51 protein-coding genes and 1 tRNA gene are annotated in these 55434 nt (G+C 51.3%); 40 read left to right on the top strand and 12 right to left on the bottom strand.

Annotated elements, in window-relative coordinates; all coding sequences use genetic code 11:
- A tRNA-Gly gene (locus R2X38_RS24140) sits at nt 1-76 on the top strand.
- An 845-nt stretch (nt 77-921) separates the two neighbouring features.
- Here R2X38_RS24140 and queG read toward each other — a convergent pair.
- Nucleotides 922-2055, bottom strand: a complete 1134-nt coding sequence (gene queG, locus R2X38_RS24135; RefSeq protein WP_317524891.1) for a tRNA epoxyqueuosine(34) reductase QueG — start codon at nt 2053-2055, stop codon at nt 922-924.
- Nucleotides 2056-2202: 147 nt separating this feature from the next.
- Here queG and R2X38_RS24130 point away from each other — a divergent pair, with 147 nt between their 5' ends.
- The 12 genes from R2X38_RS24130 (at nt 2203) to motX (ending at nt 15733) form a co-directional block, all read left to right on the top strand.
- Nucleotides 2203-3693 (top strand): NAD(P)H-hydrate dehydratase, encoded by a 1491-nt coding sequence (locus R2X38_RS24130; RefSeq protein WP_317524890.1) that lies wholly within the window; start codon nt 2203-2205, stop codon nt 3691-3693.
- Between the two features lie 7 nt (nt 3694-3700).
- Nucleotides 3701-4165 (top strand): tRNA (adenosine(37)-N6)-threonylcarbamoyltransferase complex ATPase subunit type 1 TsaE, encoded by a 465-nt coding sequence (tsaE, locus tag R2X38_RS24125; protein ID WP_317524889.1) that lies wholly within the window; start codon nt 3701-3703, stop codon nt 4163-4165.
- Between the two features lie 4 nt (nt 4166-4169).
- Nucleotides 4170-6059, top strand: a complete 1890-nt coding sequence (locus R2X38_RS24120; protein ID WP_411185898.1) for a LysM peptidoglycan-binding domain-containing protein — start codon at nt 4170-4172, stop codon at nt 6057-6059.
- A 2-nt stretch (nt 6060-6061) separates the two neighbouring features.
- Nucleotides 6062-8254, top strand: a complete 2193-nt coding sequence (gene mutL / locus R2X38_RS24115) for a DNA mismatch repair endonuclease MutL (protein ID WP_317524888.1) — start codon at nt 6062-6064, stop codon at nt 8252-8254.
- The gene (gene miaA, locus R2X38_RS24110) at nt 8247-9182 is read left to right on the top strand and encodes a tRNA (adenosine(37)-N6)-dimethylallyltransferase MiaA (RefSeq protein ID WP_317524887.1); all 936 of its coding nucleotides are present in this window, start codon (nt 8247-8249) and stop codon (nt 9180-9182) included. Before mutL ends, miaA begins: the two co-directional genes overlap by 8 nt.
- An 86-nt stretch (nt 9183-9268) precedes the next feature.
- The gene (hfq, locus tag R2X38_RS24105; protein ID WP_039458576.1) at nt 9269-9538 is read left to right on the top strand and encodes an RNA chaperone Hfq; all 270 of its coding nucleotides are present in this window, start codon (nt 9269-9271) and stop codon (nt 9536-9538) included.
- Nucleotides 9539-9563: 25 nt separating this feature from the next.
- Nucleotides 9564-10853, top strand: coding sequence for a ribosome rescue GTPase HflX (gene hflX, locus R2X38_RS24100; RefSeq protein ID WP_039458573.1), 1290 nt, complete (start codon nt 9564-9566; stop codon nt 10851-10853).
- A 57-nt stretch (nt 10854-10910) separates the two neighbouring features.
- Nucleotides 10911-12068 (top strand): FtsH protease activity modulator HflK, encoded by a 1158-nt coding sequence (gene hflK / locus R2X38_RS24095; RefSeq protein ID WP_317524886.1) that lies wholly within the window; start codon nt 10911-10913, stop codon nt 12066-12068.
- Nucleotides 12069-12070: 2 nt separating this feature from the next.
- A complete protein-coding gene (gene hflC / locus R2X38_RS24090; RefSeq protein ID WP_317524885.1) occupies nt 12071-13069 on the top strand; it encodes a protease modulator HflC in 999 nt (332 codons plus the stop codon).
- Nucleotides 13070-13157: 88 nt separating this feature from the next.
- Entirely contained in the window at nt 13158-13352 is a 195-nt protein-coding gene (locus R2X38_RS24085) for a DUF2065 domain-containing protein (protein ID WP_039459590.1), read from the top strand.
- 122 nt (nt 13353-13474) lie between these two features.
- On the top strand, nt 13475-14791 hold the full coding sequence (locus R2X38_RS24080) for an adenylosuccinate synthase (protein WP_317524884.1): 1317 nt from the start codon (nt 13475-13477) through the stop codon (nt 14789-14791).
- Between the two features lie 312 nt (nt 14792-15103).
- Nucleotides 15104-15733 carry a flagellar protein MotX gene (motX, locus tag R2X38_RS24075; RefSeq protein WP_317524883.1) on the top strand — a complete coding sequence of 210 codons (630 nt, stop codon included), beginning with the start codon at nt 15104-15106 and terminating at the stop codon, nt 15731-15733.
- A gap of 91 nt (nt 15734-15824) precedes the next feature.
- Here motX and hmpA read toward each other — a convergent pair whose 3' ends face one another.
- A complete protein-coding gene (hmpA, locus tag R2X38_RS24070) occupies nt 15825-17009 on the bottom strand; it encodes an NO-inducible flavohemoprotein (RefSeq protein ID WP_317524882.1) in 1185 nt (394 codons plus the stop codon).
- A gap of 102 nt (nt 17010-17111) precedes the next feature.
- On the opposite strand from hmpA, the gene nsrR reads away from it, so the two are divergent.
- From nsrR to rplI, 6 genes are all read left to right on the top strand, one after another.
- Nucleotides 17112-17543, top strand: coding sequence for a nitric oxide-sensing transcriptional repressor NsrR (gene nsrR, locus R2X38_RS24065; RefSeq protein ID WP_317524881.1), 432 nt, complete (start codon nt 17112-17114; stop codon nt 17541-17543).
- Nucleotides 17544-17660: 117 nt separating this feature from the next.
- Nucleotides 17661-20216, top strand: a complete 2556-nt coding sequence (gene rnr / locus R2X38_RS24060) for a ribonuclease R (protein WP_317524880.1) — start codon at nt 17661-17663, stop codon at nt 20214-20216.
- A 3-nt stretch (nt 20217-20219) separates the two neighbouring features.
- Nucleotides 20220-20954 carry a 23S rRNA (guanosine(2251)-2'-O)-methyltransferase RlmB gene (rlmB, locus tag R2X38_RS24055; protein ID WP_317524879.1) on the top strand — a complete coding sequence of 245 codons (735 nt, stop codon included), beginning with the start codon at nt 20220-20222 and terminating at the stop codon, nt 20952-20954.
- A gap of 354 nt (nt 20955-21308) precedes the next feature.
- Nucleotides 21309-21707, top strand: a complete 399-nt coding sequence (rpsF, locus tag R2X38_RS24050; protein ID WP_039466435.1) for a 30S ribosomal protein S6 — start codon at nt 21309-21311, stop codon at nt 21705-21707.
- A gap of 252 nt (nt 21708-21959) precedes the next feature.
- Nucleotides 21960-22187, top strand: a complete 228-nt coding sequence (gene rpsR, locus R2X38_RS24045; protein ID WP_002539422.1) for a 30S ribosomal protein S18 — start codon at nt 21960-21962, stop codon at nt 22185-22187.
- Nucleotides 22188-22224: 37 nt separating this feature from the next.
- Nucleotides 22225-22677 carry a 50S ribosomal protein L9 gene (gene rplI, locus R2X38_RS24040; RefSeq protein WP_039466447.1) on the top strand — a complete coding sequence of 151 codons (453 nt, stop codon included), beginning with the start codon at nt 22225-22227 and terminating at the stop codon, nt 22675-22677.
- 120 nt (nt 22678-22797) lie between these two features.
- On the opposite strand, the gene R2X38_RS24035 is transcribed toward rplI, so the two are convergent.
- On the bottom strand, nt 22798-23553 hold the full coding sequence (locus tag R2X38_RS24035; RefSeq protein ID WP_317524869.1) for a DUF481 domain-containing protein: 756 nt from the start codon (nt 23551-23553) through the stop codon (nt 22798-22800).
- A gap of 226 nt (nt 23554-23779) precedes the next feature.
- Here R2X38_RS24035 and R2X38_RS24030 point away from each other — a divergent pair, with 226 nt between their 5' ends.
- From R2X38_RS24030 to R2X38_RS24005, 6 genes are all read left to right on the top strand, one after another.
- Nucleotides 23780-25177: a replicative DNA helicase gene (locus R2X38_RS24030; protein WP_317524868.1), complete on the top strand. Its 1398-nt coding sequence runs from the start codon at nt 23780-23782 to the stop codon at nt 25175-25177.
- A gap of 60 nt (nt 25178-25237) precedes the next feature.
- On the top strand, nt 25238-26329 hold the full coding sequence (gene alr, locus R2X38_RS24025; RefSeq protein WP_317524867.1) for an alanine racemase: 1092 nt from the start codon (nt 25238-25240) through the stop codon (nt 26327-26329).
- Nucleotides 26330-26354: 25 nt separating this feature from the next.
- Nucleotides 26355-27605 carry a BamA/TamA family outer membrane protein gene (locus R2X38_RS24020; RefSeq protein ID WP_317524866.1) on the top strand — a complete coding sequence of 417 codons (1251 nt, stop codon included), beginning with the start codon at nt 26355-26357 and terminating at the stop codon, nt 27603-27605.
- Nucleotides 27606-27712: 107 nt separating this feature from the next.
- A complete protein-coding gene (locus R2X38_RS24015; protein ID WP_317524865.1) occupies nt 27713-28453 on the top strand; it encodes a hypothetical protein in 741 nt (246 codons plus the stop codon).
- A complete protein-coding gene (locus tag R2X38_RS24010; protein WP_317524864.1) occupies nt 28450-29340 on the top strand; it encodes a hypothetical protein in 891 nt (296 codons plus the stop codon). The genes R2X38_RS24015 and R2X38_RS24010 overlap by 4 nt, the downstream gene beginning before the upstream one ends.
- A 57-nt stretch (nt 29341-29397) precedes the next feature.
- Nucleotides 29398-30084, top strand: coding sequence for a hypothetical protein (locus R2X38_RS24005; protein ID WP_317524863.1), 687 nt, complete (start codon nt 29398-29400; stop codon nt 30082-30084).
- A 28-nt stretch (nt 30085-30112) separates the two neighbouring features.
- Here the strand turns inward: R2X38_RS24005 and R2X38_RS24000 are convergent, their stop codons facing one another.
- Entirely contained in the window at nt 30113-30532 is a 420-nt protein-coding gene (locus R2X38_RS24000) for a secondary thiamine-phosphate synthase enzyme YjbQ (RefSeq protein WP_317524862.1), read from the bottom strand.
- Between the two features lie 293 nt (nt 30533-30825).
- Here R2X38_RS24000 and pgi point away from each other — a divergent pair, with 293 nt between their 5' ends.
- Complete coding sequence (gene pgi, locus R2X38_RS23995) at nt 30826-32478, top strand: glucose-6-phosphate isomerase (RefSeq protein ID WP_317524861.1); 1653 nt, start codon at nt 30826-30828, stop codon at nt 32476-32478.
- A gap of 71 nt (nt 32479-32549) precedes the next feature.
- On the opposite strand, the gene R2X38_RS23990 is transcribed toward pgi, so the two are convergent.
- From R2X38_RS23990 to zur, 3 genes are all read right to left on the bottom strand, one after another.
- Nucleotides 32550-32759: a cold-shock protein gene (locus R2X38_RS23990; RefSeq protein ID WP_036822839.1), complete on the bottom strand. Its 210-nt coding sequence runs from the start codon at nt 32757-32759 to the stop codon at nt 32550-32552.
- A gap of 273 nt (nt 32760-33032) precedes the next feature.
- A complete protein-coding gene (locus R2X38_RS23985) occupies nt 33033-33497 on the bottom strand; it encodes a chemotaxis protein CheX (RefSeq protein ID WP_187461111.1) in 465 nt (154 codons plus the stop codon).
- Between the two features lie 38 nt (nt 33498-33535).
- The gene (gene zur / locus R2X38_RS23980) at nt 33536-33979 is read right to left on the bottom strand and encodes a zinc uptake transcriptional repressor Zur (RefSeq protein WP_317524859.1); all 444 of its coding nucleotides are present in this window, start codon (nt 33977-33979) and stop codon (nt 33536-33538) included.
- A gap of 970 nt (nt 33980-34949) precedes the next feature.
- Here zur and dusA point away from each other — a divergent pair.
- The 7 genes from dusA to R2X38_RS23945 all read left to right on the top strand — a co-directional run bounded on the left by dusA (nt 34950) and on the right by R2X38_RS23945 (nt 41978).
- On the top strand, nt 34950-35969 hold the full coding sequence (gene dusA, locus R2X38_RS23975; RefSeq protein ID WP_317524893.1) for a tRNA dihydrouridine(20/20a) synthase DusA: 1020 nt from the start codon (nt 34950-34952) through the stop codon (nt 35967-35969).
- A gap of 218 nt (nt 35970-36187) precedes the next feature.
- Nucleotides 36188-36418, top strand: a complete 231-nt coding sequence (gene pspG / locus R2X38_RS23970; protein ID WP_317524857.1) for an envelope stress response protein PspG — start codon at nt 36188-36190, stop codon at nt 36416-36418.
- 148 nt (nt 36419-36566) lie between these two features.
- Nucleotides 36567-37211 carry a TIGR04219 family outer membrane beta-barrel protein gene (locus tag R2X38_RS23965; RefSeq protein ID WP_317524856.1) on the top strand — a complete coding sequence of 215 codons (645 nt, stop codon included), beginning with the start codon at nt 36567-36569 and terminating at the stop codon, nt 37209-37211.
- 117 nt (nt 37212-37328) lie between these two features.
- The gene (locus R2X38_RS23960) at nt 37329-37562 is read left to right on the top strand and encodes a thymidylate kinase (RefSeq protein WP_317524854.1); all 234 of its coding nucleotides are present in this window, start codon (nt 37329-37331) and stop codon (nt 37560-37562) included.
- Nucleotides 37563-37709: 147 nt separating this feature from the next.
- Entirely contained in the window at nt 37710-39533 is a 1824-nt protein-coding gene (locus tag R2X38_RS23955) for an assimilatory sulfite reductase (NADPH) flavoprotein subunit (protein ID WP_317524852.1), read from the top strand.
- On the top strand, nt 39533-41224 hold the full coding sequence (gene cysI, locus R2X38_RS23950; protein WP_317524851.1) for an assimilatory sulfite reductase (NADPH) hemoprotein subunit: 1692 nt from the start codon (nt 39533-39535) through the stop codon (nt 41222-41224). Before R2X38_RS23955 ends, cysI begins: the two co-directional genes overlap by 1 nt.
- Nucleotides 41217-41978, top strand: a complete 762-nt coding sequence (locus R2X38_RS23945) for a phosphoadenylyl-sulfate reductase (RefSeq protein WP_317524850.1) — start codon at nt 41217-41219, stop codon at nt 41976-41978. The genes cysI and R2X38_RS23945 overlap by 8 nt, the downstream gene beginning before the upstream one ends.
- A 130-nt stretch (nt 41979-42108) precedes the next feature.
- On the opposite strand, the gene R2X38_RS23940 is transcribed toward R2X38_RS23945, so the two are convergent.
- On the bottom strand, nt 42109-42597 hold the full coding sequence (locus R2X38_RS23940; protein WP_317524849.1) for a DUF2780 domain-containing protein: 489 nt from the start codon (nt 42595-42597) through the stop codon (nt 42109-42111).
- A gap of 207 nt (nt 42598-42804) precedes the next feature.
- Nucleotides 42805-43425, bottom strand: coding sequence for an FKBP-type peptidyl-prolyl cis-trans isomerase (locus R2X38_RS23935; RefSeq protein WP_107300963.1), 621 nt, complete (start codon nt 43423-43425; stop codon nt 42805-42807).
- A 122-nt stretch (nt 43426-43547) separates the two neighbouring features.
- Between R2X38_RS23935 and R2X38_RS23930 the strand changes: the two genes are divergently transcribed.
- Nucleotides 43548-44258: a LysM-like peptidoglycan-binding domain-containing protein gene (locus tag R2X38_RS23930; RefSeq protein WP_317524847.1), complete on the top strand. Its 711-nt coding sequence runs from the start codon at nt 43548-43550 to the stop codon at nt 44256-44258.
- Nucleotides 44259-44326: 68 nt separating this feature from the next.
- On the opposite strand, the gene R2X38_RS23925 is transcribed toward R2X38_RS23930, so the two are convergent.
- The 3 genes from R2X38_RS23925 to R2X38_RS23915 all read right to left on the bottom strand — a co-directional run bounded on the left by R2X38_RS23925 (nt 44327) and on the right by R2X38_RS23915 (nt 47521).
- Complete coding sequence (locus R2X38_RS23925) at nt 44327-44776, bottom strand: GNAT family N-acetyltransferase (protein ID WP_317524846.1); 450 nt, start codon at nt 44774-44776, stop codon at nt 44327-44329.
- A gap of 115 nt (nt 44777-44891) precedes the next feature.
- Complete coding sequence (locus R2X38_RS23920) at nt 44892-45455, bottom strand: Crp/Fnr family transcriptional regulator (RefSeq protein ID WP_317524845.1); 564 nt, start codon at nt 45453-45455, stop codon at nt 44892-44894.
- A gap of 104 nt (nt 45456-45559) precedes the next feature.
- Complete coding sequence (locus R2X38_RS23915) at nt 45560-47521, bottom strand: bifunctional 2',3'-cyclic-nucleotide 2'-phosphodiesterase/3'-nucleotidase (protein WP_317524843.1); 1962 nt, start codon at nt 47519-47521, stop codon at nt 45560-45562.
- Between the two features lie 412 nt (nt 47522-47933).
- On the opposite strand from R2X38_RS23915, the gene cysG reads away from it, so the two are divergent.
- Genes cysG through cysQ form a run of 6 tightly spaced genes read left to right on the top strand, consistent with a single transcriptional unit; the run spans nt 47934 to nt 54858 of the window.
- On the top strand, nt 47934-49358 hold the full coding sequence (gene cysG / locus R2X38_RS23910; RefSeq protein ID WP_317524841.1) for a siroheme synthase CysG: 1425 nt from the start codon (nt 47934-47936) through the stop codon (nt 49356-49358).
- Nucleotides 49359-49371: 13 nt separating this feature from the next.
- Nucleotides 49372-50280, top strand: coding sequence for a sulfate adenylyltransferase subunit CysD (gene cysD / locus R2X38_RS23905; protein WP_317524840.1), 909 nt, complete (start codon nt 49372-49374; stop codon nt 50278-50280).
- Between the two features lie 10 nt (nt 50281-50290).
- Nucleotides 50291-51721, top strand: coding sequence for a sulfate adenylyltransferase subunit CysN (gene cysN, locus R2X38_RS23900; RefSeq protein ID WP_317524838.1), 1431 nt, complete (start codon nt 50291-50293; stop codon nt 51719-51721).
- Nucleotides 51722-51727: 6 nt separating this feature from the next.
- On the top strand, nt 51728-53455 hold the full coding sequence (locus R2X38_RS23895; RefSeq protein ID WP_317524892.1) for an SLC13 family permease: 1728 nt from the start codon (nt 51728-51730) through the stop codon (nt 53453-53455).
- A 24-nt stretch (nt 53456-53479) separates the two neighbouring features.
- Nucleotides 53480-54100 carry an adenylyl-sulfate kinase gene (cysC, locus tag R2X38_RS23890; RefSeq protein ID WP_317524837.1) on the top strand — a complete coding sequence of 207 codons (621 nt, stop codon included), beginning with the start codon at nt 53480-53482 and terminating at the stop codon, nt 54098-54100.
- Nucleotides 54101-54114: 14 nt separating this feature from the next.
- Nucleotides 54115-54858: a 3'(2'),5'-bisphosphate nucleotidase CysQ gene (gene cysQ, locus R2X38_RS23885; protein WP_317524836.1), complete on the top strand. Its 744-nt coding sequence runs from the start codon at nt 54115-54117 to the stop codon at nt 54856-54858.
- Nucleotides 54859-55434 lie beyond the last annotated feature (576 nt).

Raw genomic sequence — 55434 nt, 5'->3', positions numbered from 1 at the left:
GCGACACTAGCTCAGTTGGTAGAGCGCAACCTTGCCAAGGTTGAGGTCACGAGTTCGAACCTCGTGTGTCGCTCCAATTTCAGGATAGATGTGCTCCCACGAGGAACCTCGTGTACCTAGTCGGCCACGTCACTCCAATTTCTGCTGCCGCTGCAATGTGCAGGGGAACGGCAAAGCTACTACTGTGAAGTATTAGTTCAATTGCAACATTCCTGGGTTAATCGATTCTCGATAATCTTGTGTGTTGTCTCAATGTTCCATAACCGAAGTGTTATCGGGAACCATTATGAAGCGATCAGCTTCAAAAACATCATCGTAGATATTGCCCCTGCAGCCTTATGGCTGTTTATTTTTATCCTGCAATATCCAGATGCTCTGTTTAGTGTCAAATGGCGACACAAGCTCTTTGAATGGTTTGATGCGGGTAATGTAAGTTGCCAGCAGGGAGCTGTGAATCGTATCTGTCTAAATTTATCCCGACCAGCCTATGCCTGAATGCCTTGTCGTTCGTGGGCTTGAGCCTGTGGCGGATAGAAAATACTGAGATCTTGCACAGAGTTATCCACAAATGAGCCTTGTGGGTAAGTCGGTTGATTACGTGTGCCGATACCGTGTGAACAAGTCTGTATTTATCTTTTTATTCTTCAATAAAACAATAATCGATAAAAAAGTATCCACAATGTAAGATGTTGATTTGTATTGGTTTAATGGCCTTTATTCAAGACTTATATACAACTTGATCCACTCTGTGGATGTTTGGATAACTTTTTTTGAGTAGCAGATATTGGGCTGTGTTTAATATCGGGAATAGCAGATAAAGAGACAAAAATGAAAATGTTTTCCACATTAGTGCAGAAGCCTGATCAAGCTCTCACTATGTGTGGATAACGTTGCAATATGGTAGCCGGGCCATTTTTCCAGTTAGGCATCGCGTGGCAGGCCTTTTTCCACGATTCGCACCAAGCGTTTGGTGCTTGCCGGTAATACGCTAATCGCATCTTGTTGGCGTTTTTCGTACTGTTTCTCCTTCGCCCAACGGATATGTTCATCCAGCAAAGCATTCTCACCTTCTCTAGACGCCAATGCCTCGATAATGTCTGGGCTGTAAGGAGCATTACCCATTGCAATGGTCAAATTGCGCAGCCATTGGATATGGCCGATACGGCGAATAGCTGAGCCTTCGGTATTTTTCAGGAAGGTCGCTTCAGTCCAAGCATAGAGTGTAGTTAATGGCTGCAACTTTAGGCTGTCACGGCAGTGATAATCGGTTTCGTTTGTCACTTCAGAAAAGCGGTTGAACGGGCAAACCAATTGGCAGTCATCACAGCCATAAACACGGCTACCAATAGCTTCTCGGAATTCTTCAGGTATCACACCATCAAACTCAATGGTCAGATAAGAAATGCATCTTCTTGCATCGACCACACCCTCTTCGACGATTGCCTGGGTTGGGCAACTTGTCATGCAGGCAACACACTTACCGCACTTGTTCTCTTCTGGCTTGTCGACAGGTAAAGGTAGATCGATAAGCAGTTCGCCAAGAAAGAACCATGAGCCTGCCTGCTGGTTGAGCAGCAGTGAGTGTTTGCCTGTCCAACCCAGCCCGGCTTTTTCAGCCAGCGGTCGCTCCAGAATTGGGGCTGAATCGACAAAAGGGCGGTAGCCGAAGGGGCCGACCTCTTGCTCAATAAGTTGGCCGAGACGTTTAAGGCGGTTTCGGATAAGCTTGTGATAGTCACGGCCGAGGGCGTAACGGCTGATATAGGCCGTTTCTGGGTGGCTGAGGCTATAGGCAAAGCCAGCCTCTGGTGGTAAGTAATCCATTCTGGCACTGATCACACGGACTGTACCGGGGTGCAGTTCGGCTGGGCGGGCGCGCATCATACCGTGACGGGCCATCCAGTCCATATCACCATGGTAGCCGGCATCCAGCCAGCGCTGAAGCTGTGCTTCATGTTCGCTAAGATCGACATCGCTGATCCCAACCTGCTGGAAGCCGAGTTCCTGGCCCCATTGCTTGATTTTCTGGGTCAGATCGCGATAGTCGATGGTCATGCTTACAATACCGAGCTTAATTGGGGGCGGAAGTTTACCACAATCACAGCAAATGTTGAGAGGATCATCAGGAAGATCTTTGCCTGAGACTAGTGCAGAGTAAGCTTATCGTTACAATGAATGGTGACGGCAAGGAGAGGGAGTACCATGAAAGCGGAACAATGGTCAGGCAAATTATACCGGGCTGAGCAGGTTCGCCGTGGAGAGCGTCAGGCGGCGGCTCAGCAACAGTTAGCTATGTATCTGCTGATGGAGCGCGCTGGGGCAGCGGTTTTTCACCAGCTTGAACAAGACTTTACCCGTCATCAACATGTTCTGGTCTGTTGCGGAGGTGGGAACAATGGTGGCGATGGATATGTTGTTGCCCGCTTGGCCAAAGAAGCCGGTTATCAAGTGACACTCTGGCAGATGGGGGATGCGGCGAAATTGCAGGGTGATGCGGCATTGGCAAGGGACGCCTGGCTGGCTACTGGCGGGCAGATATTGCCGCCGGCAGCATCGATCCCATCGTCGATTGAAGTGGTCATTGATGCACTGCTTGGCACCGGCCTCAGTGGTGAGGTGCGGCCAGAGGGTAAGCAGCTGATCATGATGATCAACCGGATCGCAGTGCCTGTTATTGCGATCGATATTCCCTCTGGGCTTTGTGCCGATACCGGGAAAGTACTCGGTGAAGCGGTGAAAGCACAATCGACCGTGACCTTTATCGGTAGTAAGCAGGGCTTGTGGACGGGACAAGCAGCAGAATATGTTGGTCAGGTCCAATTTGCCGGTTTGCAGGTCGCCGATGACTTTGAGCAAATTGAGCCGCCTTCGGCCCGCTTGATCCAAGCTGCAGATGTCGGTTCTTGCTTGCTGCCGCGAGCCCGCAGCGCCCACAAAGGTGATCATGGCCGGATCATTTTGGCCGGTGGTGATCACGGTATGGGCGGCGCGATCCGGATGGCTTCGGAAGCGGCTGCACGCGCTGGGGCGGGTTTGACGGCAGTGTTGACGCAACCTGACAATGCGTTGTCAATTGTGACGGCCAGACCTGAAATAATGGCTGTTGGCTGGCAACAAACAGATAAGGTGTTGTTGGCGCAGCGCCTACAATGGGCCGATGTGCTGGTGGTGGGGCCGGGACTTGGCCAATCAAGTTGGAGCCAGTCCTTATATAGCGAACTCACCAAGACCGAAAAAAGCCTAGTCGTGGATGCGGATGGATTGAACTTATTGTCTCGTTCACCAGACTATAAAAATAATCGTATAATTACTCCTCACCCTGGAGAAGCTGCCAGGTTGCTAGCTTGCTCGGTACACGAGGTGGAAGCCGATCGTTTTCGTGCCGCCAGGGCCCTGCAACAAAAGTATGGCGGTGTCGTTGTGCTTAAAGGTGCAGGCACTCTGGTTGATGATGGTACCCAGTGTTGGGTGTGCGCGGCAGGCAACCCTGGCATGGCAACGGGTGGTATGGGCGATGTGCTGTCCGGTATCATCGGGGCCTTATTGGGCCAAGGTTTGTCCTTGGCGGCAGCGGCCTGGTGCGGGGTATGGATCCATAGTACGGCGGCCGACCGCTGCGCTGCTGAGGGAGAGCGTGGTATGCTAGCCAGCGATTTGTTTCCTCATATTCGACAATTAGTAAATCCAAGATAAGAAGATAATGCATAGTTTTGAAATCCTGCTTGCTGATGAGCAGGCGACGGTAGATTTAGGCCACAAGTTGGCACATGCCTGTCAGCGTCAGACCACCATCTATCTGCATGGTGATTTGGGGGCAGGAAAAACCACATTCAGTCGTGGCTTCATTCGCTCTTTGGGTCACCAGGGCAATGTAAAAAGCCCAACCTATACCTTGGTAGAACCGTATGAACTTCCGCCTTGGCAGGTCTATCATTTTGACTTGTACCGCCTTGCCGATCCCGAGGAGCTAGAATTCATGGGGATCCGTGATTATTTTGCCGCTGATGCTATCTGCTTGGTGGAATGGCCGGAGAAAGGGGCCGGTCTGTTGCCTGAAGCCGACCTTGAACTGGATATGCGCTATCACGGTGAACAGCGTAAAGTCACCCTGACGGCGAATAACGAATACGGTAGTGAACTCATTAAGTGCTTGGAGTTGTGTTGATAGGATGTCGTTACGGGCTTTTTTTCATGCTGTGATTTTAGGGGCCAGTCTGTTTAGCTCACTGGCGATGGCAAATGAGCTGAAGGGGATCCGGGTTTGGCCGGCACCGGACGAGACTCGCGTGGTGCTGGATCTTACTGAGGATGCGGTATTCAGTTACTTTACTCTGACCAAGCCTGATCGCTTGGTGGTGGATCTCAAGCAGACAACGTTGAAAACCAAGCTGCCTGTGGTGGTGAAGGACAGTGCAATCCTGACCAAAATCCGCAACAGTGGCGCGCCGGAAAAAGGGACATACCGTCTGGTGCTGGAAATGAAATCGGGCATGACCCCGAAGCTATTCAAGCTGGCACCGACACCGGATGGGACCTACAGTCACCGTCTGGTGATGGATTTGCCGCATGGCAAAGCCGCAACAGCAAAGAAGCCTGAACCGACATCGAAGCCGAGCGTAGCCAACCAGCAGGCCATCTTGCCTTATGGTACCGATGACATCATTGTCGCTATAGATCCCGGTCATGGTGGTGAAGATCCGGGCTCAATCGGACCGAGCCGTTTGTATGAAAAGAGAGTCACCTTAGATATCTCGAAAAAGGTGGCGGCACGGATCAACGCGACACCGGGCATGAAGGCGGTGATGACCCGTCAGGGCGATTATTTCGTGAACCTCAACCGGCGGACAGAAATTGCCCGTCAGAAACGTGCCCATCTATTGGTATCTATTCACGCCGATGGCTTCCACAAGCCTCAGCCGCGTGGGGCGTCGGTCTGGGTACTCAATACCCGCCGTGCCAATAGTGAGATCGGCCGTTGGATTGAGCAACACGAAAAACAATCAGAGCTGCTCGGAGGCGGTGATGTGCTGTCCGGTGGTAATGATGACCAGTACTTGAGTATGGCGGTACTTGACCTGCAGTTCAGCCATTCGCAAAAGGAAGGTTATGACGTCGCAAGCCGGGTTCTAAGGGAAATGAGCAAGGTTACCACCCTGCACAAGAGCAAACCGGAACATGCTAGCCTGGCGGTACTGAAGTCACCGGATATCCCGTCGCTACTGGTTGAAACCGGCTTTATTACCAACCCGACCGAGGAGCGACTGCTAAACTCGAAGTCGCACCAGAATAAACTGGCGGATGCGGTTTACCGCGGGGTGCTGTCGTACTTCAACGAGAAGCCACCGGAAGGGACCTTGTTTGCTTCCCGTAATCAGGGCATCAAGCATAAAGTAACCAGCGGCCAGTCGCTGAGTGTGATTGCCAACCGCTACAGTACGTCTGTTGCGGCGATCAAACAGGCCAATAATCTCAAGTCGAATACCTTGAAGGTCGGGCAGGTATTGGTGATCCCGGGTAAGGCGCCCGTTACGGTGCCGGCCACGACTACCACCAAGACGGTGACTCATACCGTCAAGCGAGGTGACTTCCTCGGCAAGATCGCCAACCAGTACGGGGTGACGGTAGCCAGTATTCGGCGTGACAACAACTTACGTTCGGATGAGCTGGCAATCGGCCAGAAGCTGAAAGTATCAGTGAAGGCGCCGGTAACAAGTACGGCCACAGCCGCTGCCTCGAGGACGGCGGCGACGACCACCAAAACGGTGACCCACACCGTCAAGCGCGGTGAGTTTCTCGGCAAGATTGCCGGCCAGTATGGCGTGACGGTGGCAAGTATTCGTAGTGCCAACAAGTTACGCTCAGATGAGCTGGCGGTGGGACAGAAACTAAAAATTACGGTGCAGGCACCAGCTTCGGTGGTGCATACCGTGCAGCGGGGGGAGTTTCTCGGTAAAATTGCTGCCGACTATGGCGTGACCATAAGTCGCCTACGAGAAGCGAACCAGTTACGCACTGATAAGCTGGCGGTTGGACAAAAACTTACTATTCCGAGTAGTTAATTATGCCTATTCAGATCTTGCCAGCTCGGTTGGCGAACCAAATTGCGGCTGGTGAGGTTGTCGAGCGACCCGCATCGGTGGTCAAGGAACTAGTTGAAAACAGCCTTGATGCCGGGGCGACCCGGATCGATATCGATATCGACAAGGGCGGCAGCCGGACGATCCGTATCCGTGATAACGGCAAGGGGATCCCGAAAGACGAGCTAGGCTTGGCCTTGAGCCGCCACGCGACCTCGAAAATTGCCACTCTTGATGATCTCGAAGCCATTGCTAGCCTCGGTTTTCGTGGTGAGGCGCTGGCCAGTATCAGCTCGGTTTCTCGTCTGACGCTGACGTCTCGTACTGCCGAGCAGGAGGAAGCCTGGGCGGCGTATGCCGAAGGGAGGGATATGGAGGTGCAGCTCAAGCCTGCTGCCCATCCCATAGGCACTACGCTGGAAGTGTTGGATCTGTTTTTCAACACCCCGGCCCGTCGAAAGTTCCTCCGTACCGAAAAAACCGAATTCGGCCATATCGATGAGCTGCTGAAGCGCATTGCACTGAGCCGGATGGATGTCACCATCAACCTGCGCCACAACGGCAAGGTGGTACGTCAGTACCGCGCCGCCAATACCCAAATCCAGAAAGAGCGCCGCTTGGCCGCGGTGTGCGGACAGGCGTTCTTGGATCATGCGCTGGCGGTTGAGCTGTCACATGGTGATCTCAAACTGAGCGGCTGGATTTGCAGCCCGCAGGGGGCGCGGTCACAGAACGATATCCAGTACTGCTACGTCAATGGCAGGATGATGAAGGATAAGCTCATCAACCATGCTATCCGCCAAGCCTACGAAAGCAGCCTGGCGCCGGATCAGTATGCGGCCTATGCCCTGTTTATCGATGTCGACCCGCACCAGGTTGATGTCAATGTTCACCCCGCCAAGCATGAAGTGCGTTTTCACCAGGCTCGCCTAGTGCATGATTTTATCTGCCAGGGGCTGCAAAGCGCATTGATAGAAGGGGCGGCGGATGATCCCGAGCAAGTCATGAACATACCGGCGCCAAGGGCCAGTGCCCATGCGCCGCAGACGGCATATTCATCGATTGCGTCAGAGGCTTCTTCCTCACCGGAGCATGGCATTGCCGAGCCGGATGCCGCCTTGGCGGCGATTGCTCGAACGCCAGACTATCCCAACAAGGCGCCTGCGCGGGATTGGCTTTCCAGCGACTCTGCGGGAAGTGGCTCTGCGGGAAGTAACGAAAGCCGCGAGCGAAGCCCTCAGCGAACCGAGTCATCAGACTCATCAAGCTACCGTGAGCGCTCTGCTCCTGCTCGCCCTCAATCAAGGGGACAGCATGAGCATGGCTATCGTGACAGCGATTATTCGCCAAGCAGCAATTTGCCAAATAGCGCAGGGCGCTCTGGGGGCAGTAGCCGCGCGCGCCAGCAAGAGGATGGGCCGAGTCCGGAAGAGATTGAAGTCTACCAGCAGTTGATGCGAACCGTGGAGTCGGCCCCGAAGCCGGCACCGCAGCAAAATACGTCGAGTCATGTCCGTCAGGTACCGGCGCAGCAACCTGCGGTGACAGTACCGTCTGCCGTTACCCAGCCGCCGACTCGCCAGGATGCGATCGATACCGCCAACGGTATCGGGCTGGGCAAGGCGCTGTCGTTGGTGGCGAAACAATACCTGCTGCTTAACCGTGATGATGGTTTGGCACTATTGTCTCTTGCAAGAGCGCAAAGTTTGCGGACCAAAGGGCAGCTGCGTCTGGCCCAGACGGAGGGATTAAAGCCACAACCGCTGCTTATTCCGCACTCCATCCCTGTTGAGCCGAATATGATAGACTGCGCCGAGCAGCATGCGATGCTACTCAAGCAGCTGGGCATTCAGCTCAAAGCCAAGAACAAACAGCAGCTTATTATCTTGTCGGTGTGTCAGCCGTTGCGTCAGCAGAACCTGCAGCAATTGATCCCGGCACTGCTGGCCTATTTGGCAGCGGTAGCCGAAGATCCTGAGTCGCAAGGCTGGGACAAACTGCTCGATTGGCTTTCTGGTCAGCTGACCGAGGCCAGCGGGGCCTATAGCTTGTCCCAGGCGATCCAGCTGGTCACCGAGCTCGAGCAGCTCTGGGGACCTGAACTCGAACACTATTTTCCTGACTTGCTGCGTCCGGTCGACGTGAGCGCAGCAATAGAAGCGTTTAATTATGACTAAGCCACTACCTCAGGCGATTTTCCTGATGGGCCCGACTGCGTCGGGCAAAACCGATCTGGCGATCCGATTGCGCCAACAACTACCTGTAGAGTTGATAAGCGTTGATTCAGCCCTTATCTATAAAGATATGGACATCGGCACCGCCAAGCCGGATGCCGATGAACTGGCGCAGGCACCGCATCGATTGATCGATATTCGTGATCCAGCGCAAAGTTATTCAGCTGCGGACTTTCGCGCTGATGCACTGAAAGAAATGGCTGATATAGTTGCACAAGGGCGCATTCCTTTATTGGTTGGTGGTACTATGTTGTACTACAAAGCATTATTGGAAGGTTTGTCACCGTTGCCAGCGGCAGATCCTGCTATTCGCGCTCAGATTGAGCAGGAAGCGGCGGAAAAAGGCTGGCAGGCGATGCATGAGGAGTTGGTGCGGATTGACCCGGTTTCCGGGGCAAGGATCCACCCCAATGATCCCCAGCGCCTTTCACGCGCATTGGAAGTTTTTCGTATTTCGGGTAAAACTTTAACTGAGCTTACGAAAACTCAAGGTGATACCTTGCCTTACAGGGTACACCAGTTTGCAATAACTCCCACGGATAGGGCTGTGCTGCATCGGCGGATCGAGCAGCGTTTTGAAAAGATGATCGAAGCGGGTTTTGAACAGGAAGTTCGTGCTTTGTATGAACGAGGTGATCTGAACCCAGATCTGCCTTCAATACGCTGTGTAGGCTACCGCCAGATGTGGGAATATTTGGACGGGCAGTGCTCTTTGGATGACGCGGTGTTCCGCGGTATCTGTGCCACCCGTCAATTGGCGAAGCGTCAGATCACCTGGCTGAGAAGCTGGAAAGATCTGACGTGGTTGGATAGCAGTGACCCAGAATCTGCGTTACAAACCGTCACAAACTCAGTTAGATGTGATGTTTGATTAGCGTGTATACTGATTACTGTTTTGCGTATTTTTAATTTTGTTCGTTGCTAACTACAACTACAAACAAATAAGGAAAAGAAATAATGGCTAAGGGGCAATCTCTGCAAGACCCATTTTTGAACGCTTTGCGTCGTGAAAGAATCCCAGTTTCAATCTACCTGGTTAACGGTATCAAGCTACAGGGCCAGATTGAGTCTTTTGATCAGTTTGTGATCCTACTGAAGAACACTGTTAACCAGATGGTATACAAGCACGCGATTTCTACTGTCGTGCCTGCACGTCCAGTTAATCACCACCACACAGGTGACCGCCCAGCTTCGGCAGAACGTTCACAAGAAAAAACCGAAGAATAATATTCTTCATTAAGGAGTTGATTGCTTGTTTGACCGTTATGAAACCGGTGAGCAGGCAATTCTTGTTCATATCAACTTCACGCAAGAAGGGGAGTGGGAAGACTTAAGCGAGTTTGAAATGCTGGTCTCCTCGGCGGGAGTCAATACGCTACGGGTGGTTACCGGTAGTCGTAAAACTCCCCACCCTAAGTTCTACGTGGGTGAAGGTAAAGCACAGGAAATTGCCGAAGCGGTTCGGGCTGAAGACGCCGAAATCGTCATATTCAACCATTCACTTTCTCCAGCGCAAGAGCGTAACCTGGAGCAAATTTGCAAATGCAGGGTACTGGACCGCACCGGTCTGATCCTTGATATCTTTGCACAGCGCGCGCGTACCCACGAGGGTAAGCTACAAGTCGAGCTGGCGCAGCTACGTCACATCTCAACCCGCTTGATCCGCGGTTGGACCCACCTTGAACGACAGAAAGGCGGGATCGGCTTACGTGGACCGGGTGAAACCCAGTTGGAAACGGACCGCCGTTTGCTTCGCGACCGGATCAAGACGATATTGCGCCGTCTCGAGAAAGTGGCCAAGCAGCGCGATCAGGGGCGCCGGGCACGTAACCGTGCTGAAATCCCGACGATTTCACTGGTCGGTTATACCAACGCCGGTAAGTCGACGTTGTTTAACCGGGTCACCGATGCCGGTGTCTATGCCGCTGACCAGCTGTTTGCCACCCTAGATCCAACTCTGCGTAAGATTGACGTGGCCGATGTCGGTACCTCAATCTTGGCTGATACGGTAGGTTTTATTCGTCACCTGCCCCATGACTTGGTCGCAGCCTTCAAGGCAACTCTGAAAGAAACTCAGGATGCCAGTTTGCTGTTACATGTCGTCGATGCCAGCGATGATCGTTTCCGTGAAAATATCGAAGCGGTTGATACGGTACTCGAAGAGATCGATGCCAACGAGGTACCAACCTTGGTGGTGATGAATAAGATCGATAATCTGGAAGGGGCGTCGCCACGTATAGAACGTGATGAAGCCGGTGTTCCCCAGAGAGTGTGGGTTTCGGCGATGGAAGGACAGGGCATCGACCTGTTGTTTGACGCCCTGACCGAGCGCTTGTCGGGTACCATGGTTAAACATACCCTGCGATTACCGCCGCAATTTATCGGCCGTTACCGCAGTAAGTTTTACCAACTGGGTTGTATTGTCAGTGAGGAATACGACGACGATGGCAGCCTGAAAATCGACATCCGCTTGCCACTGGCAGAGTGGTCTAGGTTACAAAAAAGAGAAAGTACTTCGTTAGATGACTTTATCGTTGCTTAATGGACTGCTAGAGTAATAAAAAAAACTGTCGTCATATCATATTGATGGAGTTCTATAATGGCGTGGAATGAGCCTGGTAACAACGGCGGCCGTGATAAAGACCCTTGGGGGAACAATAATCGCGGTGGTCGTGATCAAGGTCCGCCGGATCTCGATGAGGTTTTCTCAAAACTGAGTCGTAAATTCGGTGGCATTTTGGGGAATAAAAAGGGACCTTCGACTGGCGGCAGCGCTGCAGGTCTTGGGGTAATCGCAGTGTTGGCTGCAGCGGTATGGGGCTTTTCCGGTTTCTATACCATCGGCGAAGCGGAGCGCGGGGTTGTTCTGCGTTTCGGTAAATTCTACGAAATGGTAGATCCGGGTCTGAACTGGAAACCTACCTTTATCGATGAAGTCGAGCCAGTCAACGTACAGGCAATTCGTTCTTTGCGCAGCTCGGGTCTGATGCTGACCAAAGACGAAAACGTACTGAAAGTGGAAATGGACGTTCAGTACCGTGTGGCCGAGCCGCAGAAATACCTGTTCAGCGTCACCAATGCGGATGACAGCTTGCGTCAGGCGACTGATTCTGCACTTCGTGCAGTGATCGGTGACTCGACCATGGATGAAGCCCTGACCACTGGTCGTCAGGTGATCCGTGCCAATACGCAAGAAGCGATTGATAACATCATCCAGCGTTACGACATGGGTCTGTTGGTGGTTGATGTCAACTTCCAGTCTGCCCGTCCGCCGGAAGCGGTGAAAGACGCCTTCGATGATGCAATTGCAGCGCGAGAGGATGAGGAGCGTTTCGTTCGTGAAGCAGAAGCTTACAGCAATGACATCTTGCCTAAGGCAACCGGTCGTGCCGAGCGTCTGAAGAAAGAAGCGGAAGGTTACTCTGAGCGTGTGATCAACGGTGCACTCGGTGAAGTGGCGCAGTTTGAAAAGCTGTTGCCTGAATACCTGGCAGCTACTGAAGTTACGCGTAACCGTCTGTACCTTGAGACAATGGAACGCGTTTACTCGAACACCAGTAAAGTGATGGTCGACTCGCAATCAAGCGGCAACCTGCTGTACCTGCCATTGGACAAGCTGGTTAACCCAGCTCAGCAGAGTAGCCAGCCGAAAAGTGGCTCGTCTAGCGATTACGGTATCGAACTTGAAAAAGTCGAGACCGCCCCGGTATCAACTGCGCCACGTAGTACTGATACTGGCCGTCAGGGGAGATTTTAATTATGCGTAAGTTAATGATCCCTGTGATTGTTGTCTTCATCGCGACATTGCTGATGTCAATGTTCGTGGTTCAGGAAGGCGAGCGCGGTATTGTTGTTCGTTTCGGCCGTATCCTTAAGGCGCCTGATTCGGATGTAGCAAGGATCTACGAGCCGGGCCTGCACTTCAAAGTGCCGGTGTTTGACCGTGTCCGTACCCTGGATGCCCGTATCCAGACCATGGATGACCAGGCTGACCGTTTTGTAACGTCTGAGAAAAAAGACGTGATCATCGATACCTACGTGAAGTGGCGTATCGAAGACTTCGGCCAGTACTACCTGACAACCGGTGGTGGTGATGTCTCAACGGCAGAAGCGCTTCTGAAACGTAAGGTGGTCGACAGCCTGCGTGCGGAGATCGGTTCTCGAGAAATCAAGCAGATCGTCTCTGGCCCAGACCGTGGTAATAATCAAGACAGCACGGCTGTGGCTGAAGAAGATGACGCACCAGCGTCTGAAATCGTTGCTGAAGTCGCTCCTCGTAAAGAGGTTGAAGGTCAGCGTGATCAAATCATGGCCAATGTATTGGCCGACATCAAAGTCAGCGCGTTTAAAGACTTGGGTGTTGAGGTGGTGGATTTCCGAATGAAGAAAATCAACCTGCCTGATGAGATCAGCGAGTCAATCTACCGCCGTATGCGTGCCGAGCGTGAGTCGGTTGCCCGTAAGCACCGCTCTCAAGGTCGTGAGAAAGCTGAAGTTATCCGTGCTCAGTCAGAGCTAGAAGTTGCGAAGATCATTGCTGATGCAGACCGTCAGGCTCGAGTAGTACGTGGTGCTGCGGATGCTGAAACGGCGCAAATCTATGCGGGTGCGTTCAACAAGAACCCGGAGTTCTACAACTTCCTGCGTTCTCTGAAGGCGTACGAGAACAGCTTCAACTCGAAGAACGACATCTTGGTGGTTGACCCGAATACGGAATTCTTCAAGTACATGAAAGAGTCCAACGCGGTCGCTAACTAAGCGCCATTAAGGTTGTGATGAAAAGGCAAGACTTCGGTCTTGCCTTTTTTATTGGGTATAATCCGGCCATCAATGCGAGGAGACGACAATGAGTAAGGCATTTTGGATGGCACTAGGGCTAGTGCTTGTGTTTGAAGGACTTGGCCCATTACTGGCCCCAAAAGGCTGGCGTGAGATGGTGAGCCAACTGAGCCAGCAGGATGACAATTCGCTGCGCCGTATCGGTGGTTGCCTGGTTGTCGCCGGCAGTGTCATCGCCTATATGATGTACACTAGTATGTAAATTCCCCTAGCACGTTTGCGTGACAGGCTTCTTGCCGTTTTGCGGCTCATGGTCAAAAAATGACTGCAAGGCAACGTTGAAGGTGCTAGAATCCCTTTTTAACTACTGATAGACGAAGAAAGATGGCAAATAATGTAGTCGTTCTTGGCACCCAATGGGGTGACGAAGGTAAAGGTAAGATCGTAGATCTATTGACCGAAGATGCAAAATACGTAGTGCGCTACCAAGGTGGTCACAACGCTGGTCACACCCTAGTCATTGACGGTGAAAAAACTGTCCTTCACCTGATCCCATCAGGTATCCTACGTGACAACGTTAAATGTATCATCGGTAACGGTGTTGTACTTTCTCCAGACGCACTGATGAAAGAAATGGGCCCACTAGAAGAACGTGGTATCCCTGTTCGTGAACGTCTGTTCCTGTCAGAAGCTTGTCCGCTAATCCTTCCATACCACATCGCTCTTGACCAAGCGCGTGAAATCGCTCGTGGTAAGAAAGCGATCGGTACAACTGGCCGTGGTATCGGTCCAGCTTACGAAGATAAAGTTGCTCGCCGTGGCCTACGTGTTGGCGACCTGTTCGACAAAGAAGCATTTGCCGAGAAGCTTAAAGAGGTTATGGCTTACCACAACTTCCAGCTTGAGCACTACTACAATGCTGAGCCGGTAAGCTACGAAGAAGTACTTGAAAACATCATGGCACAGGCTGATATCCTGACTGCAATGGTTATCGACGTAACTAAAGAACTTGATGATGCTCGTCTACGCGGCGACAAGATCATGTTCGAAGGTGCGCAGGGTACACTGCTTGATATCGACCACGGTACTTACCCGTACGTAACCTCTTCAAACACAACGGCTGGTGGTGTTGCTGCAGGTTCTGGCTTCGGTCCTCGTCACCTTGGTTACATCCTGGGTATCGCGAAAGCATACTGCACCCGTGTTGGCGCAGGTCCATTCCCGACAGAGCTATACGACGGTCTAGACAAGCAAGACCCTGTTGGTAAGCACCTGGGTGAAGTAGGTAACGAGTTTGGCGCGACGACTGGCCGTCTACGCCGTACAGGTTGGTTCGATGCCGTTGCTATGCGTCGTGCTATCCAGATCAACTCAATCACTGGCTTCTGCCTAACCAAGCTAGACGTACTGGATGGCCTGGAAGAGATCAAGATCTGTACTGGCTACAAGACCAAAGATGGCGACATCCTAGAAGTCTCTCCAATGGCGGCTGACGCTTACGAGAACATCGAGCCAATCTACGAAACGGTACCTGGCTGGTCTGAAACAACATTCGGTGCTAAGTCTCTGGATGCATTGCCACAGACAGCACTAGACTACATCGCACGTATCGAAGAGCTAACTGGCGTACCAGTTGACATCATCTCTACCGGTCCTGACCGTAACGAGACAATCATCAAGGTTCACCCATACGGTGAGTAATTGCTGCTAGCCGTACGCTGCATTGCCAAGGTAATGCGATAGTACAGCACTGGTGATAATTGATATGAAAGCCAGCCCTTGGGGCTGGCTTTTTTTTATGTTTTTTTCGTCATTAGCTGGGAGAGACTTTAGCCTTATAGTGATACGGCCAAAGTGGGGGTTAGTTCCAAAATTGGCCTGAGAAGATTGCGTCAAAAACCTATTTATACTATGTCATTGGAACGCCGGAAAATTGCCGTTTAGGGTGTTTTTTCTCTAAAGTCTGCTGCTCTGCCGCCGATAACGTTAGCACGTTTGGAAAGAGATCTATCCATGAGCCTACGCCCGTTAACCTTTGCTATTGCCTTGTGCTGCGCAATACCTGCTTCCGCACTGGAAGAGGTGGGTGATGCCGTGCCTGTGTATAGCGAAAACGAGCTCAACCGGATGTTCGTCTCCAACAGTCATTTGCAGCAAGTCCAGGCTGATGATTGCCAGCTGGTTCAGGATATTGAGGCCAGGGCGATCCGTGTCGAATCTCCTTCTTATCAGTTTCTTTATGGCGATATGCTTGCCTGGGGCGTGTGTGTCGATCGTGATGTCGAGCTTGGTGTCCACTACATGCAGTCGGCTGCCCAGCAAGGCTCACCTGCAGCACTGGAGCAGCTCGGGCGATATTACGCTCGCGGCACCTTGGTCCAGCAAGATCGGGAGCGGGCGATCCCCTACTTGCGTGAAGCCGCTGCCATGGGCAATGTCGATGCCCGTATCCAGCTTGCCGAGTTGCTGCTGAGTAATTACGGCAGTCCGCTCGACTTTGAAGATGCCTACCGCTGGCTATACAACACGGTGACAGCAAGTCAAAGCACCCACAACAAGATTGCGAGCCTGCGCCGTGGGCTGGAAAACCGGATGCCGGCCAATGTGATTGCCAGGGCCAAGCGGCGGGATAGTTTTTGGTAGGTAAAACACGTTGGAAGCTGGGTTAGTGCGAGTTTCTGGGCGAGAAGAGAGATACAGAAAGAGAGGCCGGAGCCTCTCTTTTTTGTTGCAATTAAATCACCTTGTGCGGGCCGAAGCATTCGTAGTGAAGCTGCTCTTCGGCAACGCCCATCTCAAGTAGCTGCTTGGCGACATACTGCATGAAGCCGATCGGTCCACAGAAGTAGTAGTGCATGCCTGGAGTCGCCACCAGTTCTTTGACCTTGCTAAGGTCCATCATACCGTCAAACTGGAAGTCTTCGGCCTGGCTATCTGAAGCCAGCGGCTCACGGTACCAAGTATGGCTGGTAAAGTGATCATGCTCGGCAACCATGCGGGCGACGGTGTGCTTGAAGGCATGGTGACCGCCGTTCTCGGCAGCGTGTAGCCAGTGCACGTCGGCCTGGTGGGCGGTTAAGGCTTCTAGCATCGACAGAGTCGGCGTTAGGCCCACACCGGCAGAAATCAATGCCACCGGCGTCGTGGCTTCCACATCGAGGAAGAAGTCGCCGGCAGGTGGGGCAAGCTGGACTTTATCGCCCACTTGCAGGGCATCATGCAGATAGCTCGAGACCTTGCCACCTGCTTCGCGCTTGACCGAAATACGGTACTGATCGGCCTGCGGGGCAGAAGACAGGCTGTACTGGCGGATTTCCTGGAACTCGAAGCCTGCTGGCTGGAGGTAGATCCCAAGGTATTGGCCCGGCTGGTAGCCGGCGACTTCACCGCCGTCGGCTGGCTTGAAGGTGAAGCTGGTGATCTCTTCGCTCTCTTGGGTTTTCTCGGTCAGGATAAATTCACGGGTGCCACGCCAGCCCCCCGACTTGCCTTCGTTTTCCTGGTAGATCTCTTCTTCGCGTTTGATAAAGATATCGGCAAGCAGGCCATAGGCTTCTGCCCACGCATCCAAGACTTCTTGGCCAGGGGCGAGCAGGTCGTCAATCGTACCCAGTAGGTGGCCGCCAACAATGGCATATTGCTCAGCGGTGATCATGAAACTGGTATGTTTGTGGGCAATTTTTTCCACTGCCGGCAGTAGGGCCGGCAGGTTTTCGATATTGTTGGCGTAGGCGCAGATAGCGTTGAACAGCGCTTCGCGCTGGTCGCCGTTGCGCTGGTTGCTCATATTGAAAATATCTTTGAGCTCAGGGTTATGGCTGAACATTCGTTCGTAGAAATGGGCGGTGAGCGCCGGGCCGGTTTGGGCAATAACTGGAGCCGTCGCTTTGACGATGTCGATAGTTTGGGAGCTGAGCATGACTTTACCTTAATGGTGCATTTATAATATATGTTTTAAGTTGTATCGTATCTGTATCTTTTAGTCAATAACCAGATTAAAATGTCGTCAGGAGGAGTTATTGTGCAACTGACGAGTTTTACCGATTACGGCCTGCGTGCCCTTATATACTTAGCGACCCTGCCACAGGGGGAGCTGGCGAGTATTACCAAAGTGACCGAGGTATACGGTGTGTCACGTAACCACATGGTGAAGATCATCAACAAGCTGGGACAGCTGGGTTACGTTGAGACAGTGCGCGGTAAAAATGGTGGGATCCGCCTAGGCATGCCTGCCGATAAAATCGTGGTGGGTGATGTCGTGCGGGCGATAGAGCCGCTGCAGATCGTCAATTGCAGCGAGGACTTTTGCCATATCACTCCGGCCTGCAAACTCAAAGTTATCCTGTTCGATGCGCGCCAGGCGTTCCTCAATGAGCTGGACAATCACACCCTGTCAGAAATGATCGATGACAACCCGCCTCTGCGTGTCCTGTTGGGCCAGCCAGTGCAGTGATAGAAAATCAATAACTTCAAAATCTCTCTGGGGAGCTAATTTTTCGACTTGGCTCCCGTCTGTTCACCTAGGGCGCGGATATACTTGAAGTATCTCTTCGCCAACTTGGATCTAATTATGTCAAAAGGTACTACCGATTTACCGGTCGATCCTTTTCGCGATCGCGAAGCATCAAACTACGAAAATCCTATTCCCAGCCGTGAAATGCTGCTGGATGTGATTCGCGGTTATTCGACGCCCGTCAGCCGCGATCAGCTATTCGAAGAGCTGAAACTTGAGGGCGAGGACCAATATGAAGGTCTGCGCCGTCGCCTGCGCGCCATGGAGCGTGATGGCCAGCTGATCTTTACCCGCCGCCAGTGCTACGCCTTGCCTGAGCGTCTCGATTTGATCAAAGGCCATGTCATTGGCCACCGGGACGGGTTTGGCTTTCTGCGTCCGGAAGGCACCCACAGCAAGGAAGAAGACTTGCTGCTTCCCCACCACCAGATGCGTGGCGTGATCCACGGCGACTACATCTTGGCCCAGGTCGCCGGTACCGATAAGCGTGGCCGTCGCGAAGGGCGAGTGGTTCGTGTCTTGCAGCATTACGAAGGGCAGATTGTCGGCCGATTCTTTATCGAAGACGGCATGGGCTACGTGGTGCCGGATGACTCCCGTATCGCCCAGGATATCGTGATCCCGAATGACCAGCGCATGGGCGCGCGGATGGGCAACGTGGTGGTCGTGGAAATCAGCCAGCGTGCCACCCGCCAGTACAATGCCGTCGGTAAGGTGGTCGAAGTACTCGGCGAGAATATGGCACCGGGAATGGAAATCGAAATCGCCCTGCGTACCCACGATATTCCCCACGAATGGCCGGCGGAAGTCGAGAAACAGATCCAGGGGCTCGGCGAAGAAGTCCCTGAGGAGGCCAAGAAGGGCCGTGTCGACTTGCGTGACCTGCCATTGGTAACGATTGACGGCGAAGATGCCCGTGACTTCGACGATGCGGTTTACTGTGAGCGCAAGAAATCCGGTGGCTGGCGTCTGTGGGTGGCGATTGCCGATGTGTCCTATTACGTCCGCCCTGACTCGGCACTGGATCGAGAGGCGGTGCGCCGTGGCAACTCGGTGTACTTCCCGTCGCAGGTGATCCCGATGCTGCCGGAAGTGCTGTCGAACGGCCTGTGCTCGCTCAATCCGCAGGTGGACCGCCTGTGTATGGTGTGTGAGATGACCATTTCGGCATCCGGCAACCTATCCGGCTATAAGCATTACGAAGCGGTGATGAATTCCCATGCTCGCCTGACCTATACCAAGGTTAGTAAGATGCTGGAAGGTGATGAAGAACTGCGCGAGCGTTATGCGCCATTGGTACCGCACCTGGAAGAACTGTATAGCATGTACAAGGTGCTCAAGACCGCGCGTGAAGAGCGTGGGGCTATTGAGTTCGAAACCGTCGAGACCCAGTTCATCTTCAATGCCGATCGCAAGATCGACCGCATCGTGCCGGCAGAGCGTAACGATGCCCACAAAATCATTGAAGAATGTATGATTATGGCCAATATTGCGTCGGCTTCCTTGGTGGAAAAAGCCAAAGAGCCCGCGCTGTACCGGGTGCACGATACCCCGGGCGAAGAGCGTCTGACCGGCTTCCGTGACTTCCTTGGCGAGCTGGGTCTACAGCTTTCCGGTGGTTTGGAGCCAGCGCCGAAGGACTATGCTGCGCTGGCGGCGATGGTCCAGAGCCGTCCGGACCATGAGTTGATCCAGACCATGCTGCTGCGTTCGATGAAGCAGGCGGTCTACCAGGCGGACAATATCGGTCACTTCGGCTTGGCACTGAAGCGCTATGCTCACTTTACCTCGCCGATCCGCCGCTATCCGGATTTGACCCTGCACCGTGCGATCAAGTACTTGGTAGCCAAGCAGGAAGGAACCAACAAGGATCGCTGGACGCCGACCGGTGGTTACCACTACTCCTTCGATGACATGGATACTCTCGGCGAGCAGTGCTCGATGACCGAACGTCGTGCCGATGACGCGACCCGTGACGTAGCAGACTGGCTGAAATGTGAATACATGCAGGACCATGTCGGTGACGAGTTCGAGGGGGTGATTGCCAATGTGACCGGCTTCGGTTTCTTCGTTCGCCTGAACGAGCTCAACATCGATGGCCTTGTTCATATCTCGAACCTGGCCAATGATTACTACCAGTATGATCCTATCGGTCAACGTCTGATTGGTGACAGCTCCGGCCAGGTGTATCGCCTCGGTGATACGGTGAAAGTCAAGGTCGCGTCGATTAACCTCAATGATCGCCAGATTGACTTTGATATCGTCGGCAGCAACCGCAAGCCGCGTGGGGCTGGCAAAACGGCCAAGAACCGTGAGAAAAAACAGCGCATGCGCAAAGCTGAGGGCATGCAGCGCCAGAGCATGAAGGTATACCGCGTTAAAGATGGAGAGGCCGAACAAGAGTCGCGCTCGAAATCGAAGAAAGAACGTAGCTCGGTGCGCCAGAAGCTGAAAGCCGGTGCGATTCCGAAGCTTGAGGAAGACAAGGCGCCGGAAGGTAAAGCCGGTAAGAAGGGCGGCAAGGGTAAGCCGACCGCGAAGAAAAAATCGACCAAGGTCCGCAAGAAGAAACAGCGTGCCGGGAAGAAAGAACGAGCAGCTAAGAAGAATTAATCCATGAGTAATAACATGATTTTCGGCATTCATGCCGTGAAAGCCGTTTTGGCGGCAGACCCTTCTCGCTTTATTGAGGTCTTCGTATTGAAGGGCCGTGAAGATGACCGTTTGTTGCCGGTGATCAACGAGCTGCAGATGCTGGGTATCACTATCCAGCAGGCAGGCCGCAAGGCACTCGACGACAAAGCCAATGGGGCGTCACACCAGGGCATCATCGCCCGTGTTCGCCCGGGCAAGCAGTACAATGAGAACGATCTTGATGATGTGTTGGCGGGTAAAGAAAACCCACTACTTTTGGTTTTGGATGGGGTGACCGATCCGCACAACCTGGGTGCCTGCCTGCGTAATGCTGATGCAGCCGGTGCGGTAGCGGTGATTGTACCGAAAGACCGCTCGGCCCAGCTGAACGCAACGGCGAGCAAGGTTGCCTGCGGTGCAGCGGAAGTGGTGCCACTGATCCGTGTGACCAACCTGGCCCGTACCCTGCGTGCGCTGCAGGACAAAGGCGTATGGGTGGTGGGGACCGCCGGTGAGGCGACTCACGATCTTTACCAGAGCAAGTTGACCGGCCCGCTGGCGATTGTGATGGGTGCAGAAGGTGAGGGCATGCGTCGCCTGACCCGTGAAACCTGTGATGACCTGATCAAAATCCCAATGGCTGGCTCGGTTTCAAGCCTGAACGTTTCCGTGGCAACCGGCATCTGCCTGTTCGAAGCGGTACGTCAGAGGCAGTAAAAACTAGGTTGGGGGCTGGTGGCCCTTGGCTAGGGGAAGAGCAGGAGTAATGTGAAAACGCTGCTCCTGTTTTTTGTGAGATAGGCAAAAAGTTTCAAATACATTGACAGGAAGTCGATATATAGAAAACTTGCATCGCCCATCGCCCATCGCCCATCGCCCATCGCCCATCGCCCATCGCCCATCGCCCATCGCCCATCGCCCATCGCCGATTTGTCACAAATTTCTCTTGCGTCAATTGTCCATTCTCTGTACTATTCTGCCTCCAAATTCTCGGTTATTTATTTTAGTTCCTTGCTTCTCTTGGTTAACCGAGCCAATCCGAGAAGCTGATTAATCCGTAAGGAGCAACCCATGCGTCATTACGAAATCGTATTCATGGTGCACCCTGATCAAAGCGAACAGGTTGCTGGCATGATCGAGCGTTACACTGCTGCTATCAAAGATTCTGGCGGTCAAATCCACCGTCTTGAAGATTGGGGCCGTCGTCAACTGGCTTACCCAATCAACAAACTGCACAAAGCACACTACGTTCTACTGAACGTTGAAGCTGAGCAGTCTGTAATTGACGAGCTGGAGTCTAACTTCCGCTTCAACGATGCAGTGATCCGTAACATGATCATGCGTACTAAAGGCGCTATCACTGAGCCATCTCCAATGATGAAGGCTAAAGAAGAGCGTGCCCCACGTCGTGAAGAGCGTGCAGAGCAACCAGCTCCAGCACAATCTGAAGGCGAAGCAGCAGCTGAGTAATTTTTGAGTGGCCAATCGTCTGGTGTTGCTCGGCATCATTGCCTAAGCCCCCAAACGAAGCACATTGTTAGCAAGAAATGCTTTAGCGTTCTGGTTAGCAAGCAAGGTCAACAAATACTCACTCAAGTTTTAGCTGTTGGCAACCACATTAAGGTAAGGGACCTTGTCTCGTACTAAACCGAAGGCAATAGCATCGGTACATTAATGTCGTATGCCAACCACATTGATAAAATTTAGATCAGGAGATAGCCCATGGCACGTTTCTTCCGTCGTCGTAAGTTCTGCCGTTTCACTGCAGAAGGCGTACAAGAGATTGACTACAAAGACGTAGCAACTCTTAAAAACTACATCACTGAAGCTGGTAAAATCGTACCAAGCCGTATCACTGGTACTCGCGCTAAATACCAGCGTCAGCTAGCTCGCGCTATCAAGCGTTCTCGTTACCTAGCACTTCTACCATACACTGACAAGCATCAGTAATCGGTAGCGGTTTAATTAAGTTTAAGAGGACAAGATAATGCAAGTTATTCTACTTGATAAAATCGGTAACCTAGGTGGCCTTGGCGATCAGGTTAACGTTAAAGCGGGTTTTGCTCGTAACTTCCTTATCCCACAGGGCAAGGCAGTAATGGCTACTAAAGCTAACGTTGAAATGTTCGAAGCTCGTCGTGCTGAGCTAGAAGCTAAAGTTGCTGAGCAACTTTCTGCTGCTGAAGCACGCGCTGAGAAAGTTAACGCGCTTGAAGCTGTAGTTATCGCATCTAAAGCTGGTGATGAAGGTAAACTATTCGGTTCTATCGGTACTCGTGACATCGCTGACGCAATCACTGCGGCTGGTGTTGAAGTAGCGAAGAGCGAAGTTCGCCTACCAGAAGGTGCTCTACGTACGACTGGCGAATTCGAGATCAGCGTTCAGCTGCACTCTGACGTATTCGCAACTGTTAACCTAAACGTTGTTGCTGAAGACTAATAACGTTTTGTGTTGATTGCTTAAAACCAGCCTCCGGGCTGGTTTTTTTATGCCTGTCATTCAGAAGATGGAATGGGTTGGAAAAGTAAGGTGGGCGAAAGCAGACTTGTGCTGTGCTAGTTACATCTTAAACAGTAGGTTGACCGTCATGGCTGAGTCGCGTTTTTTCAAACCGTCCGGTACCCAGCTGTTGAGTTTTTGGTTATTGGTGATCTTGATGGCGACAAAGTCACTGATGGCGGTCGTCAGGTTAAACTCTGCTTCCATCGTACTGTTGCTGTTGCCGGCAATACCGGTAAGTCGGACACCCAGTTCAACGGTTTTCGACGGTTTCCAGGTCATCTTGGCGTTACCACGGAGGATCAGTTCATCGACGGTTTCCGGCGGAATAATATCGTCATCATCGATCTCATCGAGGTTTGGCTCTTGGTGGCGGTAACCCGGGCCGGCTTCCACTTCCATCTGGAAGGTCTCCCGCCGAACTAACTGGTAACCCAAACCCGTTGCGAAGGTAAAGTCGGTAAAGTAAGGGCCGTAGCGGTCATCAACGTAGTTGATGTTACCGAGGATATAGGTCCGCTCGTTGATCTTTTTGTCGCTCTGTAGCTCGACCTGGCCTCTGCGCTTATCCTCTTCCCCATCTTTTTCAGCCAGCAGGAAACGCAGCTCACCGCTATGTCGGTACTGGTTCTTGACATAGACACCACCAAGACGGGTATTGAGGGTCTGCGAATCCGAGTTGCCGCCGAGGGACTGGTAGCCAAGCTCCAGCTCGGTGCTTAATGGCGGTGGGATCCGGGTTGGGCGATCATCGTCGGTGGCTGCATAGGCGTGGGTGCTGGCAAGCAGTAACACAGCTAACAGGGTTCTTGCCAAGCGGCCTCCTAAATCAGTTGAAACAAAAGTCACTAAACCACGCAGTGTAACCGATTTATGTCATCTTTTGGTCAGGAAATACGTTTGGGAGGTATTCATTTGCTCGTAATCTCCTAATATGACCTTTCCACAGGGAATTTCGTCATCAGCGCTATATTGATAGATAGACTCTTTCCGATTTAAGGTATAATGCACGGCCTAGTTTCCGGTAATCATTTCAATTTCTATGGCAGAGAATAGCAAACCGAATCCTCAAAAAGACTCCAAGGTGGACGCAATTAAGATGGCGCCGCACTCGCTCGAGGCAGAGCAGTCAGTCCTCGGCGGCTTGATGCTGGACAACGAAAAATGGGATGTTGTTGCCGAGAAAGTGGTGGCCAAAGATTTCTACAGTCGTCCTCACCGGATCATTTTCGAAGGCGCGGCGGCCTTGTTGGAAGCGGGTAACCCGCTTGATCTTATCACCCTGTCTGAGCACCTTGAAACCGCTGATCAGCTTGAAGATGTGGGCGGTTTTGCCTACCTGGCCGAGTTGGCCAAGAACACGCCATCAGCGGCCAATATATCAGCCTATGCCGAGATTGTCCGTGAGCGAGCACTGATCCGTGACATGATCAGCGTGGCCAATGAAATCGCCGATGCGGGCTATGATCCTCAGGGGCGTGACAGTGAAGAGCTGTTGGATATGGCGGAAAGCAAGGTCTTTGCCATTGCTGAGCAGCGCACCTCAGAAAATGAAGGCCCGCAGAATGTTGAGGGTATTCTGGAAAAAACCCTTGAGCGTATTGAAATTCTCTACCAAACACCGCAGGACGGTGTGACCGGGGTAACCACCGGGTTTACCGATCTGAACAAGAAGACGGCAGGCTTGCAGGGGTCGGATTTGATTATCGTCGCCGCCCGTCCGTCTATGGGTAAGACCACGTTTGCCATGAACCTTTGTGAAAATGCGGCGATGGCAGAAGAAAAGCCGGTCTTGATCTTCTCGTTGGAGATGCCCGCGGAACAGATCATGATGCGTATGCTGGCCTCGTTGGCGCGTGTTGATCAGACCAAGATCCGTACCGGTCAGCTCGATGATGAGGATTGGGCTCGCGTGTCTTCTGCCATGGGGGTACTGATGGAGAAGAAGAACATGTATATCGACGACAGTTCTGGTCTGACTCCAACGGAAGTACGCTCCCGGGCGAGACGTATTGCCCGTGACCATGGTGGCCTTAGCCTGATCATGATCGACTACCTTCAGTTGATGCGGGTACCGAGCCTGCAGGATAACCGTACCCTGGAGATTGCGGAAATTTCCCGCTCGCTCAAGGCGCTGGCCAAAGAGCTCAACGTGCCTGTCGTCGCGCTATCGCAGCTGAACCGCTCGTTGGAGCAGCGTGCCGACAAACGCCCGGTTAACTCTGACTTGCGTGAATCGGGTGCGATCGAGCAGGATGCCGACTTGATTATGTTTATCTACCGAGATGAGGTTTACCATGAAGACAGCGCCCTGAAGGGAATTGCTGAAATCATTCTCGGTAAGCAGCGTAACGGTCCAATCGGTACGGTGCGACTGACCTTCCAGGGCCAGTACTCTCGATTTGATAATTATGCCGGCCCAGCATTTGATGATGAATAAGGCTGATACAGCCCAAGATGCAGTACCGGTTTGCCGGAGCAATAATAAGTAGGATTTAAGATGAAAGCGGCAACAGCGTATATCAATACCGAGGCATTGACTCACAACCTGCAGCAAATTCGCAGCCAAGCGCCTCATAGCAAGATATTGGCGGTGGTCAAGGCGAACGGTTATGGCCATGGGTTGGAACATGTCGCCAAAAGCCTGCCTGATGTCGATGGCTTTGGCGTTGCCCGTATTGAAGAGGCCCTGACCCTGCGCGCAGGTGGCGTGGTCAAGCCGGTGCTGTTGCTTGAGGGTTTCTATGCCCCGTCTGATTTGCCTGTTTTGGTCACTAATAACATCCACACGGTTGTCCACTCCATAGAGCAACTGGAAGCCTTGGAGCAGGCTGAGCTGGATAGCCCTGTCGTGGTGTGGCTGAAAATCGATACCGGCATGCACCGCCTCGGGGTTCGCCCTGAGCAATATGCCGATTTTGTCGAGCGTCTCCATGCCTGCCCTAATGTCGCCAAACCGCTGCGCTATATGAGCCACTTCGGCTGTGCCGATGAGCTCGGCAGCAATGTGACACCCCGCCAGATCGATGCGTTCATGGCACTGACCGAAGGTTGCCGCGGTGAACGTTCACTGGCTGCTTCTGCAGGGATCTTAGCCTGGCCGGATAGTCACCTTGAGTGGATCCGCCCGGGCATCATCATGTACGGTGTTTCGCCGTTTGCCGACGCCGATCACGGTGCACAGTCATACGGCCTCAAGCCGGTAATGACATTGACTTCCAGCCTGATCGCGGTGCGCGAAGTGAAAAAAGGCGAGTCGGTGGGCTATGGCGGGATCTGGACCAGCGAACGTGATACCAAAGTAGGGGTAATCGCGATTGGCTATGGCGATGGCTATCCGCGGACTGCTCCTAACGGCACACCCGTGCTCGTCAACGGGCGGGTGGTGCCGATGGCGGGGAGGGTCTCGATGGATATGCTGACTGTCGACCTCGGTCCGGACTCGACCGATAAGGTGGGTGACGAGGCCATTTTGTGGGGCGAGGGGTTGCCAGCCGAGGTGGTTGCCGATCATATTGGAACTATTGCCTATGAACTGGTGACTAAACTGACATCCCGAGTTGCGATGGCTTACCAATTACCGAAGCAATAATAACCGACTGATAAACCCATTTATAATGACAAAGATTATCAAAGCCGCAGCAATGGCTGCGGCTTTTTCATGCTCAACCGCAAGCTGGGCCGATAGCTGGCCGACATGGGATCCTGAAACCGCCTTTGTCCCTTTTGCATTTTCGACTGATGCGATGGGCGTGTCGGTTGGTATGGCCGGATTGCTCAAAGGGGCCGGTCAGCCACAGGCCGCCTTGCTCGGTGCCGGGGTATATAGCGAGAAGGGCACTTGGCTCACTTACCTTGGTGCCAGTAACTATATTCTCAGCCAGGATAGCCGCTGGCTGTTTGGTGCCGAGTTGTTTGATGCCAATTACAAGCAGTTTGATTACTACCTCGGGGAGGCCTCGAGCAATGAGTCCTCGGTTGATGACAAGGTGGTCGCGGATGCCAAGGAGTCACAATACCGTTTGTCAATGAGATATATCCTGCCGCTTGGAGCAGGCAAAAACCAAGGCTTGAGGGCAGCGCTAATGCCGGTCCGTAAGCTGACTGGTCATACGCCATGGGAAAGTGGTGTCAGCTCACTGGAGTTCAGGCCGTTTTACCAGAGCAGGGAGTTCGATGACTTGCCGACGTCCCAAATTGAACCGACGGACTTTAGCGAAGTCGAGGAAGCCTGGGGTCTGGAGACCCGCTTTGACTGGGACAACCGCAACAACACCCGTAACCCGACGGAGGGTAGCCAAAGCCAGCTTTCGGTGACCTACGATCCTGGCAACAGTGATCGGCCAAGCTGGTGGAAATGGGAATTTGAGCAGAGCTGGTTCTGGTCGTTCGGCAATCTGGGCGAACTGTTCGACCAGCAGATCCTGGCTGTGAACATGTATACGGCCGATACCCCGAGCTGGAACAGCACCGAGCAAGTCAATGGCAGTGATACTTTTCGCCGGCCACCGGCTTATGCGGGCAACCGCTTGGGAGGCTTGTACCGTCTGCGTAGCTTTTCTGGCGGTCGTTTTGTCGATAGGGCAGCACTGAGCTACAGCATGGAATACCGTGTCATGCCGGACTGGCAGCCGTTGGAGGATTGGCCGGTATTCGAATGGTATGACGTACCTTGGTGGCAGTGGGTCGCCTTTGTCGATGTCGGCCGGGTAGCTGATGATTATGATCTGGCGGAGCTTCACCGCGACATGAAATGGAGCGTCGGCGGTGCCGTGCGTTTTCAGGTCGAGGGTATCGTGGTCCGGACCGAAATGGCCTGGGGCAGTGAGGACAGCCTGTTCCGGGTGATGATCAACCAGCCGTTCTAGCGGCCAAAAAATAAACTGCGCTATACTTGTTCGTACCACTGCCTGTGTTTGTTACAATATCTCTCTCTGTCTCGCCGTTATCCATAACTATTCTGGTATAGATACTCATGTCATCGAAATATCTCGAAAAGGCCTGGAGCCACAAAACCGTAAACCTAGAAGACAAGCTGTTGCTGGTGGCTTTGGCCGAGCTGTCAGACAGGGACGGCGCCTTTATTACCAGCATGGCCCAGCTGAGGGAGATGATGTGCGCTTCCGAGAGCATGATCGATAACCTAATCGCCAAGCTCTCCATGGAGCAGGTGATCATTGGCGTGAACAAGGCGTCTGCGAGTTACCGCAGCAGCGGCAAAATCAATGGCCGCCTGAACTTTGACACCTATGTGGAGCAGGGGCAGCCCATTAATCAGGCCGGTTATAGCCAGCCTCATGGCAACCAAGATGTTTACAGCAATGCCAAGCGGGTATCGAGTTTCCACCGTTCCCAAGTGACACCGGTCAACAAAACGATTTCGGGCAAGGCAATCAATATCCTCGAGCTTTCTCCGAATGTCATCGAGCCATGGGCCGAAGCAGTAATGTTCAAGAGTGGCTATGGTAACCAGACCCAGGTGTGGGCATCTTTTGTCGAGCGTGTCCGGGAAACCCCGAGCAAGCAGCTCTATTCGCTTGATGAACTGAGGAGCCGTTTGCATTCGCACCTCCACAGCGAGAAGAGTTACAAGCAGGGCTACAACCGTTCTTCGGCGAGGCCGCAAACCGTCAAACGAGGGGCAATTGATATCCTTGAAGAGAAGATTGCCAACTTTAACTTCAAGAATGATGACGAAGGGGATGACTTGCTATGAGTTCGCCAAAAAATATCAGTGAAACCCATGCCGAGTACTGGAACCGGATAAAGAACGAGCTGAAAACGCCACCGGCGTCAGAGAAAAAAACGACATCAACGTCTGCGCCTTCTGTTCCTGCCCAAAGCCAGCCAGCAGCACCTGCAGTCAGGAGTTCTGCCCCGGTAGCCTCCCCGCAGCAAGATGAGGCCGGAGCCATAGGTTTTACTTCCGGTAGCCAGGAAGCCTCTGGCTTTTCGTCAAAAACCCAGATGATGCTGGATAAGTACAACGGCACCAGCCAGAAGAAGATCATGCAGTTCTGGTATGACATGAACATGAACTTCGGTCAGAGCAAGGTGCGCCAGGAGTTCGGTGATGAGCCGGGGGAAAGGCTGATGCAGTTTGCTGCCTCGCTGGATCGCAACAGCTATCGCCGGCTCAAAGACAATCTCGATGAGCGTCTGAAGAAGGGGCAGGAGTGGCCGCCGTCCTTTGCGGTTTTCAAAGCCCTCAAGGATACCCCGACCGATCGCGAAATCCTCGAGGCCCGGACCAATATCCTGACCCTGAAAAAGCCGGTCAGCCGGGTCGAGATCTATATCAGCAAGCGCAAGTCAGCCAAGCTGCGTACCCTGTCAGAAAAGTATATCGCCGAGGAGTTCCGCACCCTCTACCTTGAGGCGTTTGAGGAAGTGGAAATCTATGACCGTGATATCAAGCTTGATGAGCGGGAATCGGCCATTAGCGAAGTGACCAATAATATTCCCAAGTCTGATATGGATAAGGATATCGATAACAGGGTTGCCCATGGTTACAAGCTACCGGGCAAACTGGGTGAAACTTTCGACAGGATCCAATCCCTGAGGTCGAGCAACAGCCATGTGGTTATCGACGAGATTGACTAGCCGGGCATTGTGCTAGCAGAATCAGGTTGTTTTGTTATTTGAGGGGGCTGGGGATAGATGCAAGAATTTACCGTGCTAGAGCGCAAGGAGTCTTATTTCCTGTGCCGTAAAGGAACAGGGCATTGCCGGATCATCATTGACCAGAACAGCCAGACCCTGCCGCTGGGTACCTTCATGCTGCATGTTGAGGAAATCACTGACCGTTATGCCCATCATGCCAACGACGGTGTATTCCGTTTGCTGATGCCCTTTGAAGATCAGGGGAATATTGATATCTGTACCTTGGCGACGGGGCGCAAGAATCAATATGTATACAAACGCTGCCTGCAGCTGGGTGGGAAATGGGAGCCGGTGCTCAATGAGTGGGTCTTCTCGGCGGCTATTAAGCACGAAGTCGACAAGCTGGCAGCGTTGATTAATTCTGAGTTGATCTACATCGAAGCCACTTTCAACGAAACAATAAAGCTAACCGCAGAGCCGCTGACCTTGTTTGGTTACCCCTTGGTCAAATCCGTCGGCAGGAACGGTAAGGTGTCCCTCAACTACGGCATGAAGCTCACGGCAGGCGAGATTGTATGTATGCCTGCGGGCGCGACACAAACCATTATCCTGGCTGACTCGAAAGTGAGGCTGTATATCCCCAAGGCACTGCTGGATCAGACGAACTTCCATGAAGATTTTCTTTGTGTGGTTGATATCGAGAAAAAACGCAAACCACGCAAGCCCGTTACCTTTCCTTGGTAACTCTCCTTACTTTGCCACCTTACTGAATTTATTCTCCCTGCAGGGTGATCATTAAGCGTCGGCTACCGCCGTGGTCGCGGTGCTCGCCAAGGTAAATGCCCTGCCAGGTTCCCAATGCCAAGCGACCGTTGCTTATCGGCATACTGATACTGGAGCCCAATGTAGAGGCTTTGATATGGGCCGGCATATCGTCATCGCCTTCATAGGTGTGCTGGTAATAGGGGGCACGCTCCGGTACCGCTTGGTTGAAGTGGGCCTCCATATCGCTGCGGACGGTTGGATCGGCATTTTCATTGAGTGTCAGGCTCGCTGAGGTGTGCTGGATGAACAGATGGGCAAGCCCGATTCTAATCTGAGTGAGTTCCGGAATTTGTTGTTCAATTTCATCGGTAATCAGGTGGAAGCCGCGGGCGCGAGGGCGGAGCTGGATTGTTTTTTGGTACCACATCGTTATTATTCCTTTTAATACTCGAACAAGAAGCGGGTCATATAGTGAATATATGTCGGTTTCCTGAGCTTGCCATTTACTCTTAAGTTTCGTGACCTGACGCAATGAAGGTAGGTATCCCTTCACGTCATAATTATTCATAAGTTGTAAAATTACAAAAATTTAGCTGACCTGTTAACTTGAGCTACACTAGGGTCATCATAACGAACAACATTTACTAAGATCGGGGATCCATTGCTTGGATTATGCTGACAAGACTAATGGATTAACAATTAAAAATCAGGAACTTCATCATGTTGAAAAACATCAATCCGACCCAAACTGAAGCGTGGAAAGCGCTAACTGCACACTTCGAAGACGCCCAGGACCTTCAGCTTAGCGAGTTGTTTGCTAACGACAGCGAGCGTTTCAACAAGTTCTCTGCCAACTTTGGCGATGACATCCTTCTGGATTTCTCAAAGAACCTGATCACTGAAGAAACCATGAGCAAGCTATTTGCTTTGGCAGAGCAGACAGAGCTGAAAGCAGCGATTGCAGACCTGTTCAGCGGTGAGAAGATCAACAAGACTGAAAACCGTGCGGTACTGCACTCGGCACTGCGTAACCGCAGCAACACGCCAGTGATGGTTGACGGCGAAGACGTGATGCCAAACGTCAATGCGGTATTGGAAAAGATGAAAGCCTTCACTGCACGTATTGTTGACGGTGAATGGAAAGGTTACACCGGCAAAGAAATTACTGATGTAGTGAATATCGGTATCGGTGGTTCGGATCTTGGTCCTTACATGGTGACTGAAGCGCTGGCACCATACAAAACCCGCTTGAACATGCACTTTGTGTCTAACGTCGATGGCACTCACATCGCAGAGACGTTGAAAGGTCTAAACCCGGAAACCACACTGTTCCTGATTGCATCTAAGACTTTCACCACTCAGGAAACCATGACCAATGCCCACTCGGCGCGTGACTGGTTCTTGGCTTCAGCGGGCGATCAGGCACACGTTGCCAAGCACTTCGCAGCGCTGTCTACCAATGCTCAATCAGTGTCTGATTTCGGTATTGATACTGACAACATGTTCGAGTTCTGGGACTGGGTCGGCGGTCGTTACTCGCTATGTTCGGCAATCGGTCTGTCTATTAGCCTGGCTATCGGTTTTGACAACTTCGTCGAGCTGCTGGAAGGTGCCCATGAGATGGACAAGCACTTTACCGAAGCACCGCTTGAGCAGAACCTGCCAGTGATCCTTGCCTTGATCGGTATTTGGTACAACAACTTCCACGGTGCAGAAACTGAAGCTATCTTGCCTTACGATCAGTACCTGCACCGTTTTGCGGCTTACTTCCAGCAAGGCAACATGGAATCGAATGGTAAGTGTGTTGACCGTGGTGGTAACCCAATCGACTACCAAACTGGCCCAATTATCTGGGGTGAACCAGGCACGAACGGCCAGCATGCGTTCTACCAGCTGATCCACCAGGGTACCAAGCTGATCCCTTGTGACTTTATTGCTCCGGCAATCAGCCACAATCCACTGAGCGATCACCATCCTAAATTGATGGCGAACTTCTTTGCCCAGACTGAAGCGTTGGCATTCGGTAAGAGCAAAGAGCAGGTCGAAGCGGAATTCCTGGCGGCAGGCAAGACACTGGAAGAAGTGGCAGAGCTAGTTCCGTTCAAGGTATTTGATGGTAACCGTCCAACCAACTCTATCTTGGTTAAGCAAGTGACACCAACAGTACTGGGTTCTCTGATTGCGCTATACGAGCACAAGATCTTCACCCAGGGCGTGATTTGGAACATCTTCAGCTTTGACCAGTGGGGTGTTGAGCTTGGTAAGCAACTTGCGAACAAGATCCTGCCTGAGCTAGGCGGTGAAGAAGCAGTAGCGAGTCACGATAGCTCAACCAATGGTTTGATCAATGCATTCAAACAGTGGCGCCAATAAGCGCTCGTTGATTAGAAGCAATAAAAAACGCCGCATTGCGGCGTTTTTTTATGAAGAGCTTTTCGGCGGTATTAAGACAGAGCAACAACTTCGCTCGCTTGTGGACCTTTCTGACCATCTGTCACGATAAACTCGACATTTTGACCTTCATGTAGGGTGCGACGGCCCTGAGCCTGAATAGCACTGAAGTGGACGAATACATCTTTGCCATCAGCACCAGAGATGAAGCCAAAGCCCTTTTCATCGTTGAACCATTTCACGGTTCCAGTCAGTTTGTTCATGTTACGATCTTTCCTTTGAATGAGGGTATTTCCTTGCTTAGCCCCTACGGGTAAGCAAAATGACGCGCAGGATACATCAAACCTATAAGTGTCTTGATGCCTATCCAGCATAATGAGTCTAGATCGAATATATGACAGTTGGTAGTCTTTTATCCGAGATTTGTGGCAACTTCACATAAAAATCAAAGTGATAACTTTGATGATATTTGGGGGGAGAGGACTTTCAACCAGCGAGGCCAGTTGAAAGTCAAAAGACAGGATGAAAGCGGTGGGTTAGCCGTCAAAGCATATCTCGATAAAGGCCTTACCGTATTCGGAATCAAACGGCATGATAATGATGGCACCGTCGCACTTGTGGGTAATGGTATGGCCGCGACCAGAGACTACTGCCGGAGTTGCCATATCAAATTCATAGCCCTTCTCGGCCAGAATGCGCTTGGCTCCACCAGTCACCATGTTGGTGATCTCACCCACCATATCTGTGACTTCTTCGTTGATACTATGCGGGCGTTCGCCCAGCATTCTCTGCATGATCTCCAGCGCAAGCCCTTCATCAAAGGTGATCGACATCGAGCCTTTGGTTTTTGGGCCGACCATGCCAATTAAGCCAGACACATCGCCTCTAGCTATTTCATCTTTTTTTAGTCGGGGTTTCTGTGGAGCCAGCTCCATCGACGCCATGGTTTTGAGAACATTCAAAAGTGACGCCAAGAAAGGGTTTACGAATTCTGCGCGCATAATCTAATTAACGACTGTCTCTGTCTGAATAAAATAACTTACTTGTCTTTACAATGCTGGCAAACACCATGGCTTTCAACAACATGGTTAGTAACCTCGAAGCCTCGCTGCTCAGCACGCTGGCGAAGAAGCTTGGCAAGCTCCTCGTCATGGCATTCTTCAACATTACCGCACTGGCTACAGATTAGAAGCTGAGAACAATGATCTGCATGGCCCAGCAAGCAACAGGCAATATAGCTATTGGTTGACTCGACTTTATGGACAAAGCCTTGGGCAAGGAGAAAATCCAGTGCTCGGTAGATTGTCGGAGGCTTAGCCTGGGGTTCGCTTTCTCGTAGCAAATCCAGCAGTTCGTAAGCACTGATCGAGCTGTGATGCTCGATGATCAACGCAAGAACCTTCAGTCTTTGAGGCGTCAGTCTTACTCCTCGTTGCTCACAGAGCTGCTGGGCGGTTGCCAGCAACTGACCTTTATTTGCCATATAACCTCAAAATACAAGCGATAAGTACTCCATATTACCACACTCGAGGCCAAATTGAGCTCAGTAATGGTGATTCCGTTAATCAGGCCGGAAAACGCTCATTGACGGTCGCAAGGTAAAGCCTTGCCTGCACCCCCACCCCCAACATGACTGCTTTTTTATGGTTGTTGACCATAAAGCTGTACGTTTTCGTCAGGCTAGACGCTATATGTTTAAGCTTTTGATTTGAATACGTTATTTACGGTGTTCAGCTTTTTTTGCTTTTTTTTAATAGAGCTGAAAATCATTTTGTCTATAGATGGTAAACAACAAAACTCATAATAATCAATGCTTTATATGTATTTTTGGAATGTTACTTTGCATTTAGCCTATGATATTACTTTCGGAGAATGTGAATAGCCTACAATGATCTTTTTACTCATATTAATTTGCCTAGCATGATCTAAAAGCTAGGTTAACGTGGATCGTGATGATCTTTTTATTGCCCGGCGAGCTGGCAAGGCTATTAATAACGGTGTGCAGTAATTCTGATGATGAGCAGGATAAAGCTGCTCGCGTATTCACAAGGTTAAGTGATGTCGATGAGTTTTTTTAAATTTCAATGGTTTATATGCTTGTGCAGCTTTCTGGGTTTTATTTTTGGGTTGCTGGTGTCCAAAAGCTAATTAAGCTGTACGGCGAGAAGATTTTTGTCTTAAGGTTATGTTTTATAAAGATTGTTTTTTGCCAGTAAAAGTTGTGTCATATTCTATTTACTACTTTGCAGGGGATGGTTTGTGTTGGTTTTTACAGTATTGGCTGCCTGAGATTACAGACTATAGAAGATGCGATTTGGGATAGTGCTAGGAATAGGGTAGAATCCGCCTCCTTGCAGCGTTGTAAGATCCTTGGCGTCGGGTGCTCCCTGCGTCAGGAACGATAGATTTAGCGGTCGATAATGAGGTTTCCGATGACAGATACTGCTGTTGTAATGAACGAACAGTCTAACAGTGAGCAAGCACAGGCGGGTCAGTACCCGGACTGTCGTTTTTCCATTGCGCCAATGTTGGATTGGACTGATCGTCATTGCCGTTACTTCCATCGTTTGATCAGTGAGCGTACCCAGCTTTATACCGAAATGGTGACGACGGGCGCCATTATTCACGGTAAGGGTGATTACTTGGCTTACAACGAAGAAGAACATCCTCTGGTGTTGCAGTTGGGTGGTTCAAACCCGGCAGATCTGGCTCAGTGTGCCAAGTTGGCAGCAGAACGTGGTTACGATGAAATTAACCTCAACGTTGGTTGTCCGTCTGATCGGGTTCAGAATGGCCGCTTTGGTGCCTGCCTAATGGGAGAAGCAGATCTCGTTGCCCAGTGTGTGTCGGCGATGCGTGAAGTGGTAGATATTCCGGTATCGGTAAAGACCCGTATCGGAATTGACGATCAGGACACGTATGAGTTCTTGACGGACTTCATCCGCACTGTCAGCGAAAAGAGTGGCTGTGAAGACTTTACTATCCACGCTCGCAAAGCATGGTTGAGCGGTTTGAGCCCGAAGGAAAACCGTGAAATCCCGCCGCTCGATTACCCGCGTGTCTACCAGCTGAAAAAAGATTTTCCACACCTGACCATGGGCATCAATGGTGGGGTGAAAACAATGGAAGAGATCGAAGCGCACCTGCAGCATATGGATGGTGTAATGGTGGGCCGTGAAGCCTATCAAAACCCATATCTGCTAGCTGAAGTGGATCAGCGCCTGTACGGCTCAGACAAGCCGGTGAAAAAACGCCGTGAGATTGTCGAAGCCATGTACCCGTATATTGAGCGTGAGTTGGCCAAAGGCACTTACCTCAACCATATTAGCCGCCATATGCTGGGCCTGTTCCAGAATATGTCTGGTGCACGCCAGTGGCGTCGCCACATCAGCGAGAATGCCCATAAGCCAGGTTCTGGTATTGAGGTGTTGGAGCAGGCGATGGCGAAGATCCCGGCTCACCTTGATGTCTAACCCTATCGGACCACAATGGTGAAATAAGCCAAGTAGTTGGCGAAATAGACCAAAGTAAAAATTATAAAGGCATACCACTTTGCGGTATGCCTTTTTTAATGTATTGATATTTAAGGTTAATGTCTCTCCCATTAACTTGGTCTGCTTTGTGCAGTACCTAAATCATCTAAGGCAATGATGTTGCCAAAGACGTTTACGGGATGTCGAAGGAGAGAGCGATGATTGAGTTTTTATTTTTGCTGGTATTTGCTGTGGTACTGGTTTGTACTGGTGTGAGTATCTTGGGAATGGCGATGGCGGTTGCCGCCGGGTTCGTGGTGATGGCGGTTGCGGGCATGATCGGGGTGATGTTTAAATTGCTGCCCTGGTTACTGTTGATTGCGGTTGTTGTGTGGTTCTACCGTGAGCATAAGGCCGAGCAAGCCCACAGAAAGCGTTATTACCGTTAATGGCCGCTGGGTTGGCGGCCTAAAAATAGAATGTAAAAATTTGAAAAGAAAGTAGATGATTGACATTGCAGGTGCAGTTTTCTTAACCGGCATCTGCTATAGTCTGGCCGTTTTTTATCGAAATACTAATAAAGAGCGGAGACTCAAAATGAAAAAATTAGCGCTTTCTGCGGTAGCCGCTGCTGTCGCATTGTCTGCGGCACTACCTGCCCAGGCAGCAACGCTTTTTGGGGTAAAAGCCGGTGCCGATGCTTGGTTCACCGATGCCAAGGTGAATGATAGCCGCAGCCAGTCTGATAGCAATACATCTGGTTCTTACTATGTGGCGTTTGAACACTTTGTTCCATTGGTACCAAACTTCCGTTTGCGTTACACCGATGTGGACAACGGTATTGTTTCTTTCGGTCAAACTGATTACACCGCTTACTACGAAATCCTGGATAACGATGCGGTTGCGTTCGATATCGGTGTGACCATGAGCAAGTTCAACTCAGGCAAGTTCGATGGTGAAAGCTTCAGCGAGTGGCAGCCAAACATCTACGGTAATGTTGAGCTAGGTATTCCAATGACACCGCTATCGCTATTTGGTGATCTGAACTTCGGTAACTACGACAGCACCAGCACAGTAGATGGCCAGGCGGGCGTGAAGTGGAGCATTCCACTGGTTGCGGCTGATCTGAACCTTCGTGCGGGCTACCGTGTGATGGACTACGACTTTGATTTCATCAAGGGCTCTAACGGCGGTGAGTTCTTCGCTGACGGCTGGTTCCTAGGTGCAGAAATCGATATCTAAGCGATTATTTTAAAGCCTCTATTCCAAAGCCACGAGAAATCGTGGCTTTTTTGTTGCCTGTTTTCTCGGTTTTGTACCACCTTTATAAAAGGTGAAACTGGAAAAGGGCTGGGGCTTATGACGTTAACAGAGTTGCAGAAGCTCTATACCAATAGCGAGATTGTGGAAGCCGTAATTGAACCATCTATCCAAGCTAACGGATGGATTGTTGAGTTCCGCCACCGTCGGGGTGGGTTCGTTCCCCTCACTGATGGTTCGGGCAGCGAGAAGTGCTACCACGATATCGATACTGCCACCGAGCGGGCATTCGAAGTCGGTTTTCACCAGGTGAGAATAGCCGATACCTTCTGAATTACTTAGAAAAACTGCAGCTGGGCCTGCAGTTTTTTTTACCCCTCACCCTTACAAATCGTTATAAAACATTCTTATCTATTCTTTCTTGTTATTTCTCTGAGTAGCTAATCTAACCCATACGCAATGTATAGGGATCGTCGTGTCATGTTACTTAAGGAACTTTCAGCTCTGGCCAGCCCGCTTAATGATCAGCAAATAGGTCAACTTCAGCAAGCTGCCGCCGAGCTATCGCCACAACAATTGGCGTGGATCAGTGGGTATTTTTGGGGCCTCAGCCAAACCCAGGGGGCAGGGCAAACTCAGCCTTCTCAGGCTCCGGCCTTAGCCGCCAGCACACAGCCTGCCGGTAAGCTAACCATTATTTATGCTTCCCAAACTGGCAATGCCAAGGGGGTTGCCGAGCAACTGAAAGAAGAAGCGGATGCCAAGGGCATCAAAGCCGATATTTTTGCCGCTGGGGATTACAAGGGGAAGAACCTCGCCAAGGAAACCCATGTCATTATCGTGGCCTCCACCCATGGTGAAGGGGAAGCGCCGGATGATGCCATTGAGCTGCATGAATTCCTGCAATCGAAAAAGGCGCCGAAACTGCCGAACCTGCAATACGCTGTGGTGGGATTGGGTGACTCCAGTTATGAATTTTTCTGCCAGACCGCGAAAGATTTTGATGCCTTCCTCAGCAAACAGGGCGCGACCGCTTTCCACCCACGTCTAGATTGCGATGTGGATTACGAATCAGTGGTAACAGCGTGGCGTACCGAGGCGCTAGACAAGGTCGAGGAAGCCTTGAAATCAGAGCAGGGAGCTGCCGATGTGGTTCAGTTGCCTCTGGGACAGAGCGCTCCGGCGGTATCAGCGTACAGCAAGAAAAACCCATACCCGGCCGCGCTGCTGGCCAGCCAGAAAATTACCGGTCGACAGTCAGGCAAAGATGTCCGCCATGTGGAAATTGACCTAGAAGGGTCCGGGTTGACCTACCAACCGGGCGATGCGTTGGGTGTTTGGTACGACAACGATCCTGCCCTTGCTGAAGCGATTTTGGCCAAAGTTGGCCTGAATGCGGATGAGCAAGTTGAGGTGGATGGCGAATCGCTATCACTGCAAGAGGCGCTGGTTAAGCATTATGAGATCACACTGTCTAACCCGCAGTTGGTGACCAAGTATGCGGAGCTCTCCGGCAGTAAAAAGCTGGCCAAGCTGGTCGAGGATAAAGACAAGCTGCGCGAATACGCTGGCAATACCCAAATTATTGATGTGCTGGGTGAGAAAAAAGCAACCCTGAGTGCCGAGCAGCTGCTTGGTTTGCTGCGTCGCCTGACCCCACGCCTGTATTCGATAGCCTCGAGCCAGGAAGAGGTGGGTGAGGAAGTCCATTTGACTGTAGGGCTAGTGGAATACCAGAAAGGCGAGGAAACCCGTCAGGGTGGCGCCTCTGGTTACCTCGCCCAGCGCTTGGAAGAAGGCGATAGCGTCAGGGTCTTTGTTGAGCCGAATAACCACTTCAAGTTACCGGAAAACGATGCGACACCTGTGATTATGGTTGGTCCGGGCACTGGCATCGCCCCATTCCGTGCCTTTGTTCAGGAGCGTGATAACCGTGAGGCTGAAGGTAAAAACTGGTTGTTCTTTGGCGACCGTACCTTTACCGAAGACTTCCTGTACCAGGTGGAATGGCAGAAGTACTTGAAATCAGGTGTCGTCGATAGGATTGATGTGGCATTTAGCCGTGATCAGGCCGAGAAAGTGTATGTCCAGCACCGCTTGCTCGAGCACGCTGCTGAAGTGTGGCAGTGGCTGCAAGACGGCGCCCATATCTATGTGTGTGGTGATGCTACCCGCATGGCCAAAGATGTCCATGATGCGCTGATGACAATCATCGAGCAACAGGGCAAACAGAGCCGTGAGCAGGCCGAGCAATATTTGAGTGAACTACGCAAGAGCAAGCGTTATCAAAAGGATGTGTACTAATGAGCGAGCAAAAACTGTCGGATAACGAACGCCTCAAGCGTGAAAGTAACTTCCTGCGTGGCACCATTGTTGAAGATTTGAATGACCGGATCACCGGCGGCTTTACCGCTGATAACTTCCAGTTGATCCGCTTCCACGGCATGTACCAGCAGGATGATCGCGATATCCGTGCCGAGCGTGCCAAGCAGAAACTCGAACCGCTGCACAATGTGATGCTGCGGGCGAGGATGCCGGGTGGGGTGATCACTCCCAAGCAGTGGTTGGCGATAGACAAGTTTGCCGAGGAGCACTCGCTGTATGGCAGCCTGCGTTTGACGACCCGTCAGACGTTCCAGTTCCATGGTGTGCTTAAGCCAAATATCAAGCTGATGCACCAGACCCTTAACAAGATCGGGATCGACTCCATTGCCACGGCAGGGGATGTGAACCGAAATGTGTTGTGTACTACCAACCCGGTAGAGTCTGAGCTGCATCAGCAAGCCTATGAGTGGGCGAAGAAAATCAGTGAGCACCTGTTGCCGAAAACCCGCGCCTATGCCGAAATTTGGCTCGATGACGAAAAGCTGGAGACGACGGACGAAGAGCCAATTCTGGGCAGCAATTACCTGCCAAGAAAGTTCAAGACGACCGTGGTGATCCCGCCGCAAAATGATGTCGATGTTCATGCGAATGACCTGAATTTTGTCGCGATTGCCGAAGCAGGCCAGTTGGTGGGCTTCAATGTACTGGTGGGCGGTGGCCTGGCGATGACCCATGGCGATAAGGCGACCTATCCACGCAAGGCTGATGATTTTGGCTTTGTGCCGCTGGAAAACACCTTGGATGTTGCGGCGGCGGTGGTAACGACCCAACGTGACTGGGGCAACCGCTCTAATCGTAAGAACGCCAAAACCAAATACACCCTGGACAGAGTCGGCGTTGATGTCTTCAAGGCCGAGGTCGAGAAGCGGGCGGGGATCACTTTTGCCCCAAGCCGCCCTTATGAATTCACCGAGCGCGGCGATCGCATCGGTTGGGTGGAAGGCATTGATGGCAAGCATCACCTGACCTTGTTTATCGAGAATGGCCGTTTGCTGGATTATCCGGGTAAGCCATTGAAAACTGGTGCTGCGGAGATTGCGAAGATTCACAAAGGCGATTTTCGCATGACCGCCAACCAGAACTTGATCGTTGCCGGCGTACAGGCCAGCGATAAAGACAAGATCGAAAAGATCGCGCGCGATCACGGCCTGATCGATGATGGTGTGTCCGAGCAGCGGAAAAATGCCATGGCGTGTGTGTCGCTGCCGACCTGTCCGCTGGCAATGGCCGAGGCAGAACGTTTCTTGCCGGAGTTTGTGACTGACATCGAGCAGCTGCTGGAAAAACACAGCTTACCGAAGGATGACAATATCATTTTGCGTGTCACCGGTTGTCCGAATGGTTGTGGCCGGGCGATGTTGGCTGAAGTGGGATTGGTGGGTAAGGCGCCGGGACGCTACAACTTACACCTCGGCGGTAACCGTAACGGTACCCGTATTCCTAAAATGTACCGCGAGAATATCACGGTCGAGCAAATTCTGACTGAACTGGATAGCTTGGTTGGCCGCTGGGCCAAAGAGCGTAAAGTTGGGGAAGACTTTGGTGATTTCACTATTCGTGCCGGGATCATCGAGCCGGTTCTGATCTCAAAGAGGGACTTTTATGCCTGATAGCCAATATGCCCCGTTGCTGCAGGCCAGCAAGGTGGAACAAATCCTTAAACTGGCTGAGATTAATGCCGAACTCGAAACGATGTCTGCCCAGCAGCGGATCCAGTGGGCATTGGATAACCTGCCGGGGCAGGTTGCCCTTGCCTCGAGTTTCGGGATCCAATCGGCGGTGATGCTGCACATGGTAACTCGGATCAAATCTGATATTCCGGTGATTTTAACGGATACGGGATATCTTTTTCCTGAGACTTACCAGTTTGTCGATCAGTTGACTGAGCGACTGAAATTGAACCTGCATGTGTACCGTGCAGAGCTTAGCCCGAATTGGCAGGAAGCTCGTTTCGGTAAACTGTGGGAGCAAGGCCTAGACGGTATCAAGCAATATAATCGTATCAACAAGGTTGAGCCGATGCGCCGTGCATTGGATGAGCTAGGGGTATCTACCTGGTTCTCCGGCCTGCGTCGCGAGCAGTCTCAAAGTCGGGCTACTTTGCCGGTGCTGGCGGTACAGAATGGCTTATTCAAATTCTTGCCACTGATTGACTGGAGCGACAACGATATCGAGCAGTATCTCGCCGAGCACCAGTTGCCTTACCATCCGCTCAAGGATGAAGGTTACCTGTCTGTCGGTGATACCCATACTAGCCAGAAATGGCAGCCGGGTATGAAGGAAGAGGAGACCCGCTTCTTTGGCCTCAAGCGTGAGTGCGGCCTGCATGAGGATGATGTTGAAGCTGATGGTTCTGGTATCTAGCTAAACCCACAAACTTTATTGAAAATAAAAGCCTTACTCATTGCTGAGTAAGGCTTTTTTACATCTGTCTGACAGAAGGCTCGATGATGCGCGGTATCTTTGCGCGCGATTTTTTTAAGGTCTGTTCAGGTTAGCCTGCGGCTTGCCAGATACTGCCTAGGTTATCGAGTAATCCGGCGCTAGCTCCCTGATCGCCCAGAAATTGCATAACGACCGGGATAAACTGGCTCACCATACTCGGATCCATGTCGAGGGCACTGAATACTTGATTGATGGTATCCATGTTACCCAGCAAGGCACTGGTGCCGGGCGGTAGACTGTCAGTCAGGGCATCAAGCCCCGGGATCATCTTGGTTAACTCGGAAGCTTGCTCGCCACCAAGTTGGCTCGCGGCAATGGAAAGCAGGGCACCAGCCCCACCTGCGGCTTGTTCGGTGGATACATCAAGTTGGCTGCTGAGTAAATCAGTCAGTGGGTTGTTGAGTGTCGAAGCCGCTTCTTCATCCCCGCCGCCAAATAAGTCCGAAAGGCTAAAGGCGTGGCTGGTGGCAGGCAACATCAAGCTGCCGACAAGCAGTAGAAGCCAGGTTTTGGCGCGGGCTTGGGTCAATAGGTACATCTTTCGCAATCCTCCATGTAGGCGTCGACTATGGGTGTCCCATTTAAGATTAGTCAGGAATGCGGGTGAGATACCAAAATCTGTGGCAAAAAATGAATTAAAAGATAAAAAAAGCCAAACTTTGGGTAGGATGGTCGTTAGTTAATTGAAGTGCCGGAAACAAAAAACGGTGCCGAAGCACCGTTTTGTCATCAATCGCGAGGGCGATTAAAGGATGTCTAGTAGTTCTACTTCGAATACTAGTGCTGCATATGGAGGGATCGCTGCACCTGCGCCGCGCTCACCGTATGCAAGGTTCTGTGGGATGTATAGTTTCCACTTAGAACCAACAGGCATCATCTGAAGAGCTTCAACCCAACCAGCGATTACGCCAGTTACTGGGAACTCTGCAGGCTGGCCGCGAGAAACAGAGCTGTCGAATACAGTGCCGTCAGTTAGCTGGCCGTGGTAGTGAACACGAACTTGCTTGTCTGAAGTAGGGATTTCACCGTTACCTTCAACAAGAACTTCGTACTGAAGACCAGATTCAGTTACTGTAACTTCTGAGCGTAGTGCGTTATCTTTTAGGAACGCTTCGCCTTCTGCAGCTGCAGCTTGAGCTTGTTCTTGACGAACAGCTTCTGCGCGAGTGTGTAGGTCGCGTAGTGCGTTGTTGATGTCGTCAACTTCGATTTCTGGCATGTCGCCAGTTAGAGAAGTCGCGATACCTTTAGCGATAGCAGCAACATTCAGGCCCTCTAGACCACTTTGTGCTAGTTGCTGGCCCATTTGAAGACCGATACCGTAGCTTGCTTTAGTTTCAACTGTATCTAGTTTAACGTCAGACATGGTGTCATCTCTTTAGTAGAGTGAATAAAGCAGGCAGGATAACAGTTTCTCCCCCTAGGGGTAAACCATTGTAACAAGCTGTCGATGGATAGCGTGAATTTGATAGCGCTGGAGTGTTGTTTATGGGACAGGCCAAACGCCGTTCGAACAAAAAGAGTGAATTTACGTGGCCTCGTATCTCCTTGGATAAGGAGGCGTTGAAACAAGGAAGTACGGCTATCCGTGCCAAGTTTGCTCCGCTGGCAAGCAAATGGCAACAGTTACCCAAGTTGCACCGTCGTGCCTTGATGGTGCTTGTACCTGTGGTTGGGGTATTAATGATCCTACCCGGCGGAGGTGACAAAGCTTCACCGCCTACTTCATCAGAGCCAGTCCGTCGTGAGCTGTCCCTGAATCTGGAAAGCCAGCAACCACAGCGTGTCGCGGTTGGTGAAAGAGAAGAGCCGGTATCTCCGCCTCGCCCTTCCCGTATTACCCCGCTAGAACCGGTTGAAAGCCAGCCAGTAGCTGCGAAGCCTGCAGCCAAACCGTCGGAAAAGGCAAGCTCTTTATCGCAGTCGGCCAGTGTTGACTGGCAGCGCTATCAGGTAAAAAGCGGCGAGACCTTGGCGAACATTTTCCGTCAGCACAATTTACCGCTTAATGACCTCTATGCCGTTGCGGCTATTGAAGGAGACGACAAGCCACTGAGCCGGATCAAAGCCGGGCAATGGCTACGTTACCGCCAGACAGCCCAGGGCGGTTTGGATGCGTTGCAAATTGAAGGGCGCAATGGTGAGCCGGTGTTGTTCTTCCGCCGCTCGGATGGCAGTTTTGTCCGTCGTACCCAGTAAGGTAACGGTATAACCAAAAAAAGCCACTTCGGTGGCTTTTTTGTTGCCTGCTACGCTGGAAACCGTCGTTATTTGGTCAGGCGCATATCGATATGTGGGATACCGTCTTCCAGGTATTCTTCTGAATATGCCTCGAAGCCATACCGCTGGTAGTAATGCTGCAGATGCGACTGGGCACCGATCTCAATGGTTTCTCCCGGCCACAGTTGCTCGGTCATAGCGAGGCCTTGCTCAAGCAGTTGGTTGCCTATTCCCTTGCCTCGGGCTTCCGGGGCGGTAACGACGCGGCCGATGCTGACTGCATCATAGGTTGTTCCGGCAGGTAGCAGGCGAAGGTAGGCGACAAGCGTATTGTCTTGATAGCCCAATAGGTGGTGAGTGCCGGCCTGTCGGTCATGGTCGTCCAGCTCTGGGTAGGCACATTCTTGCTCGACCACAAAGACATCGCAGCGCAATTTGAGCAGATCATAAAGTTGGTGGGTTGTCAGTTGGTCAAAGCTGAGGCACTGCCATTGCATGTCGTTCTCCTGATGGTACGTATTATTCACTCTTCCTTGAGGATAAATTACCTCAAAGGCGTTGGCATTAACTTAAGGCAAGTTGGCTAAAGCCCGATTAATTTTCTTCACTGGTTTATTCACTAAGCCTTGCGCGGATCCGGCTCAGGCTGGTGGCGGTAATCCCCAGATAAGAGGCTATCTGATAATCGGCAAGCTGAGCGTGTAGTTCAGGGAAGTGATCACAGAACAGGGTGTAGCGCTCTTCGGGGGTATGGATCAGCATAAAGCGTTCCTTGTGCTCTTTGAACAACAGCTGTCTTTCGAGTAACGCCATATAGAGCTTAGGGCAACGGGTTTTCCATTCTTCGATCACAGCCAAGGGCAGGGCGAGTATTTGGCTGGCGGACAGGGTTTCCAGCAAGTATTCGGAAGCCTGCTGGGTAATTAGGCTCTCAAACCCCAGGATCAGCTCTTGCTCCCAGTAGAACTCCTTGCTGAACTGGCGTCCTTCGGGAGTCAGGTAGCAGGCATGGCAAATGCCATCGACCAGAAAGAAAGCATGAGCAGGCTGTTCCCCTTGATTGAGCAATATGTGACGGGTCGGCAGTTCCATTGGCTCTGCGAGTGCAAGGGCATGGTTGATGGTCTCGTCATCGGCACCATGGTCTCGAAGGTATTGGGCTAGGGCTGTTTTCATTGTTTGCTCACAGGGTTGGGTTTCACATTGGCCGTGGTTTCATCTTAACAAAAAAATACCGCAGCCGAGGCTGCGGTATGGTCAACGTTAATCAGTTAGCTAGCTTACTTTTGTAGATCGATTCGGTAAATCGCAAAGCCGATTTCGTCAGTACCTGTTTTCTCCATTGGGTACTGCGCTTTTTCCTTGATGAAGTTGGCCGCTTTGTCACCTGGCGATGTTTCGAAAGTGATGTTTAGCTCTTTCTCACTCTTCAGTGGAGCGAAGTGCCAGTTGTTGTCAGCACTTGGTGTCACTTCGCCTTGCTCTTTGCTGACGCGGGTGATGTAGTCCGCAACAATGGTGCGGTTTTCATCTGGCGAAGCAAAAGCAATGAAGTCTTCACCGGTACCGGCAAACTTGCCGCTGTAAGCGCGGTAGTTGTTGGTGGCGATGATAAATGGCTGCGCTGGGTCAACAGGCTTACCGTTGAAAGTCAGGTTCTGGATACGCTCAGCCTTGTCATTGATCAGCTTGCAGTCACCGTCGTAGCGGGCTGGCTGAGATACATCGATGCTGTAGTTCACGCCGTCGATCACATCGAAGTTGTAAGTGCGGAAGCCATCCCAGTTGATCAGACCTTGCTGCTTGTCGCTGTTAAGGTCGATTTGGTTGAACTGGCCAGCCGAACACTCTAGCCACTCTTTTACTTCTTTACCGGTAACTTTCAATGCCACTAGGGTGTTCGGGTACAGGTAGAGATCTGCCGCGTTACGAAAGGTCAGCTGGCCGGATTCGACTTCGGTAAAGTTTGTCGGATCGTTGCCGCGGCCACCTGCCTTGAACGGGGCTGCAGCAGAGAGCACAGGAATGCCGTCTAGATCCGGGTCGCCCTGGATAAAGCGCTCAACATAATCTTGCTGGGCAAGGCTGACGATTTGAACCGTCGGATCATCTTGTACCAGTGCCAGGAAGCTGTACATCACGTCGTTGGCCTTACCTATCGGCTGGTTGACGAACTCACGGGTACCGTCGTGCTCGGCCTTGATTGCTTCAACCATCTTCTCGTCGGCTTCTACGATAGCTTCGCCTTTGATCTTATCGAAGATAGGGCGGGCTTCTGTTTGCGCACTGGTTACAGTCCAGCTGTCGCCTTTCTGTTTCAGGACTAGGTCAATCACACCCAGGTGATCACCCCAGCGGCCAGGCATTACAGAAGGTACGCCGTTGATAGTGCCTTTTTCCACATCGGTATTGGGCAGGTTAGCAAAAGCTTTGCTTGGGAACACCGCGTGTGAGTGGCCAAAGGCGATTGCATCGATGCCTTCTACTTCTGTGAGGTAGTACACCGAGTTTTCAGCCATTACCTTGTAAGGATCAGCAGATACGCCAGAATGCGGGATAGCCACAATGATATCGGCGCCTTCCGCCTTCATTTGCGGTACAAACTTCTCGGCAGACTGCTTGATATCTTCAGCCTTGACCTTGCCTTCCAGATGGCGCTTGTCCCATACCATAATTTGCGGTGGGACAAAGCCGATGTAACCGATCTTCACTTCGTGCTCGGCACCATCGGTATCTTTGAAGGTGTGCGACTTAATCACGTAGGGAGTGAACAGATTTTTGCCGGTTTTAAGATCATAGACGTTAGCGTTGACGTAAGGGAAGTTGGCCCCTGCGATAGCTTTGTCGAGGAAGTCCAAGCCGTAGTTGAACTCGTGGTTACCGATGTTACCGACTTCGTAGTTAAGCTGGTTCATCGCCTTGTAAACCGGGTGGATATCGCCAGCGTTTAGCCCCTTGGCTGCCATGTAGTCACCCATTGGGCTACCTTGGATCAAGTCACCGTTATCAACCAAAACACTGTTGGTTACTTCAGACTGGGCTTGCTTTACCAATGTAGCAGTACGAACCAGGCCGGTTTTCTTGGTCGGCTTGTCTTTGTAGTAGTCATAGTCCATGACATTGGTATGGATATCCGTGGTTTCCAGGATGCGAAGCTTGATGGTGTCTGCTGTAGCCGGTCCTGCCATAGCCAGCATGCCACCCAAAATCGCAAGGGATAAGGGTTTGGCTGATAACTTCATAATTTTCTCCGTGAGTGTCGGTATAGGAAAGCGTGCATAAGGTAACAAAAACGCTCCCAAATTTGCGCAAAAGAATAGCTTTTATGTGTGATTAATCGCGTTTTTCTGCGCATTTTCTCATGTTGTCGAAAACGGTTGCCTCAGAAAGAAACATTTCGGTTACGCATAAGCCTAGGACAAAAAAGGTATAGCTTATGAGTAATTTGCCTATATCACTGTGATGAATCATTCCTTTCGCGACAATTGCAGGGTTTTGCCTAAATAAACTGATTTATTGCTGTTTTTAGCAAAGCGTCGAGAGATAAATATTGGGGTGAACTTTTTGGAATAAAAAATGAAATTTAAGAATTTCAGGTAATAAATCACCGCAACTATAGTGCTTCTATCAATGGATTCTTAGGGGCACCCTCACATGGATTATCTGCCAATTTTTGCTGATTTAAAGCGCCGGCCTTGCCTGGTTGTCGGTGGCAATGATATTGCCTGGCGTAAAGCAAAGATGTTGCTTAGGGCAGGGGCTGACGTAAAGGTTATCAGCCCTGAGCTGTCGCCGCTGTTTCAACAGGCTGTAGAAAACGGCCAAGTTACGCATGTGGCAGAGGAGTTTTCGCCCCACCATCTTGATGGCGTTTTCCTGGCTATCGCCGCCACTGAGCGCAAGGCTGTGAATGCGTTGGTTTACCAATCAGCTAACCAACGACAGGTTTTGGTGAATGTCGTAGATGACACCCAGCGTTGTAGTTTCATTGTGCCATCTGTCGTCGACCGCTCCCCCATCATCGTTGCGGTATCGTCATCAGGCCAAGCCCCGGTGTTGGCAAGGCTGATCCGCGAAAAACTCGAAGCGCTACTGCCACAGCACCTAGGCAAGATGGCAACAATTGCCGGGCGTTTCCGCTCTCGCTTGGCTCAGACCGTGACTTCTTTCTCTGCCCGCCGCCGATTCTGGGAGCAAGCCTTCAATGGGCGGTTTGCTTCTTTGGTTGCTGCTGGCCAGGTTGAATCGGCCGAGCAGGAGTTGGAGCAACTTAGCCAAGGCCTATCCACTCAAGGTGAAGTGGCTCTGATCGGTGCCGGACCGGGTGATGCAGGGTTGTTGACACTTCGGGCGTTGCAGTTACTGCAGCAAGCCGATGTGGTGCTGTTTGATTATTTGGTCTCGGAAGAGGTGATGGATCTGGTTCGCCGCGATGCCGAGCGGGTGTGTGTCGGTAAAAAAGCGGGTTTCCACAGTGTCCCCCAAGCCGAGACTAACCGTTTGCTGGTGGACTATGCCTCGAAGGGTAAGCGTGTGGTTCGCCTTAAGGGCGGTGATCCTTTTGTCTTCGGCCGCGGTGGCGAGGAGCTGGAAGTCTTGTTCGACCACAACATTCCGTTCGAGGTCGTTCCTGGTATCACTGCCGCTGCCGGTGCGACGGCGTATGCCGGCATTCCTCTGACTCACAGGGAGCATGCCCAAACCGCGATGTTTGTCACCGGACATCTCAAGGCTGGCAGTGATCAGTTGGACTGGCAGACGTTGGCGCGGGGTAACCAGACCCTGGTGATTTATATGGGCTTGATGAATGCCTCCGATATCAGGCAGCAATTGATTCAGCACGGCCGCGCAGCCTCTACCCCGGTTGCCATTATTGAACGCGGTACCCAACCCACCCAGAAAATTTACAAAGGCCAACTCGATGAGTTGGACGACTTAGCTCAACAGGCGGCTTCCCCGGCACTGATTGTGGTCGGTGAAGTGGTCAACCTATCAGAAAAATTACATTGGTTCGGAAAGCAACCACAACCGGCTCATCCCGAGATGGATCAGCAAGGTGCCGTGGTGAAACTGGCTTAGCATGGAGAGAGTAATGGACCCGAAACGATTTACCCACTTAAAGCAACTTGAAGCGGAGAGTATTCATATTATCCGTGAGGTTGCTGCCGAGTTTGATAACCCCGTCATGATGTATTCAATCGGTAAGGACTCCTCGGTCATGCTGCACCTTGCCCGCAAGGCGTTTTATCCGGGCAAGATCCCTTTCCCGTTACTGCACGTCGATACCGACTGGAAGTTCCGGGAAATGATTGAGTTCCGTGACCGCACTGCCGAGAAGTACGGCTTTGACTTGCTGGTACACAAAAACCCTGAAGGCTTGGCGATGGGGGTTGGCCCGTTTACCCATGGCTCGTCCAAACATACCGACATCATGAAGACCCAGGGGCTCAAACAGGCTCTGAATAAATACGGCTTCGATGCAGCCTTTGGCGGGGCACGCCGCGATGAGGAAAAATCCCGGGCCAAAGAGCGGGTTTATTCCTTCCGTGACAAGAACCATACCTGGGATCCGAAGAACCAGCGTCCGGAGCTGTGGAAAACCTACAACGGTCAAATTAACAAGGGTGAAAGTATCCGCGTCTTCCCATTGTCCAACTGGACCGAATTGGATATTTGGCAATACATCTACTTGGAAGGTATCGAGATCGTACCTTTGTACCTCTCTGCCGTACGTCCTGTGGTAGAGCGCGACGGTATGCTCATCATGGTCGACGATGATCGGATGAAGCTGCAGCCAGGTGAACAAATAGAACAAAAGAGTGTGCGGTTCAGAACCTTAGGGTGTTACCCACTGACGGGTGCGATTGAGTCTGAGGCCGATACGCTGTCGGGCATTATCGAAGAAATGCTGGTAGCGACGTCAAGTGAGCGCCAAGGCCGAGCCATTGACCATGACCAGTCTGGCTCGATGGAGCTTAAGAAACGCCAGGGATACTTCTAAGGAGAGAATAATGAACAGTGCAATTGAACAACAAGTGGCCGAGTTAGGGATTGAAGCCTATCTCGACCAGCACCAAAACAAATCCCTGCTGCGTTTTCTGACTTGTGGCTCGGTGGATGATGGTAAAAGTACCTTGATTGGCCGCCTGCTCCATGATTCCCAGCAGATTTATGAAGATCAGCTTGCAGCGATCCATGCCGATAGCCAGAAGGTCGGTACTACAGGTGATAAGCCTGACTTGGCGTTACTGGTGGATGGCCTGCAGGCCGAGCGTGAGCAGGGGATCACCATTGATGTCGCTTACCGTTATTTCTCGACCAAGAAGCGTAAGTTCATTATTGCCGATACCCCTGGCCACGAGCAGTACACCCGTAATATGGCAACCGGAGCCTCGACCTGTGATGTCGCGGTTATCTTGATTGATGCCCGTAAAGGGGTGTTGGATCAGACCCGCCGCCATTCTTATATCGCGAGCTTGCTTGGGATCCGTCACTTCATTGTGGCAATCAACAAAATGGATCTGGTGGGCTTTGAGCAATCACGCTTTGAGTCTATTCGTGATGAGTACTTGGCGTTTGCTGAACAACTCAACCCGCAATTGGATATCAAACTGGTGCCGCTATCGGCACTAGAAGGGGATAACGTGGTCGATCTAAGCGATCAAACACCATGGTATGACGGCGACTCCCTGCTGGCGATGCTGGAAGCGGTTGATATCAATGTCGATCGCCAGTCAGGTGATTTCCGCCTGCCGGTCCAGTATGTCAATCGGCCTAACCTGGACTTCCGTGGCTTTGCCGGCACCGTCGCCTCAGGCACCGTAAAGGTGGGTGATAGCGTCAAGGTGCTGCCATCGGGCAAACAGTCCCTGGTCGAGCGTATTGTCACATTTGATGGTGATTTGCCAGCTGCTTTTGCTGGCCAGGCGATTACCCTGACACTGGCTGATGAAATAGATATCAGCCGTGGCGATACCTTGGTGGCGGCAGACAACGAGGCCGTATTGGGTAACCACCTGCTGGCCGATATTGTTTGGATGGCCGAAGCTCCGCTTGAAGTGGGACGCCAATACGACATTAAAGTCGCAGGCAAGAAAACAGTAGGTAGTGTTTCAGCCATTCGCCATCAGGTTGATATCAATAACCTCGGCAAATTTGAAGTAGGCAGCCTGCCGCTCAACGGTATTGGTTTGTGTGAAGTGACCCTGACAGAGTCCATTGCGGTTGACCCGTATCTGAATAGTCCGGATACCGGTGGTTTTATCGTTATCGATCGCCTGACCAATGTGACTGTCGGTGCCGGTATGGTTCGGGAAGCATTGGCTGGCGAACAAGATATCGCATCAACCTCGGCCTCTGCATTTGAAGTTGAACTCAATGCCCTGATCCGCAAACACTTCCCTCATTGGCAGGCGAAGGATATCAATAAGTTGCTGGGGTAATTGATGATGCAATGGGAACAAGGAATGGTTCTCGCCATGTTAATGGTGATAGTAACCTGCCTGCTGACGACAAGGATCAAGCCTGCTTATTTATTTGCAGGTGCGGCCTTTATCGGCTTTCAGGCAGGGATGATTGACTTGCCGACTTTGGCAGGCAATTTTACGAATTCATCACTATTAACCTTGGTGTTGCTGATCCTTGTTTCTATTGGCTTGGAAAAAACCCGCCTGATCAGTTGGGTCGGTAAGCAGATATCGAGTGGGGGACAGTCGACGGTGGTGGCAAAGCTGGGCCTGTCGACCGCTTTTCTCTCTTCCTTTACTAATAATACGGCAGTTGTGGTCTCTTTGATCGGTGCGATCAAGCGAAATCAGCGCCACGCGCCATCTCGTTTGCTGATCCCTCTGTCCTATACCGCTATTCTCGGGGGAACCTTGACCCTAATCGGCACCTCGACAAACTTGATCATCAATAGTTTTGTCGAAGATGCCGGGTTGCCCAGCTTAGGCTTCTTTGCGCCGACGACTATCGGTTTGGCAGTACTGGTGATTGGGTTGTTGATTTTGATCCCGCTCAGCTACCTTCTTCCTATCTATGACGAGAACTCACAAGACGATCTTCCTTATTTTTTGGAGGCCAAAGTGGTCGGTGGCTCCCCGTTGGTGGGTAAAACGGTAGCCGAAAATGGCTTGAGAGCACTGCGACGGTTGTTCTTGGCGGAAATTATCCGCGATGGGGAGACGTTGGCGCCGGTATGTCCTGATACACAACTCAAGGCAGGCGACATCCTATTGTTTTGCGGTGATGTAGAAAGCGTAACGACCCTGCAGGAAATCAATGGCCTCCAGCTTTTTGGCCAGCATCACCTTAACGGCCAGTCAATGCTGGAAGTTATTGTCAGTCATTCGGCGGGGATCCGGGGCAAGACATTGAAGAGCGTTCAGTTCCGTGAGCGGTTCGATGCGGTGGTGGTGGCTATTCGCCGTGGTCATGAAAGGTTAGCTGGTGGGCTTGGTAATATTGAACTCCATGCCGGGGATACCTTGGTGGTCGTGCCGGGAAAAAACTTCAACAGTAAAAAGCAGCAACTTAATCGTGAGTTCGTTTTGGTCAATGGGCTGGACTCCAGTGCTAGGCTCGATAGCCAAAAGAGCCTGACGGTGCTGTTCGGCTTTATGATGGTAATTGCTGCGGCGTTATTGAATGTCCTTCCTATTATAAAGGGGCTGGCTGCATATCTTGTTGTGTTGATAGCAACTGGGGTGGTGACATTTGCCGAGCTCAAGCGCCGTTTTCCCATTGATATTGTCGTGATTGTTGGCTCTGCATTGTCATTGGCCCAGTTGATGCTCTCAAGTGGTCTTTCTGAGCGCATGGGTGAGATGCTAATGGCAGGGTTTGCCGACTGGGGCATGTATGGTGCTTTGGTTGCAGTATATCTGCTGACCTTGGTGTTAACCGAATTGGTAACCAATAATGCAGCGGCTGCGTTGGCTTTCCCTATCGCCTACAGCTTGTCAATTAGCTATGGCGTTGATCCCATGCCTTTCATCATGGCTATATTATTTGGCGCCAGTGCCAGCTTTATTTCTCCCTATGGGTATCAAACTAACTTGTTGGTTTATAGCGTAGGCAATTACAAACTGAAAGATTACTTACGGATTGGGCTGCCTATTTCATTAGTGTATTCGGCTGTTGTATTAGCCCTGATACCTCGACTATTCCCTTTTTAACAAGACATATAAATGGAGTTATCTATGACCTCGGCTATTAGTACGGTCAATAATGACAATATTGTTTGGCATACACACCAAGTAGACAAAACCTACCGGGCCAAGCAAAAGAATCAGCAGCCTTCAGTTTTATGGTTCACAGGACTCAGTGGTGCCGGTAAGTCGACGGTAGCTGGCGCACTGGAGCAACGCTTAGCCGAATTGGGTTACCACACTTACTTACTTGATGGTGATAATGTTCGTCATGGCCTTTGTCAGGATCTTGGATTTTCCTCGGAAGATCGCCGGGAAAATATCCGCCGCATAGGTGAAGTAGCAAAACTGATGGCTGATGCTGGGTTGATTGTATTAAGTGCGTTTATTTCTCCCCATCGTCATGAACGTCAGTTGGTGCGTGATATGCTGCCATCGGGTGAATTTCTCGAGGTGTTTGTTGATACTCCTCTGGAAGAGTGTGAAAAGAGGGATCCAAAAGGGCTGTATAAAAAAGCACGAGCAGGTGAGCTCAAGCAGTTTACCGGTATTGATTCAGAATATGAGCAGCCATTGGATGCCGAGATTCACTTAGCCGCTGGCAGTCATGATGTTCAACAGCTTGTTGAACAGTGTGTTGATGCCCTTAGAGCTCGCAAGATTATCGAATGACAAAGGAGTGACGTGTGGGAAACCAGCTTGAGTCGTTATACCAAATTGCATTGGAGGCAGGTGAGGCCATCATGGCGCTTTACCATACACAGGTAGAAGTGACGGAAAAAGACGATCGCAGCCCGGTGACTGCTGCTGATTTAGCTGCGAATGCCATTATCTTAGATAAGCTAGCAGCATTAACACCAGGTATTCCTATTGTCTCTGAAGAGTCTGCACATATCCCTTGGTCTGAACGAAAGCATTGGCAGCGATTTTGGTTAGTTGATCCGTTAGATGGCACCAAAGAGTACCTGCGCAAAAATGGTGAATTTACGGTAAATATTGCTTTGATTGAGCAAGGGCGGCCTGTTATGGCTGTGGTCCATGCTCCTGCATTAGAGATAAGTTGGTTGGGGAATGGCAGTAAGGCATGGAGTGTCAGTAATGATGAGTGGAGACCCATTAAGACTGAAGCAGCACAGACACCGGTTATAGTAGGAAGTCGCTCTCATCCAAGCCCGCTGTTAGCTGAATATTTGGCGCAGTTCCCTCTATATAAGATGAAAGAAGCGGGTTCATCCTTAAAGTTCTGTCTTGTTGCAGAAGGAAAAGCGCAGTTCTACCCTCGCTTAGGTCCGACTATGATGTGGGATACCGCTGCTGGGCAATGTATTGCTGAAAGTGCTGGGGGTCAGGTTAAAACTCTTGATGGAGTACCTTTGTCATATCATCGCGAAGATTTACTCAATCCATTCTTTGTCGTTAGCTACCTTTAATTCCCCAATCTGAAAAAAAAACTAAGGTTGTACCACTCTCCAGTCATTTGTTGTCTACGCTTAACGTTACGCTGCAAAAAAGGAGAGTGACATCTACTTCTTGGCTGTTTTTTGTATTTATTCCGTTTTTACGCTCTTTTTGTCATCAGTTGGCAAAAAAAGTCAAAAAAAGCATTGCCAATAGTTCAAGTCTCCCTATAATGCCGCCTCACCAACGGAATAGCGGCTTCTTAGTAAGCTATTCACAAATTGTGGATAACTTGTTGGTGGTTGGCAGGATAAGTTTTTATGCCTTTTTTGAGCTTGACTCTGAGTTGTAAATGACTAGAATTGCCGGCCTTGCTTATTAATACTGGTGAGTTCTTAAAAATAAGAACCTATCTGTTAGCAAGGCTTGTCAGCAAAGAGTTTTAAAAAAAGTTTTTTGAAATTAACTGTTGACACTGAGGTTTGTGCTGGTAAGATACGCAGCCTCAACCGACACGCAGTGTCGAGTGAATGTTCTTTAACAATTTGACCATGCAATCTGTGTGGGCACTCGTGAAATGATAGTCAACAAAAGCATTATCAATGAAA

Origin of the sequence: Photobacterium rosenbergii (genome assembly GCF_033022775.1) — a bacterium.
Taxonomy (GTDB): domain Bacteria; phylum Pseudomonadota; class Gammaproteobacteria; order Enterobacterales; family Vibrionaceae; genus Photobacterium; species Photobacterium rosenbergii_A.
Note: the sequence above shows the minus strand (reverse complement) of the source record. Positions and strands in the feature narration are given on the sequence as shown.

Excerpts from the sequence above, each read along its gene's own strand:
- rnr (WP_317524880.1), top strand. The coding sequence starts at position 17,661 with ATGTCAAAAGGTACTACCGATTTACCGGTCGATCCTTTTCGCGATCGC.
- rlmB (WP_317524879.1), top strand. The coding sequence starts at position 20,220 with ATGAGTAATAACATGATTTTCGGCATTCATGCCGTGAAAGCCGTTTTG.
- motX (WP_317524883.1), top strand. The coding sequence starts at position 15,104 with ATGAGCCTACGCCCGTTAACCTTTGCTATTGCCTTGTGCTGCGCAATA.
- hflK (WP_317524886.1), top strand. The coding sequence starts at position 10,911 with ATGGCGTGGAATGAGCCTGGTAACAACGGCGGCCGTGATAAAGACCCT.
- R2X38_RS23915 (WP_317524843.1), bottom strand. The coding sequence starts at position 47,521 with ATGAAGTTATCAGCCAAACCCTTATCCCTTGCGATTTTGGGTGGCATG.
- R2X38_RS23930 (WP_317524847.1), top strand. The coding sequence starts at position 43,548 with ATGGGACAGGCCAAACGCCGTTCGAACAAAAAGAGTGAATTTACGTGG.
- pgi (WP_317524861.1), top strand. The coding sequence starts at position 30,826 with ATGTTGAAAAACATCAATCCGACCCAAACTGAAGCGTGGAAAGCGCTA.
- R2X38_RS23945 (WP_317524850.1), top strand. The coding sequence starts at position 41,217 with ATGCCTGATAGCCAATATGCCCCGTTGCTGCAGGCCAGCAAGGTGGAA.
- R2X38_RS24030 (WP_317524868.1), top strand. The coding sequence starts at position 23,780 with ATGGCAGAGAATAGCAAACCGAATCCTCAAAAAGACTCCAAGGTGGAC.
- hflC (WP_317524885.1), top strand. The coding sequence starts at position 12,071 with ATGCGTAAGTTAATGATCCCTGTGATTGTTGTCTTCATCGCGACATTG.
- R2X38_RS23985 (WP_187461111.1), bottom strand. The coding sequence starts at position 33,497 with ATGCGCGCAGAATTCGTAAACCCTTTCTTGGCGTCACTTTTGAATGTT.
- R2X38_RS24010 (WP_317524864.1), top strand. The coding sequence starts at position 28,450 with ATGAGTTCGCCAAAAAATATCAGTGAAACCCATGCCGAGTACTGGAAC.
- cysC (WP_317524837.1), top strand. The coding sequence starts at position 53,480 with ATGACCTCGGCTATTAGTACGGTCAATAATGACAATATTGTTTGGCAT.
- cysI (WP_317524851.1), top strand. The coding sequence starts at position 39,533 with ATGAGCGAGCAAAAACTGTCGGATAACGAACGCCTCAAGCGTGAAAGT.
- R2X38_RS23895 (WP_317524892.1), top strand. The coding sequence starts at position 51,728 with ATGCAATGGGAACAAGGAATGGTTCTCGCCATGTTAATGGTGATAGTA.
- R2X38_RS23940 (WP_317524849.1), bottom strand. The coding sequence starts at position 42,597 with ATGTACCTATTGACCCAAGCCCGCGCCAAAACCTGGCTTCTACTGCTT.
- miaA (WP_317524887.1), top strand. The coding sequence starts at position 8,247 with ATGACTAAGCCACTACCTCAGGCGATTTTCCTGATGGGCCCGACTGCG.
- cysD (WP_317524840.1), top strand. The coding sequence starts at position 49,372 with ATGGACCCGAAACGATTTACCCACTTAAAGCAACTTGAAGCGGAGAGT.
- R2X38_RS24020 (WP_317524866.1), top strand. The coding sequence starts at position 26,355 with ATGACAAAGATTATCAAAGCCGCAGCAATGGCTGCGGCTTTTTCATGC.
- cysN (WP_317524838.1), top strand. The coding sequence starts at position 50,291 with ATGAACAGTGCAATTGAACAACAAGTGGCCGAGTTAGGGATTGAAGCC.
- R2X38_RS24130 (WP_317524890.1), top strand. The coding sequence starts at position 2,203 with ATGAAAGCGGAACAATGGTCAGGCAAATTATACCGGGCTGAGCAGGTT.
- queG (WP_317524891.1), bottom strand. The coding sequence starts at position 2,055 with ATGACCATCGACTATCGCGATCTGACCCAGAAAATCAAGCAATGGGGC.
- hfq (WP_039458576.1), top strand. The coding sequence starts at position 9,269 with ATGGCTAAGGGGCAATCTCTGCAAGACCCATTTTTGAACGCTTTGCGT.
- R2X38_RS24120 (WP_411185898.1), top strand. The coding sequence starts at position 4,170 with ATGTCGTTACGGGCTTTTTTTCATGCTGTGATTTTAGGGGCCAGTCTG.
- hmpA (WP_317524882.1), bottom strand. The coding sequence starts at position 17,009 with ATGCTCAGCTCCCAAACTATCGACATCGTCAAAGCGACGGCTCCAGTT.
- rpsR (WP_002539422.1), top strand. The coding sequence starts at position 21,960 with ATGGCACGTTTCTTCCGTCGTCGTAAGTTCTGCCGTTTCACTGCAGAA.
- zur (WP_317524859.1), bottom strand. The coding sequence starts at position 33,979 with ATGGCAAATAAAGGTCAGTTGCTGGCAACCGCCCAGCAGCTCTGTGAG.
- R2X38_RS23935 (WP_107300963.1), bottom strand. The coding sequence starts at position 43,425 with ATGTCTGACGTTAAACTAGATACAGTTGAAACTAAAGCAAGCTACGGT.
- dusA (WP_317524893.1), top strand. The coding sequence starts at position 34,950 with ATGAACGAACAGTCTAACAGTGAGCAAGCACAGGCGGGTCAGTACCCG.
- R2X38_RS24015 (WP_317524865.1), top strand. The coding sequence starts at position 27,713 with ATGTCATCGAAATATCTCGAAAAGGCCTGGAGCCACAAAACCGTAAAC.
- R2X38_RS23960 (WP_317524854.1), top strand. The coding sequence starts at position 37,329 with ATGACGTTAACAGAGTTGCAGAAGCTCTATACCAATAGCGAGATTGTG.
- R2X38_RS24080 (WP_317524884.1), top strand. The coding sequence starts at position 13,475 with ATGGCAAATAATGTAGTCGTTCTTGGCACCCAATGGGGTGACGAAGGT.
- tsaE (WP_317524889.1), top strand. The coding sequence starts at position 3,701 with ATGCATAGTTTTGAAATCCTGCTTGCTGATGAGCAGGCGACGGTAGAT.
- mutL (WP_317524888.1), top strand. The coding sequence starts at position 6,062 with ATGCCTATTCAGATCTTGCCAGCTCGGTTGGCGAACCAAATTGCGGCT.
- R2X38_RS23965 (WP_317524856.1), top strand. The coding sequence starts at position 36,567 with ATGAAAAAATTAGCGCTTTCTGCGGTAGCCGCTGCTGTCGCATTGTCT.
- R2X38_RS24005 (WP_317524863.1), top strand. The coding sequence starts at position 29,398 with ATGCAAGAATTTACCGTGCTAGAGCGCAAGGAGTCTTATTTCCTGTGC.
- R2X38_RS24000 (WP_317524862.1), bottom strand. The coding sequence starts at position 30,532 with ATGTGGTACCAAAAAACAATCCAGCTCCGCCCTCGCGCCCGCGGCTTC.
- R2X38_RS23920 (WP_317524845.1), bottom strand. The coding sequence starts at position 45,455 with ATGAAAACAGCCCTAGCCCAATACCTTCGAGACCATGGTGCCGATGAC.
- R2X38_RS23955 (WP_317524852.1), top strand. The coding sequence starts at position 37,710 with ATGTTACTTAAGGAACTTTCAGCTCTGGCCAGCCCGCTTAATGATCAG.
- pspG (WP_317524857.1), top strand. The coding sequence starts at position 36,188 with ATGATTGAGTTTTTATTTTTGCTGGTATTTGCTGTGGTACTGGTTTGT.
- R2X38_RS23990 (WP_036822839.1), bottom strand. The coding sequence starts at position 32,759 with ATGAACAAACTGACTGGAACCGTGAAATGGTTCAACGATGAAAAGGGC.
- R2X38_RS23925 (WP_317524846.1), bottom strand. The coding sequence starts at position 44,776 with ATGCAATGGCAGTGCCTCAGCTTTGACCAACTGACAACCCACCAACTT.
- cysG (WP_317524841.1), top strand. The coding sequence starts at position 47,934 with ATGGATTATCTGCCAATTTTTGCTGATTTAAAGCGCCGGCCTTGCCTG.
- alr (WP_317524867.1), top strand. The coding sequence starts at position 25,238 with ATGAAAGCGGCAACAGCGTATATCAATACCGAGGCATTGACTCACAAC.
- rplI (WP_039466447.1), top strand. The coding sequence starts at position 22,225 with ATGCAAGTTATTCTACTTGATAAAATCGGTAACCTAGGTGGCCTTGGC.
- R2X38_RS24085 (WP_039459590.1), top strand. The coding sequence starts at position 13,158 with ATGAGTAAGGCATTTTGGATGGCACTAGGGCTAGTGCTTGTGTTTGAA.
- rpsF (WP_039466435.1), top strand. The coding sequence starts at position 21,309 with ATGCGTCATTACGAAATCGTATTCATGGTGCACCCTGATCAAAGCGAA.